This window comes from Nocardia sp. NPDC004654 (genome assembly GCF_040609595.1).
Taxonomy (GTDB): Bacteria; Actinomycetota; Actinomycetes; order Mycobacteriales; family Mycobacteriaceae; genus Nocardia.
In genome coordinates this window covers 398,662-454,513 of sequence record NZ_JBEXKI010000004.1, presented here as the reverse complement: position 1 = coordinate 454,513, position 55,852 = coordinate 398,662, and the positions used below count along the sequence as shown (strand labels likewise).

At 68.0% G+C, this 55,852-nt stretch carries 55 protein-coding genes and 3 tRNA genes (2 of these 58 running past the window's edge); 33 read left to right on the top strand and 25 right to left on the bottom strand.

Features of this window, described 5'->3' with window-relative positions; genetic code table 11:
- Positions 1-87, bottom strand: the 5' end (the start) of a protein-coding gene (locus ABZV58_RS16385; protein WP_355000939.1) for a pirin family protein. 891 nt of this gene lie to the left of the window's left edge; only the first 87 of its 978 coding nucleotides appear in the window; its start codon is at positions 85-87; the stop codon falls past the left edge of the window.
- Between the two features lie 79 nt (positions 88-166).
- On the opposite strand from ABZV58_RS16385, the gene ABZV58_RS16380 reads away from it, so the two are divergent.
- Entirely contained in the window at positions 167-631 is a 465-nt protein-coding gene (locus tag ABZV58_RS16380; RefSeq protein ID WP_355000938.1) for a MarR family winged helix-turn-helix transcriptional regulator, read from the top strand.
- A 3-nt stretch (positions 632-634) separates the two neighbouring features.
- Here the strand turns inward: ABZV58_RS16380 and ABZV58_RS16375 are convergent, their stop codons facing one another.
- From ABZV58_RS16375 to ABZV58_RS16365, 3 genes are all read right to left on the bottom strand, one after another.
- Positions 635-949: a hypothetical protein gene (locus ABZV58_RS16375; protein WP_355000937.1), complete on the bottom strand. Its 315-nt coding sequence runs from the start codon at positions 947-949 to the stop codon at positions 635-637.
- Between the two features lie 76 nt (positions 950-1,025).
- On the bottom strand, positions 1,026-1,679 hold the full coding sequence (locus tag ABZV58_RS16370) for a transglycosylase SLT domain-containing protein (protein WP_355000936.1): 654 nt from the start codon (positions 1,677-1,679) through the stop codon (positions 1,026-1,028).
- A gap of 692 nt (positions 1,680-2,371) precedes the next feature.
- Positions 2,372-2,444: transfer RNA gene (locus ABZV58_RS16365), tRNA-Lys, on the bottom strand.
- A 311-nt stretch (positions 2,445-2,755) separates the two neighbouring features.
- On the opposite strand from ABZV58_RS16365, the gene ABZV58_RS16360 reads away from it, so the two are divergent.
- Complete coding sequence (locus ABZV58_RS16360) at positions 2,756-3,970, top strand: Ig-like domain-containing protein (protein WP_355000935.1); 1,215 nt, start codon at positions 2,756-2,758, stop codon at positions 3,968-3,970.
- Between the two features lie 70 nt (positions 3,971-4,040).
- Here the strand turns inward: ABZV58_RS16360 and ABZV58_RS16355 are convergent, their stop codons facing one another.
- The 3 genes from ABZV58_RS16355 to orn form a co-directional block, all read right to left on the bottom strand.
- Positions 4,041-4,391 (bottom strand): hypothetical protein, encoded by a 351-nt coding sequence (locus tag ABZV58_RS16355; RefSeq protein WP_355000934.1) that lies wholly within the window; start codon positions 4,389-4,391, stop codon positions 4,041-4,043.
- A 215-nt stretch (positions 4,392-4,606) separates the two neighbouring features.
- Positions 4,607-4,682, bottom strand: a tRNA-His gene (locus ABZV58_RS16350).
- Between the two features lie 54 nt (positions 4,683-4,736).
- Positions 4,737-5,387, bottom strand: a complete 651-nt coding sequence (gene orn / locus ABZV58_RS16345) for an oligoribonuclease (protein ID WP_355000933.1) — start codon at positions 5,385-5,387, stop codon at positions 4,737-4,739.
- A gap of 370 nt (positions 5,388-5,757) precedes the next feature.
- Between orn and ABZV58_RS16340 the strand changes: the two genes are divergently transcribed.
- Positions 5,758-7,539 (top strand): helicase HerA-like domain-containing protein, encoded by a 1,782-nt coding sequence (locus tag ABZV58_RS16340; protein ID WP_355000932.1) that lies wholly within the window; start codon positions 5,758-5,760, stop codon positions 7,537-7,539.
- 12 nt (positions 7,540-7,551) lie between these two features.
- On the opposite strand, the gene lysA is transcribed toward ABZV58_RS16340, so the two are convergent.
- Positions 7,552-8,925, bottom strand: a complete 1,374-nt coding sequence (gene lysA, locus ABZV58_RS16335; RefSeq protein ID WP_355000931.1) for a diaminopimelate decarboxylase — start codon at positions 8,923-8,925, stop codon at positions 7,552-7,554.
- A 264-nt stretch (positions 8,926-9,189) separates the two neighbouring features.
- Between lysA and ABZV58_RS16330 the strand changes: the two genes are divergently transcribed.
- Positions 9,190-9,420: a hypothetical protein gene (locus ABZV58_RS16330; RefSeq protein ID WP_355000930.1), complete on the top strand. Its 231-nt coding sequence runs from the start codon at positions 9,190-9,192 to the stop codon at positions 9,418-9,420.
- A 73-nt stretch (positions 9,421-9,493) separates the two neighbouring features.
- On the opposite strand, the gene cmrA is transcribed toward ABZV58_RS16330, so the two are convergent.
- The 3 genes from cmrA to ABZV58_RS16315 are packed head-to-tail and all read right to left on the bottom strand — an operon-like array spanning position 9,494 to position 12,925.
- The gene (cmrA, locus tag ABZV58_RS16325) at positions 9,494-10,297 is read right to left on the bottom strand and encodes a mycolate reductase (RefSeq protein WP_355000929.1); all 804 of its coding nucleotides are present in this window, start codon (positions 10,295-10,297) and stop codon (positions 9,494-9,496) included.
- Between the two features lie 22 nt (positions 10,298-10,319).
- The gene (locus tag ABZV58_RS16320; RefSeq protein WP_355000928.1) at positions 10,320-12,350 is read right to left on the bottom strand and encodes an NADPH-dependent 2,4-dienoyl-CoA reductase; all 2,031 of its coding nucleotides are present in this window, start codon (positions 12,348-12,350) and stop codon (positions 10,320-10,322) included.
- Positions 12,347-12,925, bottom strand: coding sequence for a PadR family transcriptional regulator (locus ABZV58_RS16315; RefSeq protein ID WP_355000927.1), 579 nt, complete (start codon positions 12,923-12,925; stop codon positions 12,347-12,349). Before ABZV58_RS16315 ends, ABZV58_RS16320 begins: the two co-directional genes overlap by 4 nt.
- 181 nt (positions 12,926-13,106) lie before the next feature.
- Between ABZV58_RS16315 and ABZV58_RS16310 the strand changes: the two genes are divergently transcribed.
- Positions 13,107-14,429: an MFS transporter gene (locus ABZV58_RS16310; RefSeq protein WP_355000926.1), complete on the top strand. Its 1,323-nt coding sequence runs from the start codon at positions 13,107-13,109 to the stop codon at positions 14,427-14,429.
- On the opposite strand, the gene ABZV58_RS16305 is transcribed toward ABZV58_RS16310, so the two are convergent.
- Both ABZV58_RS16305 and ABZV58_RS16300 read right to left on the bottom strand, forming a co-directional pair.
- Positions 14,426-15,364, bottom strand: coding sequence for a hypothetical protein (locus ABZV58_RS16305; protein WP_355000925.1), 939 nt, complete (start codon positions 15,362-15,364; stop codon positions 14,426-14,428). The two genes, ABZV58_RS16310 and ABZV58_RS16305, sit on opposite strands and share 4 nt — an antisense overlap.
- 66 nt (positions 15,365-15,430) lie before the next feature.
- A complete protein-coding gene (locus ABZV58_RS16300) occupies positions 15,431-16,051 on the bottom strand; it encodes a TetR family transcriptional regulator (RefSeq protein WP_355000924.1) in 621 nt (206 codons plus the stop codon).
- A gap of 195 nt (positions 16,052-16,246) precedes the next feature.
- Here ABZV58_RS16300 and ABZV58_RS16295 point away from each other — a divergent pair, with 195 nt between their 5' ends.
- Genes ABZV58_RS16295 through ABZV58_RS16285 form a run of 3 tightly spaced genes read left to right on the top strand, consistent with a single transcriptional unit; the run spans position 16,247 to position 18,785 of the window.
- Positions 16,247-17,305, top strand: coding sequence for an FAD-binding oxidoreductase (locus ABZV58_RS16295; RefSeq protein ID WP_355000923.1), 1,059 nt, complete (start codon positions 16,247-16,249; stop codon positions 17,303-17,305).
- A 25-nt stretch (positions 17,306-17,330) separates the two neighbouring features.
- On the top strand, positions 17,331-18,479 hold the full coding sequence (locus tag ABZV58_RS16290; RefSeq protein WP_355000922.1) for an acyl-CoA desaturase: 1,149 nt from the start codon (positions 17,331-17,333) through the stop codon (positions 18,477-18,479).
- Positions 18,480-18,785, top strand: a complete 306-nt coding sequence (locus tag ABZV58_RS16285) for a hypothetical protein (RefSeq protein WP_355000921.1) — start codon at positions 18,480-18,482, stop codon at positions 18,783-18,785.
- Here the strand turns inward: ABZV58_RS16285 and ABZV58_RS16280 are convergent, their stop codons facing one another.
- Positions 18,786-19,316, bottom strand: a complete 531-nt coding sequence (locus ABZV58_RS16280) for a DUF4254 domain-containing protein (RefSeq protein ID WP_355000920.1) — start codon at positions 19,314-19,316, stop codon at positions 18,786-18,788. It lies immediately after the preceding gene.
- A 384-nt stretch (positions 19,317-19,700) separates the two neighbouring features.
- On the opposite strand from ABZV58_RS16280, the gene ABZV58_RS16275 reads away from it, so the two are divergent.
- Positions 19,701-20,027 carry a hypothetical protein gene (locus tag ABZV58_RS16275; RefSeq protein WP_355000919.1) on the top strand — a complete coding sequence of 109 codons (327 nt, stop codon included), beginning with the start codon at positions 19,701-19,703 and terminating at the stop codon, positions 20,025-20,027.
- A gap of 374 nt (positions 20,028-20,401) precedes the next feature.
- On the opposite strand, the gene ABZV58_RS16270 is transcribed toward ABZV58_RS16275, so the two are convergent.
- Positions 20,402-20,692: an excalibur calcium-binding domain-containing protein gene (locus ABZV58_RS16270; protein WP_355000918.1), complete on the bottom strand. Its 291-nt coding sequence runs from the start codon at positions 20,690-20,692 to the stop codon at positions 20,402-20,404.
- A 232-nt stretch (positions 20,693-20,924) separates the two neighbouring features.
- Between ABZV58_RS16270 and ABZV58_RS16265 the strand changes: the two genes are divergently transcribed.
- Positions 20,925-21,614 (top strand): DUF4389 domain-containing protein, encoded by a 690-nt coding sequence (locus ABZV58_RS16265; RefSeq protein WP_355000917.1) that lies wholly within the window; start codon positions 20,925-20,927, stop codon positions 21,612-21,614.
- A gap of 42 nt (positions 21,615-21,656) precedes the next feature.
- On the opposite strand, the gene ABZV58_RS16260 is transcribed toward ABZV58_RS16265, so the two are convergent.
- From ABZV58_RS16260 to ABZV58_RS16250, 3 genes are read right to left on the bottom strand one after another with little or no spacing between them, the layout of a single operon-like run.
- A complete protein-coding gene (locus tag ABZV58_RS16260) occupies positions 21,657-22,649 on the bottom strand; it encodes an ATP-binding cassette domain-containing protein (protein WP_355000916.1) in 993 nt (330 codons plus the stop codon).
- Between the two features lie 2 nt (positions 22,650-22,651).
- Complete coding sequence (locus ABZV58_RS16255) at positions 22,652-23,482, bottom strand: ABC-2 family transporter protein (protein WP_355000915.1); 831 nt, start codon at positions 23,480-23,482, stop codon at positions 22,652-22,654.
- Positions 23,475-24,206: an ABC-2 family transporter protein gene (locus tag ABZV58_RS16250; protein ID WP_355000914.1), complete on the bottom strand. Its 732-nt coding sequence runs from the start codon at positions 24,204-24,206 to the stop codon at positions 23,475-23,477. The genes ABZV58_RS16255 and ABZV58_RS16250 overlap by 8 nt, the downstream gene beginning before the upstream one ends.
- A 270-nt stretch (positions 24,207-24,476) precedes the next feature.
- Here ABZV58_RS16250 and ectB point away from each other — a divergent pair, with 270 nt between their 5' ends.
- The 7 genes from ectB to ABZV58_RS16215 all read left to right on the top strand — a co-directional run bounded on the left by ectB (position 24,477) and on the right by ABZV58_RS16215 (position 31,243).
- Positions 24,477-25,733 carry a diaminobutyrate--2-oxoglutarate transaminase gene (ectB, locus tag ABZV58_RS16245; RefSeq protein WP_355000913.1) on the top strand — a complete coding sequence of 419 codons (1,257 nt, stop codon included), beginning with the start codon at positions 24,477-24,479 and terminating at the stop codon, positions 25,731-25,733.
- Positions 25,734-25,828: 95 nt separating this feature from the next.
- Positions 25,829-26,395, top strand: a complete 567-nt coding sequence (locus tag ABZV58_RS16240) for an RDD family protein (RefSeq protein ID WP_355000912.1) — start codon at positions 25,829-25,831, stop codon at positions 26,393-26,395.
- A gap of 163 nt (positions 26,396-26,558) precedes the next feature.
- Positions 26,559-26,957: an NUDIX domain-containing protein gene (locus ABZV58_RS16235; protein WP_355000911.1), complete on the top strand. Its 399-nt coding sequence runs from the start codon at positions 26,559-26,561 to the stop codon at positions 26,955-26,957.
- Positions 26,958-27,490: 533 nt separating this feature from the next.
- A complete protein-coding gene (locus tag ABZV58_RS16230; protein ID WP_355000910.1) occupies positions 27,491-28,792 on the top strand; it encodes a lytic murein transglycosylase in 1,302 nt (433 codons plus the stop codon).
- 19 nt (positions 28,793-28,811) lie between these two features.
- Complete coding sequence (locus tag ABZV58_RS16225; RefSeq protein WP_355000909.1) at positions 28,812-29,120, top strand: hypothetical protein; 309 nt, start codon at positions 28,812-28,814, stop codon at positions 29,118-29,120.
- 33 nt (positions 29,121-29,153) lie between these two features.
- On the top strand, positions 29,154-30,032 hold the full coding sequence (locus tag ABZV58_RS16220) for an ATP-binding cassette domain-containing protein (RefSeq protein WP_355000908.1): 879 nt from the start codon (positions 29,154-29,156) through the stop codon (positions 30,030-30,032).
- Entirely contained in the window at positions 30,029-31,243 is a 1,215-nt protein-coding gene (locus tag ABZV58_RS16215; protein WP_355000907.1) for an ABC transporter permease, read from the top strand. The genes ABZV58_RS16220 and ABZV58_RS16215 overlap by 4 nt, the downstream gene beginning before the upstream one ends.
- Before the next feature lie 9 nt (positions 31,244-31,252).
- Here ABZV58_RS16215 and ABZV58_RS16210 read toward each other — a convergent pair whose 3' ends face one another.
- The gene (locus ABZV58_RS16210) at positions 31,253-31,708 is read right to left on the bottom strand and encodes a lytic transglycosylase domain-containing protein (RefSeq protein ID WP_355000906.1); all 456 of its coding nucleotides are present in this window, start codon (positions 31,706-31,708) and stop codon (positions 31,253-31,255) included.
- Between the two features lie 185 nt (positions 31,709-31,893).
- On the opposite strand from ABZV58_RS16210, the gene ABZV58_RS16205 reads away from it, so the two are divergent.
- On the top strand, positions 31,894-32,463 hold the full coding sequence (locus ABZV58_RS16205) for a helix-turn-helix domain-containing protein (RefSeq protein ID WP_355000905.1): 570 nt from the start codon (positions 31,894-31,896) through the stop codon (positions 32,461-32,463).
- A complete protein-coding gene (locus ABZV58_RS16200; RefSeq protein WP_355000904.1) occupies positions 32,460-33,683 on the top strand; it encodes an NADH:flavin oxidoreductase in 1,224 nt (407 codons plus the stop codon). The genes ABZV58_RS16205 and ABZV58_RS16200 overlap by 4 nt, the downstream gene beginning before the upstream one ends.
- 65 nt (positions 33,684-33,748) lie before the next feature.
- Here ABZV58_RS16200 and ABZV58_RS16195 read toward each other — a convergent pair whose 3' ends face one another.
- From ABZV58_RS16195 to ABZV58_RS16185, 3 genes are all read right to left on the bottom strand, one after another.
- Complete coding sequence (locus ABZV58_RS16195) at positions 33,749-34,135, bottom strand: VOC family protein (RefSeq protein WP_355000903.1); 387 nt, start codon at positions 34,133-34,135, stop codon at positions 33,749-33,751.
- 181 nt (positions 34,136-34,316) lie between these two features.
- Positions 34,317-34,390: transfer RNA gene (locus tag ABZV58_RS16190), tRNA-Arg, on the bottom strand.
- A 103-nt stretch (positions 34,391-34,493) separates the two neighbouring features.
- Positions 34,494-34,868 carry a DUF4345 family protein gene (locus tag ABZV58_RS16185; RefSeq protein WP_355000902.1) on the bottom strand — a complete coding sequence of 125 codons (375 nt, stop codon included), beginning with the start codon at positions 34,866-34,868 and terminating at the stop codon, positions 34,494-34,496.
- Positions 34,869-35,031: 163 nt separating this feature from the next.
- On the opposite strand from ABZV58_RS16185, the gene ABZV58_RS16180 reads away from it, so the two are divergent.
- From ABZV58_RS16180 to ABZV58_RS16145, 8 genes are all read left to right on the top strand, one after another.
- A complete protein-coding gene (locus tag ABZV58_RS16180) occupies positions 35,032-37,074 on the top strand; it encodes a cytochrome c oxidase assembly protein (protein ID WP_355000901.1) in 2,043 nt (680 codons plus the stop codon).
- Between the two features lie 52 nt (positions 37,075-37,126).
- On the top strand, positions 37,127-38,101 hold the full coding sequence (locus tag ABZV58_RS16175; RefSeq protein ID WP_355000900.1) for a serine/threonine dehydratase: 975 nt from the start codon (positions 37,127-37,129) through the stop codon (positions 38,099-38,101).
- A gap of 92 nt (positions 38,102-38,193) precedes the next feature.
- Positions 38,194-40,740: a glycoside hydrolase family 3 C-terminal domain-containing protein gene (locus ABZV58_RS16170; protein WP_355000899.1), complete on the top strand. Its 2,547-nt coding sequence runs from the start codon at positions 38,194-38,196 to the stop codon at positions 40,738-40,740.
- Between the two features lie 191 nt (positions 40,741-40,931).
- Positions 40,932-41,447, top strand: a complete 516-nt coding sequence (locus tag ABZV58_RS16165) for a single-stranded DNA-binding protein (RefSeq protein WP_355000898.1) — start codon at positions 40,932-40,934, stop codon at positions 41,445-41,447.
- 113 nt (positions 41,448-41,560) lie between these two features.
- Positions 41,561-43,237, top strand: a complete 1,677-nt coding sequence (ettA, locus tag ABZV58_RS16160) for an energy-dependent translational throttle protein EttA (RefSeq protein WP_355000897.1) — start codon at positions 41,561-41,563, stop codon at positions 43,235-43,237.
- A 401-nt stretch (positions 43,238-43,638) separates the two neighbouring features.
- Positions 43,639-48,588, top strand: a complete 4,950-nt coding sequence (locus tag ABZV58_RS16155; RefSeq protein WP_355000896.1) for an NAD-glutamate dehydrogenase — start codon at positions 43,639-43,641, stop codon at positions 48,586-48,588.
- A 295-nt stretch (positions 48,589-48,883) separates the two neighbouring features.
- Positions 48,884-49,258, top strand: coding sequence for a thioesterase family protein (locus tag ABZV58_RS16150; protein ID WP_141813125.1), 375 nt, complete (start codon positions 48,884-48,886; stop codon positions 49,256-49,258).
- A 37-nt stretch (positions 49,259-49,295) separates the two neighbouring features.
- Complete coding sequence (locus ABZV58_RS16145; RefSeq protein ID WP_355000895.1) at positions 49,296-49,961, top strand: hypothetical protein; 666 nt, start codon at positions 49,296-49,298, stop codon at positions 49,959-49,961.
- 108 nt (positions 49,962-50,069) lie between these two features.
- On the opposite strand, the gene ABZV58_RS16140 is transcribed toward ABZV58_RS16145, so the two are convergent.
- On the bottom strand, positions 50,070-50,381 hold the full coding sequence (locus ABZV58_RS16140; protein WP_355000894.1) for an AzlD domain-containing protein: 312 nt from the start codon (positions 50,379-50,381) through the stop codon (positions 50,070-50,072).
- Positions 50,378-51,112 carry an AzlC family ABC transporter permease gene (locus ABZV58_RS16135; protein WP_355000893.1) on the bottom strand — a complete coding sequence of 245 codons (735 nt, stop codon included), beginning with the start codon at positions 51,110-51,112 and terminating at the stop codon, positions 50,378-50,380. Before ABZV58_RS16135 ends, ABZV58_RS16140 begins: the two co-directional genes overlap by 4 nt.
- Before the next feature lie 80 nt (positions 51,113-51,192).
- Between ABZV58_RS16135 and ABZV58_RS16130 the strand changes: the two genes are divergently transcribed.
- Positions 51,193-51,762, top strand: a complete 570-nt coding sequence (locus tag ABZV58_RS16130) for an XRE family transcriptional regulator (protein WP_355000892.1) — start codon at positions 51,193-51,195, stop codon at positions 51,760-51,762.
- 26 nt (positions 51,763-51,788) lie between these two features.
- On the opposite strand, the gene ABZV58_RS16125 is transcribed toward ABZV58_RS16130, so the two are convergent.
- Positions 51,789-52,505: an HNH endonuclease gene (locus ABZV58_RS16125; protein ID WP_355000891.1), complete on the bottom strand. Its 717-nt coding sequence runs from the start codon at positions 52,503-52,505 to the stop codon at positions 51,789-51,791.
- 240 nt (positions 52,506-52,745) lie between these two features.
- On the opposite strand from ABZV58_RS16125, the gene ABZV58_RS16120 reads away from it, so the two are divergent.
- From ABZV58_RS16120 to ABZV58_RS16100, 5 genes are all read left to right on the top strand, one after another.
- Complete coding sequence (locus ABZV58_RS16120) at positions 52,746-53,150, top strand: globin (protein WP_355000890.1); 405 nt, start codon at positions 52,746-52,748, stop codon at positions 53,148-53,150.
- Positions 53,151-53,262: 112 nt separating this feature from the next.
- Positions 53,263-54,867, top strand: a complete 1,605-nt coding sequence (locus ABZV58_RS16115) for a glycoside hydrolase family 13 protein (RefSeq protein WP_355000889.1) — start codon at positions 53,263-53,265, stop codon at positions 54,865-54,867.
- Positions 54,868-54,959: 92 nt separating this feature from the next.
- Positions 54,960-55,238, top strand: a complete 279-nt coding sequence (locus ABZV58_RS16110) for a hypothetical protein (protein WP_067787523.1) — start codon at positions 54,960-54,962, stop codon at positions 55,236-55,238.
- Positions 55,225-55,689, top strand: coding sequence for a DUF5130 domain-containing protein (locus tag ABZV58_RS16105; protein WP_355000888.1), 465 nt, complete (start codon positions 55,225-55,227; stop codon positions 55,687-55,689). The genes ABZV58_RS16110 and ABZV58_RS16105 overlap by 14 nt, the downstream gene beginning before the upstream one ends.
- Before the next feature lie 134 nt (positions 55,690-55,823).
- Positions 55,824-55,852 carry the 5' portion of an NAD(P)H-binding protein gene (locus ABZV58_RS16100; protein ID WP_355000887.1) on the top strand. Its footprint extends 775 nt past the window's final position, so the window shows 29 of its 804 coding nt (coding positions 1-29); it begins with the start codon at positions 55,824-55,826; its stop codon lies beyond the right edge, outside the window.

Genomic DNA, 55,852 nt, shown 5'->3' with positions numbered 1-55,852 from the left:
CTGCCGGACCGGGCGTTCGCGCATGGTCTCGTCGGGGCGGGGCAGGCGCGGCAGCACCAGGATGTTGTCGACGGCGATGGCGGGCATGGGGAGCACCTCCTGTGCGGGGGACCGGCCTCGGCCGGTTGGTGTCCATGTCAACCAAGTGGGGTTTAGGATCATTCCCGTGGCGCGATGGCTGAGCGACGACGAGCAGGAGACCTGGCAGGCCTACATCCGGCTGCGCCAGCGGATGGACGCGGCGATCATGGCCGGGCTGGCCCGCGACGGACTCTCCCTGGCCGACTATGAACTGCTCGTTCCGCTCTCCGCCGCGCCGCAGGGCCGACTGAGGGCCAAAGAACTCGCCGCCGAGGTGTGCTGGGAGAAGAGCAGGTTGTCCAAGCACCTGGCCAGGATGGCGGCGCGCGGGTTGGTCGAGCGGCGGCCCTCCGAGGAGGACGCGCGCGGGATCGTCGTCGAGCTGACGGCGGCGGGCCGGACCGCGCTCGAGCAGGCCGCGCCCAACCACGTGGATCTGGTTCGCCGCGTCTTCATCGATGCGATGACCGACGCGGAGGCACGGGCGCTGCGCTCGCTGTCGGACAAGGTCAGTACCACCGCCGAGAGCGTGACCGATCTCGCGGTGTGACCACTACGACCACGGCGTGATCGGCGGCTTCACCCACAGCAGCTTCTCGTCCACGTGCGCGCGCGCCGCCGCCGCGTGATCGGGGTTGCGAACGGCCCACGCGTTCTTCTCGTCGAGCAGGCGGGCGACGACAAGCCAGGTCTCGTCGGTGCTCGGCGGGTTCGTTTCGGCGGCGCGGGCCAGCTTGCGGCGGGTCGCGGCGGGCATGTCGCGCAGTTCGGCGCCGCTGATATCGCGGTCCCAGAGATAGACGGCCAAGCGGCGGGCCTTCTCGGCCCTTCGGCTGACCGACGCGTCGGAGTGCGCGTAATCGGCCACCCGGGCATCCTACGACGAACGCCCCGCACCCGGTCGCGCTGACCGGAGGCGGGGCGTTCGTCGTACTGGAGACGGATCAGTACGCGCTGTTCACGTTGTCCATGCTGCCGTAGCGGTGCGCGGCGTAGTTGCAGGCCGCGACGATGTTGGCCACCGGATCCCAGACGTCGAACGGGGTGCCGGCCACGTGGTAGGCCGCGAAGGTCGGGTCGATGACCTGGAGCAGGCCCTTGGACGGGATGCCCGCGGCGGCGTTGGAGTCCCACAGGTTGATGGCCTGCGGGTTGCCGCTGGACTCGCGCATGATGTTGCGGTGGATGCCCTCGTAGGAGCCCGGGATGTTGTTGGCGGCCATGATGTCGAGGGCCTGGCGGATCCAGCCGTCCAGGTTGTTCTCGTACACCGGCGGAGCCGGGGCCGGGGCCGGGGCGGGCATCGGCGCGGGAACGGGTTCCGGCGCGGGCATCGGAGCCGGGACCGGAGCCGCAGCCTCGGGGGCCGGGGCGGGAGCGGGCAGGACTTCGGCGACGGGCGCGGCTTCCACCACGGGGGCGGGGGCGGCCGCGGGCTGCTGCTCGGCGACCACGGCGACGCGGGCCGGAACGCTGTCGTCGGCCACCGACACCGCCGACGAGGCGGCGACGGCCACGATGCCAGCCGCGGCTACGGCGAAGGTCAGGCCCTCGCGCAGGGTGGTGCGGCGCAGGGTGGAAAGGCGACTGTCAGGCATTTCTGAATCGGTTCCTTGTTCGGGGACAGGGCGGTCCGGCCGCACTCGGGCAGCGCGGATCCGGCGGTGGACGCTCATGGCGCTCGCCGGGAAAAGTCGATGTGCTGTTGTGGATTTTGTTGTGGGGGACACTCCGGTCCCCGGAACGCGGCAGGGCGGGTACCGGGCATTTCTGGCCCGGGCCGCGGCGTCGCGCGGAACTCCACAACAGTGGAGCGATAGGCGTAGGCGGGTGATCGGGGATCCGTTGCCGATCCGCACCCGCGACCGCCTGGACCAACTCGGGTCCGTCCGGTCGTTTTCCGAATGCGTGTAAACAACACCTCGGTCTAACCAAACCTCAGGTCTCTTTGCGACCTGATTGCAGAATGGTCACGGAAGGTTAACGGAAGGTGAACGAGACCTGAATGATAGATGCTGTCGATCTTGGAACGACCAGGGCTTCGTTACCGAAACGCGATTTACCAGGGCGTTTGCTTCTAAACGCGTTGTGCGCTAGGTCACAAAAATTGTGGAGTGACCTGCGTCTAATCGGGGTTTACAACCCCCGATAGGCCCTGTTCCAGGCTGTTCCGAGTGTTTAGGTCACGGCGTCGTTACCATCGCGGAGATGATCGCCGAGCGACGATTCGGACACGAAAAGACCGTGCCCTTGTCCAATCGTGACTGGAAGCTAGGCACGGTCTGTACTGTGCGCCATCAGGGACTCGAACCCCGAACCCGCTGATTAAGAGTCAGCTGCTCTGCCAATTGAGCTAATGGCGCCTGCTCCGTGTTCCGGTGCGGGACAAAGATTAACAGGCCGGGGCCGCAGAAGTGAAATCGCCTGGTGAAGGGCCGTTTTGTGTGGTCGGCGACGGGTGTTAACACTGGGGGCTCCCGCGGGGATCTATCCGGTGGAACTTGGCCCGTTGCGCGTGTAGTTCGCGTTGGATCGGTCAGACCGGACTGGCAGAATGTTAGGAACGCGGTCTCGACCGATCCCGCCGGCGCGGTGGGTTGAGCTTCTTTCGTCGGTTGGATCCGAAGCCATCGGCGCGTGTCTGGACGGCGCCGAGACTTGAAACGGGGTTGATATGCGCATTGGTCGAGGTCGGCGGCGGTCGATACGAATACTCAGCGGACCTTTGGTAGTGCTCGCCGTGATCGCATTGGGATCTTCGGCCTGCTCGCCCTCGTCCGGTAGCGCGGACGCGGCGGTTGCCATCGACCGGAATCCGATCACCGAACTGATCAAGCCGAAGCTGCTCGCTCCCGTCAAAGACGGCGACAAAGGCGTATCACCCGGCATGCCTATGACTTTCAAGGTCGACGACGGCAAGTTCACCAATGTGACGTTGGTCAACCAGCAGGGCAAGCCGGTCAGCGGCAACCTCGCCGCCGACGGGCGGACCTGGGAGACCGCCGAGGTGCTCGGTTACGGCAAGACCTACCAGCTGACCGCGGACGCCATCGGTCTCGGCGGCGCCAACACCACTACGCTGAGCTTCACCACGAGCTCGCCGAACAACCAGACCAAGCCGTATCTGATCCCGGGGGAGGGCGAAGTCGTCGGTATCGGTCAGCCGGTGGCGATTCAGTTCGACGAGAACATCCCGGACCGCAAGGCGGCCCAGGATGCGATCAAGATCACGACGAACCCGCCGGTGGAGGGTGCCTTCTACTGGGTGAACAACCGCGAAGTCCGTTGGCGGCCAGAGCATTTCTGGGCGCCGGGCACGCGAGTCGACATCCAGGTGAACGTCTACGGCAAGAACCTCGGCAACGGGCTGTACGGCCAGGACAACATCACCTCGCACTTCGTGGTCGGCGACGCTGTGATCTTCACCGCGGACGACGACACGCACCAGGTGACGGTCGAGCAGAACGGTCAGGTGATCCGCACCATGCCGACCTCGATGGGCAAGGACAGCACGCCCACCGACAACGGCATCTACATCGTCGCTGACAAGCACGAGAAGATCATCATGGACTCCTCGACCTACGGCGTGGCGGTGAACTCCGCGGACGGCTACCGTACGCCGGTCGACTTCGCGACCCGAATCTCCTACAGCGGCATCTTCTTCCACTCGGCTCCGTGGTCGGTGGCTCAGCAGGGTTACTCGAACGCCAGCCACGGCTGCCTGAACCTGAGTCCGGCGAATGCGCAGTGGGTGTTCAACTTCGCCAAGCGCGGTGACATCACGATCATCAAGAACACCGTGGGCGGCACGCTGTCCGGCACCGACGGCCTCGGTGACTGGAACATTCCGTGGTCGGAGTGGAAGGCGGGCAACGCGGACGTCGGATGACGCGCGAAAGTCCCTGAGCGGCAACGCAAAGGCCCCCGGCGAGTGCCGGGGGCCTTTGTCGTCGGTGGGCTCAGGGGATGATCGGCCCCGGGGTGCCCGCGCAGGTGAGGTTGGCGTTGAACGCGCTGCCCACGGCGGCGCAGAGCAGCGGGCCGCCGAAGAGGATCTTCTCCAACGCGGGGCCGGAGCCGGTGCCGGTGGAGCCGGTGGTCGTCGCGCCGCCCGAGGATCCGGTGCTGTGCGCGGAGCCACTGGTGATGCCCGCGGATCCGGTGTCGGCGGGCAGGTCGACCGGAGTCGCCTCGCGCGCCGCCGAGGCGGTGCCTCCGGACCCGCCGAGCAAGGTGGCGCCGACTAGTGCTGCGAGAACGGCGGAACGCTTCACGTAGTGCTGTCTTTCTCCCGGGCCGGGTGATGCCACGGCGGCACACCCTGGTGCCGCAGTTTACGGCCAGTGGGGGAGATGCGGGTCACATTTGGAAGTATCTGTGTTTCAGAACGAATTCCAGTGCTGGGGCGGTGCGCCGAGTGGCGATGTCGCCCCGAATCGGCGCGGTCGAAACGGCGTTGGGTGCGCGGGGTGAATCGGCCCGGAAACGCGAAATGCGCGAGCCCACTGGACTCGCGCATTTCGCGTGGGGTGAGTGACGGGACTCGAACCCGCGACAGCCAGGATCACAACCTGGTGCTCTACCAACTGAACTACACTCACCATCGCCGGTAACTACCGGCGCGCTAGATACTAGCGTGCCACCCCCGCGATTCCCTAATCGGCTTCCAGTGCGCCGTTGCGCGGCGCCGAGGCGGCGGGCTTGGCGGTGCCGCTGAGCTCGGCGGCGACCGTGGCGATCTCCGTGCTGGACGGCCCGGGCGGCGCGACGAACGCGGTGCGCCGGTAGTACTCCAGCTCGCGGATGGACTCTTTGATGTCGGCGAGGGCGCGGTGGGTGAGGCCCTTCTCCGGCTGGCCGAAGTAGATGCGCGGGTACCAGCGGCGGCACAGCTCTTTGATGGAGCTCACATCGATCATCCGGTAGTGCAGGTGACTGTCCAGCGCGGGCATGTCGCGGGCGAGGAAGCCGCGGTCGGTGGCGATCGAGTTACCCGCCAGCGGAACCGTTCCCGCGGTGGGGGCGTAGGCGCGGATGTAGTCGAGCACCTGCTGCTCGGCCTCGGCGAGGGTGACGGTGGAGCGCCGCACCTCTTCGGTCAGACCGGAGCGCTCGTGCATGTCGGCGACGACCGGAGGCATCGCGGCCAGCGCCTCGTCATCGGCGTGGATGACGATGTCGACACCGTCACCGAGAATGTTGAGGTCGCTGTCGGTCACGAGCGCGGCCACCTCGATCAGCTTGTCGCTGTCCAGGCGCAGGCCGGTCATCTCGCAATCCATCCACACCACAAGTTTGTCGGACACTCAGGCAACCTTACTGGCATCCGCGCGGCCACCCTCGGCTGACAAGCACGTTCGCCTTCCGCGCGCCTACGGTGCTGATTTCTCGCGCGCCGAAGTGTCGTTCCCGCGGCCGGTGTTCGTCCGCACACAGGCTCGTGTCGGCGATGCCCGCGCGGGTACCCGGCCGCGGAACGCTCCCACCGGGGATACAGTTTCCGCAGAGATCGGCAAGGCGTACTTTCGCCTCCGCTCGGGCCGTGCGGGCTGTCGACGGACTCTGTCCGGCAGCGCCCACCAGGGGTACCTCCGCTGCGGCCACGCGCGAGCTGACGGCGGACCTACGCCCGGTTGGGCCCTAGGCGTTTTCGGTTCGACAGACGGAGGACGTGCGATGACCACTCCCGAGGAGAAGGCGGCCGCGGCGCGTAAGGCGGCCGACGAAGCGGCGCGAATCGCGGCCGAGGCGGCAGCCGCCGCGGAAGCCGCCGAGCGTGAGCTCGCCGAGCACCGAACTGAGGGGTCCGCCGCTCCGGGCGAGAATGCGCCGGACCGCGCGACGCGCGCCAGGCAGACGGCCGCGAAGGGCGGCGAGAGCCGCGCCTCGAAGAGTGCCGACGCGGATGCCGACTCGGCCAAGGTCGCCGACGCGAGCTCTGCCGCACAGGAGATCGCCGCGGGCTACGCCTTCGACGGCGCGGCGCTGGAACTGGGCACCGTGGTCGTGAACGGAACCGTGGATCCCACCGCGCGAGTGCGGATTCCGATGCGCACGGTGAACCGGCACGGCTTGGTCGCGGGCGCCACCGGAACCGGGAAGACCAAAACGCTCCAGGGCATCGCCGAGCAGCTGTCGCGGGCGGGCGTTCCGGTGGTGCTCGCCGACATCAAGGGCGATCTCTCCGGTTTGAGTCGGCCCGGCGAGGCCGACGACAAGATCAGCGCGAGGGCGCGGGACACGGGCGCGCCGGACTGGGCGCCCAGCGGCTTCCCGACGGAGTTCGTCTCGCTGGGCACCGGCGGTATCGGCGTGCCGATCCGGGCCACCATCACCTCGTTCGGCCCGGTGCTGTTGAGCAAGGTCCTGGATCTCAACGAGACGCAGGAATCGACCCTCGGGCTGATCTTCCACTGGGCCGACCAGCAGGGCCTCGCGCTGCTGGATCTCAAAGACCTTCGCGCGGTCATCACCCACTTGACCAGCCCCGACGGCAAGGCGGACCTGAAGGGCATCGGCGGTGTGTCGGCGCAGACCGCGGGCGTGATCCTGCGCGCGCTGGTCAACCTGGAGGCCGACGGCGGCGACACGTTCTTCGGCGAACCGGAACTGGACCCGGCCGATCTGGTCCGGGTCTCGGGCGGTCAGGGTGTGATCACGCTGTTCGAGCTCGGCGCGCAGGCGGCGCGGCCGGTGATGTTCTCCACATTCCTGATGTGGGTGCTCGCCGATCTGTTCCAGACGTTGCCCGAGGTCGGCGATGTCGACGAGCCCAAGCTGGTGTTCATCTTCGACGAGGCGCATCTGCTGTTCGACAACGCCTCGAAGGCGTTCCTGGATCAGGTCGAGCAGACGGTCAAACTGATCCGCTCGAAGGGTGTCGGCGTGTTCTTCTGCACGCAGCTGCCCACCGACATCCCGAACCAGGTGCTCTCGCAGCTCGGCGCGCGCGTTCAGCACGCGCTGCGCGCTTTCACCCCCGACGATCAGAAGGCGCTGTCCAAGACGGTCCGCACCTACCCGAAGACCTCGACCTACGACCTGGAGAAGGCGCTGACCTCGCTCGGCACCGGCGAGGCCGTGGTGACGGTTCTCTCCGAGACTGGCTCCCCGACGCCCGTGGCGTGGACCAGGATTCAGCCGCCGCGTTCGCTGATGGACACCATCGGCGAGGACGCCATCAAGTCCCAGGCGCTCTCCAGCGCGCTCGCCACGAAGTACGGCCAGACCATCGACCGCGAGTCCGCCTACGAGATGCTCACCGCGAAACTGGCCGCGGCCGAACCGGAGCAACCGGAAGCCGCCCCGGTACCCGGCCGCTCCCCGCGCCAAGAGGAAGAATCCGCCGCGGAACGCATCATGAAGAACCCGGCGGTGAAGAGCTTCCTCCGTTCGGCGGCATCCGCGGCGGGCCGCGAGATCAGCCGCACTCTGTTCGGCACCCGCCGCCGCCGCTGAGCGGTCGGAGGTCTATTCGGACGGAGTGGCGGGGTCCGCGAGTCGGACCCCCACTTCGCGCGCCATGAGATCGTCGATCGTCTCGCGGCGGACGAGGGTTCTGGTGCGACCGTCGCGGACGGCGACAATGGGCGGGCGGCCGACGCTGTTGTAGGTGCTGGCCAGGCTGTGGTGGTAGGCGCCGGTGCACGGGACCGCGAGGATCTCGCCGGGGCGCAGGTCGGCGGGCAGCCGGACGTCGACGGCGAGGACGTCGCCTGCCTCGCAGTGGCGGCCCGCGATGGTGGCGGTCATGTGCGGCCCACAGGGGTGGCGGTTGGCGAGCACCACGTCGTAGCGCGCGCCGTACAGCGCGACCCGCGGGTTGTCGCTCATGCCGCCGTCGACGGTGACGTAGGTGTGCCCGCCCTCGATGTGCTTCACCGAGAGCACCCGGTAGAGCGTCACGCCCGCGCGCGCCACGATCGCGCGGCCCGGTTCCACCGCGATGCGCGGGCGCGGGAAGTGGTGCCGGGCGCAGCCCGCGTCGAGCGCGTCCTCGAGGATCTCGGACAGCTCGGTCAGGTTCATCTCGGCGTCACCGCCGCGGTAGGCGACGGCGTGCCCGCCACCGAGGTCGAGTTCGGTGAGGATGTGCCCGTGATCCTCCCGCACGCGCGCCATTTCGCCGATCATCCTGCGGACCGCCTCGCCGTAGTGGTCGGGGTTGTAGATCTGCGAGCCGAGATGGCAGTGGAAGCCGACCAGCTCCAGGTTCTTCCTGCGCATGATGCGCTCGACCGCCTCGGCGGCCAGGTCGCTGCCGAGCGGGAAGCCGAACTTCTGGTCGACGACGCCCGTCTTGACCGCGGGATGGCCGTGCACGTCGATGCCGGGGGAGAGGCGCACCAGCACCCGCTGACGTGAGGTGGCCAGCGCGGAGAGCAGCGTGATCTCGGTGAGCGAGTCGACCACGATCCGCCCGACGCCGCAGCGCACCGCGGTGCGCAGTTCGTCGCAGGATTTTCCGTTGCCGTGCAGGATGATTCGCTCCGGGTTCACACCGGCCGACAGGGCGATGGCGAGTTCGCCCGCCGAGCACACGTCCACCGAGAGGCCCTCCTGGGAAACCCACTCGGCGACCGCGCGGATCATCAGCGCCTTCCCCGCGTAGATGATCTCCGCTTCGGGAAACGCCTTGTGGTAGGCGCGGCACCGCGACCGGACCTCCTGTTCGTCCAACACATAGGTGGCCGTCCCGTACTCGTCGGCGATGTCGGCCAGGGCCACACCGCCGACCGTGATACGGCCTTCGCTGTCGTAGTGCGTGTCCCGTGGCCACACCGCCGGATCGAGCCGCGAGGGCATCCCCGACCGCAGCGACGGGAAGATTTCGAGCAGCGTCACAGTGTTCTCCTGGGTGCGCCCCCGCTTTCTCTGAACTGCGGGGCCGATGCCAGGACTACGCCTCCCAGACCACTGTGGACGCGTCCCTAACGCCTCTTTGACGGCCGCCCCTCCGTTCCTGACGCCCCGCTGACGCCCGCCCTGGCCTGGCATTATCGCAGCTCACACCCGGTTCGGGCGCCTCGCGCGGCGCCCGGAGCCGCGCGGCGCCGAAACGCCTCGCGGTGCCGTTCTATGCGTGATCGCTATGGCACCATGATCGACATGGCGACCATCGAAGAGCGAGTCATCGCACTGCTGAAGGAATACCTGGCCGACGCGGAGAAGGTCACGCCCGCCACCGCCATTCTCGACCTGGACAGCAGCGCCTACCGGCAGGAGCTGGTCATCCAGGCCATCGAGAAGGAGTACGACATCGAGCTGCCCAGCGCGGGTATCGAGGCGTTCTCCACCGTGGGCCAACTGATCAAGTTCGTCACGGAAGCCAAGAGCTGATCGGCCCCGACAGAACCCCTCCGAACACGACGAAGGTCCCCGTCGCAGCGACGGGGACCTTCGCAGTGTCTGGTCAGCCGCCGAGCTTGCGGTAGAACGCGCCCGCGACGGGGGCGGTGAGGGCGCGGGGACCGTACTGGCCCGCGACGCTCATGCCCTTGCTGATCAGGCCGGGGACGACACGCATCTTGTTGCGGGCAAGCGCGTCGATGGAGACCTTCGCGGTGTATTCCGAGGACACCCACATGAAGTCGGGGACCAAACGGTCGACGATCGAGGCCTCGGCCGGGTCGGGCATTTCGGTGCGCACCGGGCCCGGCGCCAGCAGCGTGACGTGCACTCCCGAGTCCTTCAGCTCACCGCGCAGCGATTCGCAGAAGGTGTTGGCGAACGCCTTGCTCGCGGCGTAGGTGGCGTTGTTCGGGATCGGCATGTTGCCCGCGGCCGAGCCGCTGATCAAGATGCCACCGGCGCCGCGCGCGATCATGCCGGGCAGCACCGCCAGGGTGAGATCGTGCACGGCGACGGCGTTGAGCTCCATCTGGGCGCGCTCGTACTCCAGGTCCAGCTGCGCGACCGGGCCGAACGTCGCGATGCCCGCGTTGTTGCACAGGATCGAGATGTCGCGCGCCGACAACTCCTCGACCAACGGGCCGCGTTGCGCGCGGTCGGACAGGTCGACCGCGCGCACCTCGGCGGTGATGCCGTGCGCCAGGGTGAGCCGCTGCGCGAGCTCGTTCAGCAGGTCGCCGCGGCGGGCGACCAGGATCAGCGAATGGCCGCGTCCGGCCAGTTCGGCGGCCAGCGCGGTGCCGATGCCGGAGGAGGCTCCGGTGACGACGGCGCGGTTCTCGGAGGTGGGGGAGGGCAGGCTCACCTGAGCGATGCTAGCGATCGGCTCAGAGCTTGGCCGCCAGCCGGGTGCCCTGATCGATCGCGCGTTTCGCGTCGAGTTCGGCGGCCAGCTCGGCGCCGCCGATCAGGTGCGGGGTGATCCCCGCCGCCCGCAGCGGCTCGACCAGCTCGCGCACCGACTCCTGACCCGCGCAGACCACCACGTTGTCCACCGGAATCAATTGCGGACGTTCGCGTTTCTCGCCGAAGCTGATGTGCAGCCCGCTGTCGTCGATGCGCTCGTAGTTCACGCCGCCGATCTGCTCGACGCCCTTGGCCTTCAGCGCGGCGCGGTGCACCCAGCCGGAGGTCTTGCCGAGGTCCTTACCGAACGAGGACGACTTGCGTTGCAGCAGAACGACATCGCGGGCGGCGGGCGCGGGCTTGGGTTCGGTGAGCTGGCCGGGCGCCTGTTCGTCGTTCGCGTCGACGCCCCACTCCTCTTTCCACTCGTCCAGCTTGAGCGCGGGGTGCCCCTCCACGGTGAGGAACTCGCTCACGTCGTAACCGATGCCGCCCGCGCCGATCACGGCGACGCGCTTGCCCACCGGCTTCTCCTCGCGCACCAGTTCGGCGTAGGAGAGCACCATCGGGTGGTCGATGCCGGGAATGTTGGGGATACGTGGTCGCACGCCGGTGGCGAGCACGACTTCGTCGTAGCGGCCCGCGATGAGCTCGTCGGCGGTGACCCGCTTGTTCAGGTGCAGGACGACGCCGCGCACCTCGATCATCCTGCGGTAGTACCGGATGGATTCGTCGAACTCCTCCTTGCCGGGAATCCGCCGCGCGATGTCGAACTGGCCGCCGATCTTGTCGTCGGCCTCGAAAAGGTCCACGCGGTGGCCCCGTTCGGCGAGATTGACCGCGGCGGAGAGCCCGGCCGGTCCCGCGCCGACCACGGCGATGCGCTTGCTGCGCCGGGTCGGCAGCAGCTTCAGCTCGGTCTCGTGGCCTGCGCGCGGGTTGAGCAGGCAGGACACCGTCTTGTGCTGGAACGCGTGGTCGAGGCAGGCCTGGTTGCAGGCGATGCAGGTGTTGATCTCGTCGACGCGGTCCTGCGCTGCCTTGTTCACCCACTCCGGATCGGTGAGGAACGGACGGGCCAGCGAAACCAGTTGCGCGTCACCGCGAGTCAGGATCTCCTCGGCGATCTCGGGCATGTTGATGCGGTTCGACGCGCAGACCGGAATGTTCACCTGCTTGGTGATCTTCGCGGTGAACTCGACGAAGGCCGCCCGCGGCACCGAGGTGACGATGGTGGGCACCCGTGCCTCGTGCCAGCCGATATCGGTGTTGATGACGTTGACGCCCGCCTTCTCCAATTCTTTGGCGAGGGTGACGATCTCGTCGAAGGTCTGACCCTTCTCCACCAGCTCGGCCATCGACAGCCGGAACACGATGATGAAGTTCGGCCCCACCGCGGCGCGGACTCGGCGCACGATCTCCAGCGGCAGCCTGCGCCGGTTCTCGGCCGAGCCGCCCCACTTGTCGGTGCGCTTGTTGGTGCGCGGCGCGAGGAACTGGTTGATGAAATAGCCTTCACCGCCCATGATCTCGCAGCCGTCGTACCCCGCGAACTGGGCGAGCTTCGCACAGCGCGCGTAGTCCGCGATGGTCTGCTCGATGCCGCGCGCGGAGAGGGCGCGGGGCCGGAAAGGGTTGATGGGGGCCTTGATCGCGGACGCGGAGACGCTGGCGGGCCAGTAGGAATAGCGGCCCGCGTGCAGGATCTGGATGGCGATCTTGCCGCCCTCGGCGTGCACCGCCTTGGTGATCGCGCGGTGGCGGTAGGCCTCGGTCTTGTTGGTCAGCTTGGCGCCGAAGGGCAGCAGCCAGCCGGTGCGGTTGGGCGCGTAGCCGCCGGTGATGATCAGCCCGACACCGCCGCGGGCGCGCTCGGCGAAATAGGCGGCCAGCTTGTTGGTGTCCCAGGCGCGGTCCTCCAGGCCGGTGTGCATCGACCCCATGACCACGCGGTTGCGCAGGGTGGTGAAGCCGAGGTCCAGCGGCTCGAAAAGGTGGGGGAAGGAACTCATGCCTGGCCTTTCTCCATCGGATCCGGGTGCGGGGCTGACGCACTCGGTCGCAGTGCTTGCAGTACTTCGTCGCACCATTCGATGAACCCGATCTCGACGCGGATGCCGCCGCGCAGGACCAGGTACTGGTGCAGTGCCGTGCCGGAGAGCTGATCCGGCGCGGCGAAGTCCTTCTTCTCGATGAGCCGATAGACCTCGAGCCGCTGGGCGTGCTGGTCGCGGTGTCTGGCGACCTCCGCGCACAGCGCGTCCAGGTCGCCGTAGGCCGCGCCGCGGATCTTCACCCCGAGTTCGCCGCGGGGGAGGTCGGTAGGGGAGGGCTCGGCGATCCAGCGCGCCAGCTCGGCGCGGCCCGCCTCGTTCACCGAGTAGACCTTCTTGTCCGGCTTGCCCTCCTGGGCCACCGATTCGCTGTCCAGCCAGCCGGATTCCTCCATGCGCTTGAGCACGCGATAGATCTGCTGGTGGGTCGCGCTCCAGAAGTACCCGATGGACTTGTCGAACCGGCGGGCCAGCTCGTAGCCCGAACCGGCCCGCTCGGTCAGCGATACCAGCAAGGCGTGCTCGAGGGCCATGCGGCCACGGTACTCGGTACAGTCGGTACTATGCAACTGGGTGCATAGAGCTGTTCAGTGGCATGATCACCAGGGGTCGGCGGTTCGTCTTCGCACCGACCCGCTCGCATATCCGGCGGCTTGTCGGCCCGGCGTCGGCTTTCGGCGGACTTCCTCGCGCCGGGCGGGTTACGCTGCGCCCATGACCGAGGTGGACGCGCGCGGCACGATCGGGGACGCCGCCGGGCGCGGGCAGATCGTGGCCTGGGGGTTGTGGGACTGGGGTTCCTCGGCGTTCCACGCCGTGATCCTCACGTTCGTGTTCTCGGTGTATCTCACCGACAAGGTCGGCGACGATCTGCCCGGCGGGATCTCGGCGAGCGCCTGGCTCGGCTGGGCGCTCGGCATCGCCGGTCTCGTGGTCGCGCTGACCGCGCCCATCAGCGGCCAGTGGTTCGACGCGGCCGCGAAACGCAAACGCTCCCTTGGCGTTCTGACCGCGCTGACCGTCCTGGCCATGACCGGGATGTTCTTCGTGCACGACGACTACCGCGATCTGTGGCTCGGTCTGACGCTGCTCGCCTTCGGCTCCGCCGCTTTCGAACTGGCCAACGTGCCCTACAACGCCATGCTGCGCCAGGTCTCCACACCGGAGACGGTCGGCCGCGTCTCCGGTTTCGGTTGGGCGATGGGCTATTTCGGCGGAATCTTCCTGCTGCTGATCTGCTACGTCGGCTTCATCGCCGGCGAAGGAGACAACCGAGGACTGTTCGGCATACCTACCGACGACGGGCTCAACATCCGGCTGGTGGTCGTCCTCGCCGCGATCTGGTTCGCCACGTTCGCGCTACCCGTGCTGTTCGCGGTGCCGGAACTGCCGCGCACCAGTGCCGATCCCGGCGCGGCGAGCGTGGGGTTCTTCGGTTCCTACCGGGTGCTGTGGCGGGATCTGCGCGAGCTGTGGGCGGCCGACCGGCGCACCGTCTGGTTCCTGTTGGCCAGCGCCGTCTTTCGCGACGGGCTGGCGGGCGTGTTCACCTTCGGCGCGGTGCTCGCGGTGCGCGTCTACGGGATCGACGATTCCGATGTGCTGCTGTTCGGCGTCGCCGCGAACGTCGTCGCCGCGCTAGGGGCGATCGTCGCGGGCCGATTCGACGACCGGGTGGGACCGAAAGCGGTGATCGTGACTTCGCTGGCCGCCATGCTGGTCTGCGGACTCGCGCTGCTCGTGGTCTCGGGACCGCTCATGTTCTGGATATTCGGCCTGCTGCTGACCATCTTCGTCGGGCCCGCCCAGGCTTCGGCGCGGTCGTTCCTCGTCCGGTTGGCGCCGCCGGGGCGGGAAGGGCAGCTGTTCGGCCTCTACACCACGACCGGACGGGCCGTATCCTTCCTCGCCCCCTCGCTTTTCGGTCTGTTCGTCTGGCTGTTCGACGCCGACCGCGCCGGGATGATCGGCCTGGCTGTCGTTCTCGCCGCGGGTTTGGCGGTGCTGCTCCCGGTGCGCGCGCCCGACAGGGCCTAGTTGATCCGGCCCTCCATGCCGCTGTAGATCTCGGTGGCCTCCGCGAAACCGCCGCCGATCAGCTCCGCCAGCGCCAGCGCCTCGTCGCACTTGCGCAGCGACAGGCGCGTGCGGTCGTCGCCACCGCTCAAGGACTCGGCGTGCTCCGCGAGCCAGCCGCGCGCCGCTGTCGCGTCACCGGCGCCGACGAATCCGCCGATCACATAGTTGGCGGTGATGGTGTCCTCCGTGCGCCAAGCGATTTCGGGGAACTGGGACGGCAGGTCGCCGAGCAGCGGGCCGTTGCCGCCGAACCCGGCGGGCCAGCCGGTTCCGGCCTCCTCGGCCAGTGCCGTAGGCCAGACGACGCCGCGGTCCATCCACCCCGGCAGCAGACGCCCGGCGAATTCGACGAGGCAGAATTGCAGGTTGTTGCGCAGAAGGTCGGCGGCGTCGTGGGTTTCGGGGCTGTGGGGGTCGTCGACGGTCGGCTGACCGGAGCGCAGCGCGAGGGCGGCCTGGCGCAGCAGGCGAATCTTCCATGCGATGTCGATGGCCAGGTCGTCGGCGCCGGGCAGCGTGCCGCTCATATCGGGTTCGGTCCGGGCGGCCAGCGCGGGGTCGAACAGTTCGAGTTGCGCGCGGGCGATCTCGTCCACCGTGGCGACAGTGCAATCTCGGTATCGCACAGCGGTTTCCGCCACGTCGGAGGGCGACTCGGCGGTGATCAGGTACGGCCGTCCCCACACGTACAGCGAGGCGTCGAACTCGTCGTCGGCGACCTTCATCGCGCCCAGCGCCCACGCCTTGGCGCGGAAGCGCACCCGCGCCTGCTCGACCGCGAGGGTGATCAGATCGTCCAGATCGCCGTCGCCGCCGAGCCCGGCCAGATACGGCAGGATCCGCTCCTCGACGAGCCGCATGTCCAACGCGTGAAAGCTGGTGTCGTAACCCATGTTCGGCACAGTACGGGACGCGGTGGGCCGAGCTGCGCGGTCAGTGCGCGTACGTCGAACGAGCGCCTACCGATCCTTGGGCGGCCACCAGTTGTCCATGCCGAGCGCGATCAGCCGGATCTTCTGCACCGTGCGGTCGACGATGGTTCGTTGGTCGCGGTCCTCGGCCGCGACATACGCGGCGATCCCGTCGGCGACGGTGCCGACGAGCAGGTCCGCGGCGATCTCCAGATCGCGCGGGCTCCAGTCGTCCAGCGCGCGCACCCGGGACAGGTCGGCGACCAGCTCGCGCACGATCAGCTGGAGTTCCAGTGCGATGGCTTTGCGCAGCGCCGCCGAACCGCCGTGGCGCTCCCGGGTGAGGAAGCCGAACACCGCGCGTTTGGCTCCTACCTGATCGAAGACGAACCGCACGGTGTCGGCGATGCTGGCCTCGGGATTGCGCCGGACCTCGCGTAGCGCCAGCCGCAGCGCGGTCACGCCTTGGTCGACGAGCGCCGCGCCGAGGTCGTCGAGCGAGGCGAAGTGGCGGTAGAAGGCCGTCGGCACGATGCCGGCGGAGCGCGCGATCTCACGCAAGCTCAGCGCGGCGAAACCGCGCTCGGCGGCCAGTTCCAGGGTGCCGTCGACCAGGGCCTGCCGCGTGCGCTCCTTGCGCTCGATCCGGGTTGCTGCCTGCTCGCTCATCACGGTGAGCATACATCCGTTCACCATTCGCTCATCCAAGAGGTGTAGTTCGGGTCACACGAATTGCCGGTTGACACTGGACCCTGTCTATCGGTCACACTGGATGAGTGTACAGGCGTGCACTGAAAATTGATCAAGTGACAGTCGGCACGCCACAGCCTTGACCCACCGACGATCAGAGGTACGGAGAACCGAATGGTGGATCTCATCGACCTGGTGCAGACCCTGACCACGCCCCATCCGCTCGACCGGTACCTGGAACTCGTGCGTCCCACGCTGACCGTCCGGCAGATGCGCGCCGAGATCACCCACGTGCGCCGCTCGGTGCCCGGCTCGGTGACGCTCACCCTGCGCCCGACCAGGCAGTGGCGCGGCCACGCCGCGGGACAGTACGTCCAGATCGGCGTGGTGATCGACGGCGTCCGGCACACCAGGTGCTACTCGCCGGTGAATGCGGAAGGTCGGCGCGACCGGCACATCCAGCTCACCGTCAAAGCGCATCCCGGGGGCCTGGTGTCGCAGTATCTGCACGAGAACGCCGTGTCCGGCATGGTGGTCGACCTGAGCCCGGCGGCCGGAGTGTTCCGGTTGCCCGAGGTCCGCCCCGACCGGGTGCTGCTGATCAGCGGCGGCAGCGGCATCACGCCGGTGCTGTCGATGATGCGGACCCTCGCCGACGAGGGTTATCCCGGCGAACTGACCTTCCTGCACTACGCCCGTTCGCCGGAGGTGGTGCCGCACCGCGCCGAGCTGGAGGCCATCGCCGAGCGGAACCCGCGTTTCCGCGTCGAGATGCGCTATCCGGAGCAGGGCGGCGGCCCGTTCGACTACGACGAGCTCGAGCGCGTCGCGCCCTGGTTCGCCGACGCGCAGACCTATGTGTGCGGGCCGCCGCCGCTCATGGACGCGGTGCGCAAGGTGTACGAGGCCGAGGAACTGGCCGACCGGCTGCACTCTGAGGAGTTCACGCTCTCGGCCGCCCCCGTCGACGCGGACGAGGTGCACGGCTCGACGAGCTTCTCGGCCAGCGGGGTGCGTGCCGAGAACACCGGTACCAGCCTGCTCGAGCAGGCCGAGGCCGCGGGCCTGACCCCGGAGTACGGCTGCCGCATGGGGATCTGCTTCTCCTGCACCGCCGTTCGCCGCTCCGGCTGCACGCGCAACCTGCGCACCGGCGAGACCGACAGCGATCCCGACCAGCCCATCCAGCTCTGCGTCAGCGCCGCGGTGGGCGACGTCGACATCGACATCTAGACAGACACAAGGGGACTGACTGACTATGACCATCCTGACCGAGACCAAGGACGGACCGCTGGTCCTGACTCCCGACCAGGTCGAGGAGCTGGGCAAGGCGCTCGACGAACTGCGCGACCGTGTCGTCGCCGACCTCGGCGAGCGCGACCGGGAATACATCTACTCGATCATCAAGGCGCAGCGCGGTTTCGAGATCGCCGGGCGCGGCCTGATGTACCTGGGCTTCCTGCCGCCGGTGTGGCTGGCCGCGGTGGCCGCGCTGAGCGTGTCGAAGATCCTGGACAACATGGAGATCGGCCACAACGTCATGCACGGCCAGTACGACTGGATGCGTGAGCCCGGCTTGAATTCCCGTGAGTTCGAGTGGGATACGGTCTGCCCGGCCGACCAGTGGAAGCACTCGCACAACTACCTGCACCACACCTTCACCAACATCCACGGCATGGACCGCGACATCGGTTACGGCATCCTGCGGATGGACGAGGGCCAGAAGTGGAACCCCTACTACCTGGGCAACCCGGTGTGGGCGTTCCTGCTGATGGTGTTCTTCGAATGGGGCGTCATGCTGCACGACGCCGAAGCCGAGAACATCGTTCAGGGCAAGCGCAAGTGGTCCGACCTCAAGCCGCTGATCAAGGGCTGGTGGCGCAAGGCGGGCCGCCAGGCGCTCAAGGACTACGTGGTGTTCCCCGCGCTGACCGGCCCGCTGTTCGTCAGCACGGTGGCAGGCAACGCCGCGGCCAACCTGGTGCGCAACGTCTGGGCCTACTCGATCATCTTCTGCGGCCACTTCCCCTCCGGCGTACAGACGTTCACCGAAGAGGAGACCGCCGAGGAGACCCGCGGCGAGTGGTACGTCCGGCAGATGCTCGGCTCGGCGAACATCACCGGCGGCAAGCTGTTCCACATCATGAGCGGCAATCTGTCGCACCAGATCGAACACCACCTGTTCCCCGACATCCCCGCCAACCGCTATCCGGAGATCGCGCCGGAGGTGCGGGCGTTGTGTGAGAAGTACGGATTGCCCTACCACACCGGCCCGTTGAGCAAGCAGATCGGCGATGTGTGGCTGAAGATTTTCAAGCTGGCGCTGCCGCCGCGCTTCACGAAGAACACGTCATCTCCCGGTGTTATCGTGATGCGTCAGCGGAAGGCGACCGAAGTGGGCGTGTGAATGATCGGGAAATTCGAAAGCAACAAGGATTTGATTCAAGAATTGACGGCCTCCGGTGCCAGGCACGTCGGAAATATCGCGACGATCATCACCGGGACCGTTCAGGAGGTCACTCGGGAGATCGGTGAGTGGATCACCGACGCGATCGAGATGAACGAGGCGGCCGCCGCGGCCCGCAAGGATGCGGCCGTTCAGCGGGAAGCGCCGCTGGACGAGGTCCCCGACGAGCCCGAGCCCACGTCCGCGACGGGTTCCGCGTTCGTCGAGGCCGAGGTCGTCGAGTCCGATCTCGACGACCGCCGCTGATCACCACACCGGCAGCCTGCGCCGGTGCTCGGTGACGTCGGTGATCAGATCCTGATAGCCGTCGGCCAGCTCGGCGAGCCGCGTCCACAGCAGGTGGGCTTCCCCGTCCACCCGCGGTGAATGCGTCGCCGAGCCGGTTCCGCTCAAAGCCTGTTGTGCCGCAGTCCATTTCGCCGCCATTCGATCGATGACAGCGCCCAGTGTCTCGGTGTGCAGCGAGGCGCCCGTGCGGTGCGGGACGTTGGTCGCCACCCAGTCGTTGATCCGGCCGACGAGCTCGGCGCGGCGACCGTCGATGTCGTCCACCAGCTGACTGCACGCCGCGACCCGACCGTTGGTGGCGTCCGGCGCGTGCGCGGCGGCCAGCGCCCGGTGCCTGCGTTCGTGGCATTCGACCAGCTCGCGGGCCGCGGCCAGGACTCGGTGCTTTCGGCGGTTCGGGTCGTCGGCTTCGCGAAACGCGCGCAACAGCGCCGATCGCGGTGGCAGCTCGCCGGCTCCGATACGGCTCCCGGCGTATTCGGTAGGCATAGTGCACGCCCCTGCGGTAACGATCCGACATGGATACGCCAGGGCCGAGGGGGATTTCGGGGAGGGGCACCCCTCGGCTCCGGCGCAGCCCCGAGCCCGGACGCCCCCACACAGTCCACCAGCACGGCAAAGAAACCGGGAAATCCGCGACGATGCGATGAGGAAGACGGCCCGAAAAATCGGGACACTTTCAGGAAAGCGCGATAGTCGAATCGGCGCAACCGAATGGGGGAAAATCCACGCGCCAGCCGGAAATCGTTATCGTTCGTTACGGTGCAGTCACACGAAATCTATCTTTGCCCAAGGTGAACTGGGCGATCGGCGCATCTCCAGTTATCGTCGCGGCGCGGCGGCTGCGCACCCCGGTGCGATGGACTAGCCTCGATGTTCGTGCCCGCTTATGTGTCATCGCCGGAGCTGACATTCGGCTTCATGTTCTCGCTGGAAGACCCCGAGCGAATTGCTGAAGTCGTGCGCAACCTCATCGTCCGCAAGACGGTCTCGGTGTTCCGGCTCGCACGTCTGTCCGACGACGACGGCCCGCCGGAGCGCTACGTGGTCAACTGGGGCGCCATCCCGCAGATCTCCATCACCACCACCGCGCCCGATCCCGAGGAGCTGCGGGTCAACCGGATCATGCTGGTCAACGCGTTCCTCAGCGAGGAAGGTGAGGTCAGTCTGTACTCCGCGCAGGGGCAGGCGCCGAGTTAGTCCGCCTCGGCCCCGGAGTACGACCGACCGAGGGTGACCTTCGTCGCGGTGGGCCGACTGCCGGTGACCTTCGGTCGGATTGCGGTGCCAACCTTTGTGGACGCGGCACAGCCCGAAGGGCATGCGACGCGTCGCGGCCCACGCAGGCGTTGTGTCCGCATCGCAGGGGCGGTGACCCCCGCGAAGCGCGCGAGGATGGTGCCGCTGGTGGATTCGACGATCGGCGCGCCCGGCGCGAGTTCACCGCGGGCGGCAGCGCTACCTGGGATCGATCCGGGGGTGCGCGGCGCGGTAGTCTAGGCCGAGCGACGTGCGGCCCGTGCTGTCGAGGACGGGGCTGCGCTGAGGCCGGACCGGCCGACGCCCGGGTTCGGTCAGCGGCGGGGTGCGGGGCGGACGAGGCAGGCGACGCCGTCCTCTTTGCCGTCGAGGCGGTCGAGCTGGACCGAGTAGCCGGGGTCCTGGCGGCGCAGGGGTGCTTTGCCCGCCGCCCAGGCGTCCTCACAGTTGCGGAATGCCGCGGCACTCGTCGTGGTCGCCGCGGCGACCGGTCCGGACGAGGAGTGGCGCCGCTTCTTGCTCGAACCGCAGCCGGTCACCGAGACGGCGAGCACAGCGATCAGCAGCAGGCCGACGACCAGGACGACGGGCCGAGAGTTACGCATGTGGATTCCCCCCAAACACAACGGTTTTCGATCCAAACGCCAGTCAGTATCACGGCGGCCATCGCGTTCCGCAACATCGCGGCGCGGGCTGGACGGTCGTTTTTGTTGGCGTGTCGGTACCGCATCGTGGCCTTACTGCCGGAGGGGTGCCGGACAATTATGAGATACCTCACAGGGGCGCTGTGAAATCCGAGCCCGGTGGGCTGGGCGCAGCCCGGAAGGAGCGTCGATCATGGAAATGGAACTCGAGAAGCCGGCGGCCGCCGTGAATCCGGTCCGCGTCCGAGGGGATCTCGATCCCGGTCTGTCGCGGTGGATGTGGCTGGTGAAGTGGATTCTGGCCATCCCGCACTACATCGTGCTGTTCTTCCTGCACATCGCGTACTTCGTGGTGTCCGTGATCGCGTTCTTCGCGATCCTGTTCACCGGGAGGTATCCGCGCGGCCTCTTCGATTTCAATGTCGGTGTGATGCGCTGGAATTGGCGCGTCAGTTTCTACTCGCTCACCGTACTCGGCACCGACAAATACCCGCCGTTCCATTTGCGGCCGGACGCGGACTACCCAGCCGATCTGGAGGTCGATTATCCCGAAACTCTGCACCGCGGACTGGTTTTGATCAAATGGTGGCTGCTCGCCATTCCGCACTATCTGATCATCGGCGCGCTGATGAGCGGCGCGATCGGCACCGCGATGGAGGACAACGGCTCCGACGCCTGGAATGTCATGCTGGCTTGGCCGGTGATCTATCTGCTTCTGGCCGTGGCGCTGATCGCCTTGCTGTTCACCGCGGTCTACCCGAAGGGCCTGTTCGACTTCGTCGTCGGCATCAACCGATGGGCCATCCGGGTGCAGGCCTACGCCTCGCTGATGCGTGACGAATACCCGCCGTTCCGGCTCGACCAGGGGGCGCGCGAGCCGTAACCGCCGATCGAACCGACCACCCCGAATCCGCCCGCCGACTCGTCAGCGGGCGGATTCGTATATCCGCCGGACCACGTCTTCGATACCGGGCTCCTCGATGGACAGATCCCGCACCTCCGCGCGGTCCGACACTGCGGCGAGCAACTGTGCGGCGGTGATGGATTCGGCGTCGAAGGCCAGGCGCTGGCGCATGCCATCCGCCTCGCTGGTGAGCAGTTCGGCGCCGGGCGGCAGGTCGCGCAGATCCGCGGTCGGCTCGGCGAGGTCCACCACGAGCACCCGGCGCGCGCCCACCGTCGCGCCGAGTCCGGACAGCGATCCGTCGTAGACCAGGCTGCCGTGATCGACGACGAGCACACGGTCGCAAAGCCTTTCGATATCGCCCATGTCGTGGGTGGTGAGCAGCAGCGTGGTGCCGCGGTCCACCCGTTCCGTGCGCAGGAATTCGCGCAACCGCTGCTTGGACAGCACGTCGAGACCGATGGTCGGTTCGTCGAGAATCACCAGCTCCGGGGAGTGCAGCAGCGCCGCCGCGACCTCGGCGCGCATGCGCTGACCCAGCGAGAGTTGCCGCACCGGAGTGTCCAGTGTCTCGGCCATTTCCAGCTGCTCGACCAGCTCGTAGGTGCGCTTGCGGGTGATGTCGGGTTCCAAGCGGTGGATGGCGGCCAGGATCGTGAACGATTCGCGCAGTGGCAGATCCCACCACAGCTGGGACCGCTGGCCGAACACCACCCCGATGCGGCCGGCCAGTTCCCGGCGCTGCCGGACCGGCTCGAGTCCGCAGGTGCGCACCCGACCGGACGAGGGGACCAGGATGCCGGTGAGCATCTTGATGGTGGTGGACTTCCCCGCCCCGTTCGCCCCGATGTAGCCGACCGCCGCGCCGCGTTCGATGCGAAAGGTCATCCTGTCGACCGCGGTGAGGGTGTCGCGCTGCCTGCGCCAGCGGCGGCCGTTCTTGCGATACAGCGTGAATTGCCTTGTCAGATTCTCGATGTCGATGATCGCGTCAGATAAGTCGCTGTCCGCCACGCTTATCCGCCACCTCCCTGGTAGTGCCTAGTCCCGAGCCGCCATAGACCGAATGCCAGCAGCCAAATCCACAGCGTCGCCAGCGGGGTGAACCAGACCAGCCAGGACGGCAGCAACGGCGGGCCGGGCAACCCGAGCAGGGCGATGGTGGGCAGGTACGCCGTGAACGCGACCGGGATGGCGAATCCGAACAGTAGTTTCAGCGGCAGCGGAAATACCGAGGCGGGCTGCATAGCGGCGAACGACCCGCCGTAGGTGAAACTGTTGGTGAGCTCGGAGCCGTCGATCAGGAAGAACTGCAACCCGGCCGCGCAGACGAAGATCCCGCCGAACAGGAGAATACCGCACCCGAGTGTCATCGCCAGGAGTCCGAATGCGGCCGGTCCCCAATCGATGTCGTTCTGTAGCAACCCGATGACGAGCACTACTATGGCGACCGCGGCGCGGGCGAATCGGCGCAGCGAGACATCGCCGGTCACGAGTTGCAGCAACAAGGGTTGCGGGCGCAGATGGTAGGCGTCGAGGGTGCCCATCCGGATCAGCGTCGGCAGCGTATCCAGATGTCCGACGAGTACTTGGGCCAGCGCGAACGTGGTGTTGCTCAGGCCGAACAGCAGCAGCGCCCCGCGCATGTCCAGCCCGCCGAGCACTCCCACGTTGTGGAAGATGACCCACACCTCGGCGAATTCGACGACGCCGATGAGGAACGCGCTGAACACCTCGCTGGCGAAGGACAATCGATAGGCGCGCTGAGCTCGGATGCGCGAGCGCAACACCGCGGCATACGGTGTGAACCAGCTGCCCGACGGCACGGAGACCAGCGGCTCAGCCACCCTGCACCTCCAGCCTGCGGCGTCCGGCCGACAGCATGAGTCTGCCGATCGCTGCGATCGTGAGCACCCAGAACAGCTGTGTCCCAACGACCGTCATCGCTTCCAGGCCGAGTATCCGACCCGAGAGCACGTCGATCGGGGCTTGCAGAATCGAAGGGAACGGAGTGGCGTACGCGAGCAGGCGCAGCCAGTCCGGGAACATGTGCACCGGCACGAACAGTCCGGCCAGGAAAGTGCCGCAGATCTGATAAAGCACGCGGATGCCGCGGGTTTCCACCACCCAGAAACCGATCAGGCCGATAGCGAACAGCATCAGAAACGACAGCGCGACGGCGAGCACCACCGAAATCACGCCGAGCACATAGGGACCGGGCGTCGCGGGCATGGCGAGTCCGACGGTGAGGAATCCGAACAGTACGCTGGGCAGAAACCGCGGTACCAACGTGCACGTCGCACGCCCGAGATCGGCGGCGAGATAACCCAGTTGGATATCGACGGGACGCAAGAAATCGATCGCGACGTCGCCGTTCTTGACCCGGTCCACCAATTCCAATGGCGGGCCCATGAATTGCATCGCGCCGAGCAGTCCTTGCGAGAGCCAGACGTAGGCGCCCATGGTGCCTTCGTCGTATCCGCCGAAGTCACCCGCACTGCGCACGGCGGCGAGCATCACCGCGGCGCGTACCAAGCCGAACACGCAGTTGGTGAACAGACCCGCGAACATCGCCAGTTTGTACTGCGACTGACGCCGGAACCCCGCCACCGCGAGCCGCCAATACAGTGTCGCCTCGCGTCGCGCCCGGGTTGCTGCGGCCAGCCGTTCCTCCCCTCCCGCACTCCAGCGCACAAGGAGTCGACTTTACTGCCCGGCCGCGGACGCGCGGTAGCTTCCCGCGCGATTTTTGGAAAAGCGCTACGAACCTGAGTCGCGAGTGTTAGAAACACAGACACTTCAGATTGATGGAGTGCTCGCGCACGACAGGAAGGATCGTCGATGACTGTCGCCGAGTCGACCGTTTTCGAGGCACTCGAATCGAACGTTCGCGGGTACTGCCGATCCTGGCCGACGGTGTTCGACACCGCCAGCGGCGCCTGGTTGCGCGACGAGCAAGGCCGCGACTACCTGGATTTCTTCGCCGGTGCGGGCGCGCTGAACTACGGCCACAACAATCCGGTCCTCAAGCGCGCGCTGATCGACTATCTCGCGGGCGACGGGATCACCCACGGACTGGACATGTCGACGGTGGCCAAGCGACGGCTGCTGGAAACCCTGCGCGACACCGTCCTCACTCCGCGGGGCCTGGACTACAAGGTGCAGTTTCCCGGTCCCACCGGCGCGAACGCCGTCGAGGCAGCGCTCAAACTCGCGCGCAAGGTGACCGGCAGGCAGGCGGTGCTGAACTTCACCAACGCCTTCCACGGCATGTCGCTCGGTGCGCTGTCGGTGACCGGCAACGCCGCCAAACGCGCGGGCGCGGGCGTGCCGCTGGTGCACGTCACGCCGATGCCCTACGACGGCTACCTCGGCGCGGACGACGACCTGCACTGGATGCGCCGCGCGCTGGACGATCCCTCGTCGGGTCTGGACAAGCCCGCCGCCGTGATCGTGGAGACGGTGCAGGGCGAAGGCGGGGTGAACGTCGCGCGGGCGCAATGGCTGCGCGAACTGGCCGACCTGTGCCGGGCGCGCGGCATCCTGCTGATCGTCGACGACGTGCAGATGGGATGCGGGCGCACCGGCCCGTTCTTCTCCTTCGAGTTCGCCGGTATCACGCCCGACATCGTGACGCTGTCGAAGTCGATCGGCGGCTACGGACTGCCCATGGCGCTGGTGCTTTTCAAGTCCGAGCTGGACCAGTGGGCGCCCGGTGAGCACAACGGCACCTTCCGCGGGAACAACCCCGCCTTCGTCACGGCCGAGCTCGCGTTGCGCCACTACTGGTCCGACGACGCGCTCGAGCGCGCCACCCTGGCCAAGGGCGCGCGGATCGAGGCGGTGCTTGCGCGGCTGGCGGCCGATCTTCCCGGTGTCTCGACGCGGGGGCGGGGTTTGGTGCACGGGATCGTGTTCGAGGATCCGTCGCTGGCGGGGAAGGTTTGCCAGGTGGCGTTCGATCGGGGGTTGCTGGTGGAAACCTCGGGGTCGGTGGACGAGGTGGTGAAGTTGTTGCCGCCGTTGACGATCGGTGAGGACGAGTTGGAGCGCGGGTTGGAACTGGTTGTCGGTGCGGTGGGTGCTGTGTGTGGTTGACCGGAGGGGGCAGCTCATCCGGCCGCACCTACTTCGGCCGAGCGTGATCGCGGTGCTCGAGTGGTACTCGGGCGCGGCCGTGCCATGCTCGTCACGTGGGGTTCATCAATCGCAGAGTGGAACAGTTCAATGAACGCACGACGCAGGCGGCGCAGCGTGGCCCGCGGTATCACGGTGCGGACAACGACCCAAGGTATCCGTCTCCACGCGAGTTGCGCACCTTCGCGGCGGTAACCGTCGACGTGCTGCTGCATTTCGGCGTCGCCTTCGCCGTCGCGGCTGACATCGAGAACGTGCTGTTCGCGGTACTGGTCGGTGTCATCGCCTATATCGCGGCGTCATTCGTGCACACCGTGCTGTTTCAACGCTTCTTCGGAGCGACGCTGGGCAAGCTCCTCTTCGGTGTCGTTGTGATCCGAGGCGTCGACGGCCGCCGTCCCACGCTCTGGAACCTTCTGCGCGCCTTTTTCTTTCGCGCCTTCCTCGCCGTGTTCGGCCTACTGGCAGACGGTTCGATCGATTACGACACCTACGGCGATTTCCTGTCCATCGTCCGCAGCCGCGACGTCCGGGCCCTCCGCTCACGCCAGCCGACAACCTGGAACTACCCGCAGCAGGGCTACCCGCCCCAACCCCACAGCCACGTGCCACCGCCGCGCTGATCACAATCCGCAGTCGTCGTCGTCAGCGATGCGTCGAGCTGCCCAGTGGCGTGAGTCCGCGATGACCGATGACGATTCGGTGGATCAGCCGCGGCCGTGCGCCGACCCACATCGTGCGGAATTCGGTTGACCGGCGACCCGTGCCGATCAGTAGGGTGGGCCGGTGATTCGCACAGCTGCGTTGGCTCACGTCCGGAATCGGCGCCTGCTGCAGGCACGGTCCATCGGCAAGGACGTCTTCTACATGGCGGGCGGCAAGATCGACGCGGGGGAGACGCCCGTCGCGGCGCTGCACCGCGAGGTCCGTGAGGAACTGGGCGTCGGCGTCGCCACCTACACCGAACTCGGCATCTTCCAGGCCGAGGCCTACGGCCACGCGCCCGGCACGCGCCTCCACATGACCTGCTTCACCGCCGAACTCGACGGCGACCCACACCCCAGCGGCGAAATCGCCGAACTCCGCTACTTCACGGTCCGCGAATACGCGGCCATGGACCACGTCGCCCCCGGCTCCATGCTCGTCTTCCACAAACTGCACGAACTGGATCTCATCGACTGGTGACCGACAGTCTGTCCGGGGCGACGACGGCGGATTCCTAGCCGCCCTCGCGGGCCGGACCGCGGCGTTCTCCTTAATGGACCACTCGCGTGGCGCGGCCATGAATTCGGGGGAGATGTAGGACGCGATCGGAGTGCTGCGGGTCGGGTCGACCCTCAGTGGAGGGTCCGTCTGGCCGGGCGGGGACAGGTACGGGTAAGTAACTGGATAGTCGATCGCCAATTTGGCTCTGGCGTCGGCAGATGATGCTGTATGTTAATGGCAGTTCCTCATTCGTTGGGGGAATGAGGAACGTCGGTGATGTGGTCGGTGGGGAGAGGTTGGAAGTGGCCCCACGGACCGAGCGCCGAAGGGGCACAGTCGCTCTCCGGCGACGTCGAAGATTGGTAGGCCGAATGCGTGTATCCGCTCCACTCACCGCATCGGCGCTGGTCGTCGCTGGACTGGTCGTCACGGGGTCGTCGACGGACGCGGGCGGTTCGAGTGCTCCGCCCGAAGCTTCCGAAGCGATACTGACTGGTAGGCAAGAAGGTTCGGTGCGAAGAGAGGACGAGGGCGAACTGTCACAGGCCGTCGGCCTGCTTCCGGTCGCGCCGGACACGCCACGCAAGCTACGCGCCGCGACGCCCGCGTTCGCGGGCACGGTTCCACTGCAAGATATTTCGCTGCCGAATACCGGCGGTGCGCTGGGCATACCGGAAATCGTGTTGGCGGCCTACCGCAATGCCGAATTGGCGCTGGAGTCCTCGCTGCCGCACTGCGGGTTGACGTGGAATCTGCTGGCCGGGATCGGGCGGATCGAGTCCGCCCACGCCGGAAACGGTCGCACCGACGCGGCGGGGACGACGGTGTCGCCGATCTTCGGACCGGCCTTGGACGGGAGTCTGCCGGGCAACGAGATCATCAAGGCCGCCGGCGGCGGATACGTGCGCGCGATGGGGCCGATGCAATTCCTGCCGAGCACCTGGGGTTCGTACGCCGCGGACGGCAACGGAGACGGAGTCGCGGACCCGCACAACGTGTTCGACGCGTCGTTGGCCGCGGGCAAATACCTGTGTTCGGGTGGGTCCGACTTGCGTGATCCGGCACAGGAATTGCGTGCGGTGTTGCGGTACAACAACTCGCTGTCGTACGCGAGCGATGTGCTGAGCTGGTCGGCGGCCTACCGCACCGGCGGCGCTCCGGCGCGTGTCGCCATCGACCCGGGATTGATTCCGCCGGGATCGGCGCCCGTGATCCGGTCCGGTCCGGAGATGGCCGCCCTCGACACCACCGCGCCGCCGCTGACGATCCCGCTGGAAGCGCCGCCTGCCAACGATGTCCCCGCGCCTCCGGCGCCGACTCAGGTGATGATCACCATCCCCGGCCTGCCGCCGATTCCGTGCGGGATCTTCTGTCCGCAGCCGCAGCCGCAGCCGCAGCCGCAGCCGCAGCCGCAGCCGCAGCCGCAGCCGCAGCCGCAGCCGCAGCCCTGTGAGCAGGTGACGGTTCCAGCTCCGATGCCGCGACTCGGCGAACCAGGCGGCCGCCTGCTCGCGCCCGGCCGACCCTACGGCGGCACCGCGGTCGAGCCGATCGAGCCCGAATCCTCACCGGCGCGGCCGAGTCCGTCCTGCACATCAGAGGACCCGCATTCGCAAACCGGCGGCGAACCGTACTACGGGCCGAAACCACCAGAGCCGCCGCAGCCTTCCGGTCCCGGGCCTGCTGTCGATGTCGCACCCGAGTCGGCCCTCCCAGAGCTTGTGCCACCGCAACCCCCGGCTCCACCCGGCCCACCGCCCGCAATCACCCTCCCCTTCGGCATCGTCATTCCGCTGCCAGCACCACAGCGCTGACACGCACCAAGGAAAGCCGATGTCCGCAGCCAACGATCTCCCGAACAACCACGAGGCGGTCCACCTCCGTATCGACCTGCCCGAGCGCGTGCGGATCTGCACGATCCTCGACTATTTCGGCAAATGCCCGAACTGCGGTTACCCCGCCGAGGCGTCTGCCATCGAGCGCCGCCGTGCGGACGGCACCCTGTCCACAGAGATCGTCGCGTTTTGCGGCTCGCCTTGTGGCTGGTCGGCGCCGGTGCCCCGCACGACGATGACCACACCTCGAGCCAGCGAAACCGGTGATGGCCTCGGAGAGAACACCCCTCGTCGGACCCGCCGCTAGGGTGGATGGAACGGCTGAGGCAAGGGGAGTTCGATGTTGGAAGTCGCGCACCTGGTGCGCCGATTCGGGGGCACCGTCGCGGTGGACGACGTGTCGTTCAGCGTGGCGCCCGGCACCCTGACCGGATTCGTCGGCGGCAACGGCGCGGGCAAGACCACCACCATGCGGATGATCATGGGCGTGCTTGCCCTGCACGGCGGCGAACTGCGCTGGCAGGGCAGGCCGGTGAGCGCCGCGGATCGCCGGTCGTTCGGCTACATGCCCGAGGAGCGCGGACTGTACCCGAAGCAGCCGGTGTTCGATCAGCTCGTCTACCTGGCCAGATTGCGCGGGCAGTCGGCAGCCGACGCCCGGCGGCGCGCGAAGGAACTGCTGGAACGCTTCGATCTCGGCGGCCGCGCCAAGGACAAGCTGGAATCCCTCTCGCTGGGCAACCAGCAGCGGGTGCAGATCGCGGCGGCGGTGATCGCGGAGCCGTCGCTGCTGATCCTGGACGAGCCGTTCTCCGGTCTCGACCCGGCCGCCGTCGATTCGATGGCCGACCTGTTGCGCGAGTACGCCGCCCTCGACGTGCCCGTCCTCTTCTCCTCGCACCAGCTGGATCTCGTGGAGCGATTGTGCGACCGGCTGGTGATTCTCGCGTCCGGGCGGGTCGTCGGGCAGGGCTCGGTGGACGAGCTTCGCTCCACCGGTTCGACGCGCTATCGGCTCTCACTCGGCGGCGACCCGGGCTGGGTGCAGGCATTCGCGGGCGTGCGTGTGCTGCAAACGAACGGTTCCAGCGTCCTGCTCGAACTCGACGGCGCGACAACCGAAGCGCTGCTCGGCGAAGCACTGGCCCGCGGTCCGGTGCGTGAACTGGCCGAAGTGCGACCTTCGGTGTCGGAGATCTACCGGGAGGTGACGGCATGAGTGAGCGTCAGCGAGGTGCGGGCATGAGCACGGATTTCGCCCCTCGGGGACTATGGCGGATCGTGGCGGCCCGCGAGATCGCGGTGAAGCTGCGCGATCGAAACTTCCTGGTCTCCACGGCGATCACCATCGTCGTGATCGTCATCTCCTTGGCCATCAGCGGGTTCATGAGCAACCGCACCGACGAGATCGACGTCGCCGTCGTCGGTACGGGCGCCGATCGAATTATAGAAACCGCCAATGGTTTGGCGGCGAGCGCGGACAAGAAGATCACCTTCACCGCCCGCCCGCAGACCGATCTCGCGTCCGTCGAGCAGCAGGTGCGCGACGAGGACGTCGAGGTCGGCTTGGTCGCCGCCGATCAGGGCGGATGGCGCCTCGTCGGCGACACGGCGCAGAACGACGATGCCGCAACCTATCTCACCGCCGCCGCACAGCAGTTGGCGGTGCAACGCAATGCCGCCGCCGCGGGGCTGAGCATGGAGCAGCTGAGTCGCGGTGGCATCGTGACCTACGACCTGCTCGAGGAATCCGCAGTCGATCCTGGCATCGCGAACATCGTGAGTTTCGTCTTCGCGTTCCTCTTCTACATGGCGTCGTTCCTGTTCGGCATGGCCATCGCGCAGAGCGTGGTCGAGGAGAAGCAGAACCGCGTCGTGGAGATCTTGGCGAGCGCGATTCCGTTGCGGCAGTTGCTGATCGGCAAGGTGATGGGCAATACCGTGATGGCGTTCGCGCAGCTGGCGCTGTTCGTCGGGGCGGGACTGATCGGGTTGCAGGTGATCGGCAGGGGCGATCAGGTGGCCAGGATCGCGGGCGCGGCGGGCTGGTTCATCGTCTTCTTCGTGGTGGGATTCCTCGCGCTGGCGAGTTTCTGGGCGGTCGCGGGTGCGCTCGCGACGCGCAGCGAGGACCTGCAATCGACCGCCATGCCGATGTCGATGCTGATCATGATCGTGCTGTTCGCGGGAATCTTCCTGACGGGGACGTGGCGGGTCATCGCGTCCTACGTGCCCGTGGTGTCGATCGTCGCGATGCCGAGCCGATTGGCCGAGGGCACGGCCGCGTGGTGGGAGCCGTTCGTGGCGCTGCTCCTGATGGCCGTGGGGATCTACGGCATCGTCCTGATCGCGGAGAAGATCTACCGGCGTTCGCTGATGCAGACGCAGGGACGGTTGACGATGCGGCAGGCGCTCGCGGTCGAGGATTGACGCCGTGCGTCAGTACCAGTGGTTCCGTTGCCAGAACGCCCAGGCGGCATCGGGACTGCCGTAGCGCGCGACCATGTAGTCGTAAGTCCAGCGGAGTTGGGTGACGGGATTGAATCGCCAATCGAAGCCGTGGGTGGACATCTTCTCCGGCGGCAACGCCTGGCCGAGCCCGTAGGCGCCGCTGGTCGGGTTGACCGCGAAGACATTCCAGCCGCTCTCCCGCGTGATGATGGCGTCGAACGACGGGAACTGGTGGATCGGAACGATGGTCAGCGCCAGTGTCTTCGTCCCCAGGCGCGCCGAAGCCATGATCAGATCGACGGTCGCGGAAACCGTCGGGGTCGTTGATCGGGTGCCGTGCGCGTCGCGGGGGTGGTTGTCCGGCGGCGCCGCGTTCGCGGCGGGCGCCAGGGCGATCAGCGCCGCACAGCAGACCGCGGCCGCGGCGTGGAAATACCGAAGCATCGACTCGCTCCCTTCGCATCAAATGGACTGGAACCAGCTCGTGCGAAGTCAGCAAACCATCGGTAACCGTATGGATCGGGTCGACACACCGGCGCGGCGCGATTTTCATCCCATGACTCGCGCCGCCGTCACGGCCGTTTCAATCAGTGATTGAATCGACGATTGAAACGTGTTTTACTACACCCATGGCTCAGAGAGTTTCGGCGGTCACCCGTGAGCGGCTGCTCGCGGCGGCCGAGCGTTTGTTGCTGACCGACCGCTACGAGGACGTGTCGGTGCGGGCGATCTGCGCGGAGGCCGGTGCCAATCCGGCTGCCGTGCACTACCACTTCGGATCGAAGGAATCCCTGGTGGCGGCACTGCTCGAGGAGCGTCTAGGACCGCTGTGGGCCGACCGCCTCGCCGCGGTGAGCGCCGAGCGCGGTTCGGTGTCCGACATCGTCGACGCGGTGATCGAGCCGTTCGTCGAACTCGCCGCCGATCCGGCGGGCCGCCTGCACCTGCGGCTGCTCGCCCAGTTGGTGCTCGGCCGCCATCCGCTGCTGTGGCAGCAGCCGTGGTTCCGGATGGACTCGTGGGTCGGCCTGCTTCCTGAACTCGCGGAACCGGAGAGCAGGCGACGCTGGTCGTTTGCCTTCGACCTCGTCATCATGTCGTTCGGTGCCGGAGACCGAGACCTGTCGGCATCCGCCGTCGCCACCTTGCGGGACTTCGTGGTCGCCGGACTCGCCGCGCCGGAAGGAGGTGCGCGATGACCGACGTCTTCGCACCGGCCACGCTGGGCCCGATCACCTTGCGCAACAGGGTGATCAAGGCCGCGACCTTCGAGGGGCGCACCCCCGACGCCTTGGTGACCGACGAACTCATCGCGTTCCACCGCGAAACCGCGGCGGGCGGCGTCGGCATGACCACCGTGGCGTACTGCGCGGTCGCGCCGGGCGGCCGCACCGATCGGCACCAGATCTGGATGCGTGAGGAGGCGCTGCCTGGGCTGCGGAAGCTGACCGACGCGGTGCACGCCGAGGGAGCGGCGGCGAGCGCGCAGATCGGGCACGCCGGACCCGTGGCCAACGCCGCCTCCAACCGGCTTCCCGCCCTCGCGCCGAGCCGCATGTTCAGCCCGCTCGGCATGCGGCCGATGAAGGTGCCCGACGAGTCCCAGATCCGCGAACTCGTCGCCGCCCACGCGGATGCCGCGAAGTTGGCCGAGCGAGCCGGATTCGACGCGGTGGAGATCCATTTCGGACACAACTACCTGGCGAGCTCGTTCCTCAGCCCGCTGCTGAACCGGCGGAAGGACCGCTACGGAGGGTCGGCGGCCAATCGCGCCCGGTTCGTCCGCGAAATCGCCTGCGCGGTGGCCGAAGCGGTGGGCGGCCGCCTCGCGGTGACGGCGAAGCTGAACATGGAGGACGGTGTCCGCGGCGGCCTCACCGTGCCGGAATCGCTCCAAGTCGCCGCGTGGCTGGAGGCGGACGGGGCGCTCGACGCCTTGGAACTGACGGCCGGTAGCTCCCTGCTCAACCCGATGCTGCTCTTTCACGGCGACGCACCCCGCCATGAATTCGCGAAAGTCCTTCCCGGACCGGCCCGCTGGGGCTTCCGCATGGTCGGCCGCGGCTTCCTGCGCGAATACCCCTACCGCGAGGCGTACCTCCTCGAACGGGCCCGCCAGTTCCGCCGCGAACTCTCCATGCCGCTGATCCTGCTGGGCGGCATCACCAACCTCGACACCATGCGTCTGGCGATGCGCGAGGGTTTCGAGTTCGTCGCCATGGGCCGGGCGCTACTGCGCGAACCGAACCTGTTGCGCCGCATCCAATCCGACGAATCGGCCCAATCGGCCTGCACCCACTGCAACCTGTGCATGCCGAGCATCTACACCGGGACGAAGTGCGTGTTCCGGCTCGACCAGCGCCCCGATGTCGCCATTGCCCTCCCTGATCCCGTACCGGCCGCGGCGAAGCCGCACTGATCAGGATTCCGAGCCGATTCACGGGCCAGTTGTCGCGGCGCCGGATCGGTCGCGGCTCGGTGCTGTTAGGCGGGGGTGACGATCTGGATCAGATTCCCGCAGGTGTCGTCGAAGACCGCCGTGGTCACCGGCCCCGCCTCCATTGGCTCCTGAGTGAACGTCACCCCGAGGGCGAGCAGCCGCTCGTATTCCGCGCGCACGTTCTCGACCTGGAACGAGGCGGCCGGAATTCCGTCGGCGACCAACCCGTCCTTGTACGGCTTGACCGCGGGATGTCCGTCCGGCTCGAGCAACAGTTCCGCACCGTTGGGGTCCTCGGGTGAGACGACCGTCAACCATCGAGTCGCACCCAGGGGGACGTCGTTCTTCTTGGTGAAGCCGAGCACTTCGGTGTAGAAGTCGAAAGCCTTCTGTTGGTCGTCGACGAACACGCTGGTGATGTAGATCCGCACGGTGTGGCTCCTTCCTGACGACCGGCAACCGTTCGAGGACGGCAGCAGGGGAGTGGTGGTGGAACTGGTACCGCCCTTGCGCGTAGTGATGGGCCCGAGTGTCCTTGTTTGACCGCCGCGCGGTTCGGGTAACAACCCTGTGACCCACATCTACGTGCGGGCCACAGGGTGCCTGCGTGAGCGCCCCCGGCAGGAATCGAACCTGCGACCTAGGGATTAGAAGGCCCTTGCTCTATCCAACTGAGCTACGGAGGCAGCGGTTTCCACCATGGCCGACATTGGCCGTGCTGTCCAGCACGGAAATTATAGCGACCGTCCAGGAAAGTAGATTCTTAGCGTCAGCAACATTCCGTCTACCTCAGTCGAGCAGGACAGCGACGCCGAGCAGGGTGGCCAAGGTCACTTCGACGACGAAGTAGAACCACACCGGATAGAAGGCGGACGCGCGCCCGGTGAACGAGGACCAGATCCGGCCGAACGCCATCCCACCCAGCGCCGCGGCCACCGCGACGCACACGCCGAATCTGAGGTCGCCGACATCGGCGGCGGCCAAACCGAGGACCACCGCCACGGCGACGCCGAAGCCGCCGTAGACCGCGCGCACCTCGGCGTGCGCGTCGGCCCGATCGGCGAGCAAGCCGACGGTGTCGGCCAACTGGCTCGGGCGAAACAGTCCGTAAACGCCCATGGCGGCGAAGAACAGCGCCACCACGGCAATCAGCACGACCGACATCTCACCTCCGTGATCCGCGCCTACCTTATACGCGCTTCGCGACGCGGGCCGGACGAATTTCGCGTCGGTGGTTCGCAGGCTCGGAGAACGCGTAGTGATCGTCGACGCCCGCGAGCATGGCCGGAGCGAACCCGGGGGTACGCACCCAACTACGCTGAGTCGTATGTCGTCACCGCAGGACCCGACCCTCGCACCCGCTGCGCCGGACGTCCCGCGGGCGGACGCGGCGCGCGGTTTCGCCGCCGTGACCGTGTTCGCGGGAGCCATCGCGGCCGTCGTCGCGGCGCTGGTGGTCGGTCTCTCGGCGGCGCAGGCGTTGAGTCTGCTCGGCATTCCGGATCCGGGTCCGCTGACCACCTACGGTCTGCCCGCGCTCCGCGCGCTGGCTGATCTGTTCGCGGCGCTGACTGTCGGCTCGCTGCTGTTCACCGCGTTCCTGGTACCGCCGCAGTCCGACGGACTGCTGGACGTGGGCGGGTATCGCGCGCTGCGCCGGGCCTCGAATTTCGCGGTGATCTGGGCGTGTTGCGCCGCGCTGCTCGTCCCGCTGACGGTGTCGGACACGACGGGTCAGCCCGCCAGCGACATCTGGCGTCCGGAAGAGCTGTGGCGCGCCATCGCGCAGGTGGAGCTGGCCGAGGCCTGGCGTACCACGGTGGTGTTCGCGCTGATCCTCGCGATCGGCTGCCGGCTCGCGCTGCGCTGGGGTTGGACGCCGCTGCTGTTCGGCGGCGCGATCATCACCATGATGCCGCTCGCGCTGACCGGCCACTCGTCCTCGGGCGGCTCGCACGACGTCGCGACCAACAGCCTCATCCTGCACCTGGTGTCGGCGGCGGTCTGGGTGGGCGGCCTGTTCGCCGTCCTGGCGCACGCGCTGCGCTCGGGTGCGCACACCGATGTCGCGGTCCGCCGGTTCTCGTTCCTGGCGACCATCGCGTTCGTGGTGATCGGCGTCAGCGGAGTGATCAATTCGTGGGTGCGTGTGCCGTTCGATGAGCTGTTCACCAGCACCTACGGGCGGCTGGTTCTCGCGAAAGCGGCGGCGTTGCTCGTGCTCGGCGTCATCGGCTGGTTCCAGCGCCGCGCGACCGTGCCAGCACTGGCGGCGAACCCGCGCGATCGCGGCGCGCTGCTGCGTTTCGGCGCGGTCGAGGCGCTGGTCTTCGCGGCCACCGTGGGTCTGGCTGTCGGTCTGGGCCGCACCCCGCCGCCGCCCCCCGAGACGGTGCCGACGCCCGCCGAGGTCGAACTCGGCTACGACCTCGCGGGCCCGCCGACGGCCGCGCGGCTGCTGTTCGACTGGCGCTTCGACCTGATCTTCGGCACGGCGGCGATCGTGCTCGCCGTGGTGTATTTGCTCGGTGTGCGGCGGTTGCGCCACCGCGGCGATGCGTGGCCGGTCGGCCGGACCATCGCGTGGCTGTCGGCCTGCGCGCTACTGCTGCTCGCGACGTCGTCGGGGATCGGGCGGTATTCGCCCGCGGTGTTCAGCGTGCACATGGGGCAGCACATGGCGTTGTCCATGCTCGCGCCGATTCTGTTCGCGCTCGGCGGCGCGGTGACGCTGGCGCTGCGGGCGCTGCCGCCCGCCGGACGCACCGGTGTGCCGGGGCCGCGCGAATGGATTCTGGCCGCCGTGCACAATCCGGTGTCCCGGTTCCTGACCCACCCGATCGTGGCGTCGGTGATCTTCGTCGCCGGCTTCTACGCGCTGTACATGGGCGGCATCTACGACACCTTCGTCGACTCGCACGCCGCGCACCTGCTGATGAACATCCACTTCCTGCTCAGCGGCTACCTGTTCTACTGGGTGGTGATCGGCATCGATCCGAAACCGCGCCAGGTGGAACCGCTCACCAAACTGGGCATGGTGTTCGGCTCGCTGCCGTTCCACGCGTTCTTCGGCGTCGCGCTGATGAGCATGACGACGGTCATGGGCGGCTGGTTCTTCCGCAGCCTCGACCTGGGCTGGAACAGCGACCTGCTCGGCGATCAGCGCACCGGCGGTAGCCTGGCCTGGGCGAGCGGTGAGGTGCCGTTGGTCGTGGTGATGCTGGCGCTGCTCATCCAGTGGTCGCGCAGCGACGAACGGACTGCCAAGCGCATCGACCGGGCCGCCGACCGCGACCACGACGCGGAGCTGGCCGCCCACAACGCCATGTTCGCCGAACTGGCGAAACGTGACGGAGAGGTACGCAAGTGAATGAGGCCGCGCCGCCGGGTCCGACCCGGCTGTGCGACCGCGGAGTGCGGTCTTGACAGGTAGTAACGACAGGGGTGCGGCCGCGGTGGCCGAACACTGCCGACGGGTGTATCGCTCCGATGTGCGCGCCGCGCGCCGTCGGACGGTGGGGCGGATCAGGAAGACGCCCGTCTTCCACACTTCGGTGGCCGGTCCGACCGGTCCGGTGCCGGTCACGTTGAAGCTCGAGTACCTCCAGCACGGCGGCACTTTCAAGGTCCGAGGCACGCTCAACGCGCTGCTCACCTCGACCGCGCGGACCGATCAGGTGGTCATCGCCTCCGCGGGCAACGCGGGCATCGCCGCTGCGCTGGCCGCCGCCTGGCTCGGCAAAGCGTGCACGGTGGTGGTGCCGGAATCCGCGCCGCACACCAAGGTGGCGGCGATGTGGTCACACGGCGCCGAAGTGCTCTGGTACGGAACGACTTACGCGGAAGCGGCAAAGCACGCCACCGAGCTGGCGGCCGAACGCGGTGCGTTGCAGTTGCACGCCTATGACCTGCCCGCCGTGGTCGCCGGCGCCGGAGTGGTCGGCCTGGAACTCGAAGACCAGGTGCGCGGCAAGCCGCCGGTGCTGGTCGCGGTCGGCGGCGGCGGGCTCGTCGCGGGTATCGCCGCGGCGCTCGGTCGTCGTCAGCAGGTGGTGGGCGTCGAGCCGGTCGGCCTGCCCGCACTGCACTCGGCGTTGCTCGCCAATCGAACGGTCGACGTCGGCGGCCCCGGTGTCGGCTTGGACATGCTCGGCGCGACCCGGGTCGGCGAGATCGCCCTCGACATCGCGCGGCGCTACAACGTGCCCTCGCTGCTGGTCACCGAGGAGGCGATCACCGCGGCCCGCGACTACCTGTGGCGCGAATTCCGGATCGTCGTCGAGCTGGCGGGCGCCAGCGCGCTGGCCGCGATCCAGAGCGGCGCGTACACGCCCGCGCCGGGGGAGCGGCCGGTCGTCGTGCTCTGCGGCGCCAACACCGACCTCGGCGCGCTCTGATCCGCCTCCTCGAGGTCGGCCGTCCGGGCGGCGCCGACGCGTAGATTGTCGGCAGACGCGGGACCCGGCCGACGATCCGAGGAGGAGCGCTGATGCTCGACACGGTGGACGAAGCCCTGCGCGCGCTGGTCGGCGCGCTGAATCTGGAGCAGAAGGTGCGGCTGCTGACCGGCGCCGACATCTGGTCGACCGCGGCGGAGCCCGCGATCGGGCTGCGGTCGATGATGCTCTCCGACGGACCTTCGGGCGTGCGCGGCTCGATCTGGGACGAGCGCGACCCGTCGCTCAACCTGCCCTCGGCGACCGCGCTCGCGGCGACCTGGGATCTTGGCATGGCCCGCCGCTACGGCGCCGCGTCGGCCGCCGAGGCCAAGCGCAAGGGCGTCGATGTGGTGCTCGGACCGACGATCAACCTGCATCGAAGTCCCCTGGGCGGCAGGCACTTCGAGGCGTACTCCGAAGATCCTTTGCTGACGGGCGAATTGGCGGCGGCTTATGTCCGCTCGGTGCAGGAGCACGGCATCGCCGCCACGCCGAAACACTACGTGGCCAACGACTTCGAGACCGAGCGCTACACCGCCGACGTCGAGCTGGACGACCGCGCGCTGCGCGAGTTGTATCTCGCGCCGTTCGAAGCGGCGGTGCGCGCGGGCGCGTGGCTGGTGATGTCGGCGTACAACTCCGTCCGCGGCGTCACGATGACGGAGAACCCGCTACTGACGACGCCGTTGCGCACCGAGTGGGGCTTCGACGGCGTCGTGGTGTCGGACTGGGTGGCGGTGCGCAGCACCGAGGCCTCGGCGAAGGCGGACCAGGACTTGGTGATGCCGGGCCCCATGGGCCCCTGGGGCTCGCGACTGGTTGGGGCTGTGCGGTCCGGAGCGGTGCCGGAGGCCGCGATCGATGCCAAGGTGCTGCGTCTGCTGCGGCTGGCCCAGCGCGTCGGCGCGCTGGATCTGTCGGATACCGCTCTGCGCGACAACGGTTTCGACACCGCCGCGATGGCGTCGCACGGGCACGTCGCGGTGCGCGAACCCATTGCGCCGGAACCGGAAACGAACGGTGAAGCCGCGGCCGACGTCTCCGATCGCGAGTGCAGAGAACTCGCTCGCGAAGTCGCGGCGGCCGGGATGGTGCTGTTGCGCAACAGCGGTGAATTGCCGTGGCCGGCTTCGGGTCCCGGTTCCCTCGCGGTGATCGGCGAGGCGGCCATCTGGCCACGCACGCAGGGCGGCGGCAGCGCGACGGTGGTTCCCGCCGAGATGATCAGCCCGGTGGACGGTCTGCGCGCCGCGCTGCCCGACGCGTCCCTCTCGGTGCATCCCGGCGTACCGGTCCAGACCGGTATTTATCCGCTCCCGCTGGCGTCGATGACCGATCCGCAGACCGGCGAACCCGGGTTGCGCGCCCGCTTCCTCGACGCCGACGGTAACGAGCTGCTGAGCGAGCTGCGCCGCGCTGCGCAGCTTGTCTACCTGGGTACGGTGCCCGCGGGCTCCGCAACGCTGGAGCTGAGCACCGAGTACCAGCCCGGCGCCGACGAGGCCGCGGCGGTGCGGCTGGGTGTCGCCGGGGTGGGCCGGATACGGATGGAGATCGACGGCGCCGCGGTCATCGACAGGGAGCTCGGCGGCAGTGGTGACGCGCTGGGCGCCGCGCTGCTCACCCCGGATGTCGCGTCGGTGCCGGTGGCCGCCGACGGCTCGGGTCCGATCTCGATCACGGTGCGCCAGCAGCTCGGAAGTGATGGCGCCGCTTTGGGTTTGGTCGCGATCACGGTGGGCACGGAGGCCGCGCACACCGACCCCGCGGACGCGATCGCCGACGCCGCGGCGCTGGCGGCGGCCGCCGATGCCGCCGTCGTCGTGGTCGGGACCAGCTCGCAGACCGAGAGCGAGGGCTTCGACCGCACCACCCTCGCGCTGCCCGGCGCGCAGGACAACCTCGTGCGCGCGGTGGCGCGCGCCAACCCGCGCACCGTGGTGGTGGTGAATTCCGGCGGACCGGTGCTGCTGCCCTGGCGCGACGAGGTCTCCGCGCTGCTGCTGACCTGGTTCGGCGGCCAGGAGGTCGGCCACGCGCTGGCCGACGTGCTGCTCGGGCGGGCCGAACCCGGCGGCAGGCTACCCACCACCTGGCCCGCCGCCGAGGCCGACGTGCCCGTGCTCTCGACCACGCCGGTGGACGGCGTGCTGCGCTACACCGAAGGCATCCACATCGGCTACCGCGCTTGGCTGCGCGCCGGCGTGACACCGGCCTATCCGTTCGGGCACGGACTCGGCTACAGCACTTGGGAACTCGCTGATCTCACGGTGTCGGCTCCGGCGGCGGACGGGGCGGTGGCGGTGTCGCTCACCGCGCGCAACACCGGTGCGCGGGCGGGGAAGCAGGTGGTTCAGGTGTATCTCGCCCGTCCCGAATCCGTGGTCGAGCGGCCGGTGCGGTGGCTTGCGGGGTTCGCGACCGTGTTCGCGGAGGCGGGAGCGGCGGTTCCGGTGCGAATCACTCTGCCGAGGAGGGCTTTCGAGCATTGGAATGGGGGTTGGCGGACCGAGCCGGGTGAGTTCGCGGTGTCCGTCGGGACGAGTGTGGTCGAGTTGCCGTTGAGTGGGTCCGCGGTGGTGGGCACGGGCGGGTAGGGCCTGTGCGATGGGGTTGGCGTGGTGCGAAGCGGCGGGTGTCCACATGTGGCGGAGCGGGTTGTCCACAGGCGCGAAACAGGGGGTTCCTTCGCACCCGGTGCGGGGGCGAGGCTGGAGAGGCCCTCGCTCGGCGGGGAGGAGACACCCGGAGCGTCCGGCCCGGGTCCGATAGGTGAAGGGGCGAAATCATGTACGAAGCGATGGCGACGGTGGTCGGCACGGTGGTGACCCACCCGGTCAAGCGGGACCTGAGCAACGGCGAACAGGTGCTCACCTTCCGGATGGCGAGCAACTCGCGCAGGCTGGACGTCGCGACCGGGGAATGGGTGGACAACGGGACTTTGTTCCTCACCGTGTCCTGCTGGCGGCGGCTGGTCGGCGGTGTGGACGCGTCGGTGCGGCGGGGCGACCCGGTGCTCGTCTACGGGCAGCTGCGCTCACACGAGTACCGGACCAAGGAGGGCGTCGAGCGGCGCGACCTGGAGATGCGGGCCACCGCGGTCGGCCCCGATCTGTCCCGCTGCACGGCGCAAGTGAGCCGGCGATCGGAGACCGGCGGCGGGCCCAGCGCCTTGATGCGGAATACTTGTCTCGGATCCAGCGCTGAAAATCGTGCACGCGTCGGCGAGGAATTGGGGGACAGTGCCGCGACCGTGGCTTCCGTACCTTCCGGAAGTGCCGCACCCGAGCCCGTCGACGCCTGATCCCGCCCGCAGAACGTCGGGCGCGAGCACGGTGAATCCGGCGCGAGGATGCGCGCGTGCCGTGAATGGCTCTGCTTCGTTCCACTGTTCCCGAGACCGATAGGCTTCCGCATATGGCTGAGTTCATCTACCAAATGAAGAAGGTTCGCAAGGCACACGGCGACAAAGTCGTGCTCGACGATGTCACCTTGAACTTCCTTCCCGGCGCCAAGATCGGCGTCGTCGGCCCCAACGGCGCCGGTAAATCCAGCGTGTTGAAGATCATGGCCGGACTGGACCAGCCCAACAACGGCGACGCGTTCCTCGCGCCGGGCGCGACGGTCGGCATCCTTCAGCAGGAGCCGCCGTTGAACGAGGAGAAGACCGTTCGCGGCAACGTCGAGGAGGGCCTCGGCGACGTCAAGGTGAAGCTCGATCGCTTCAACGAGATCGCCGAGCTCATGGCCACCGACTACTCCGACGAGCTCATGGAGGAAATGGGCAAGCTGCAGGAGTACCTGGACCACGCCGACGCGTGGGACGTGGACTCCCAGCTCGAGCAGGCCATGGACGCGCTGCGCTGCCCGCCGCCGGACGAGCCGGTCACCAACCTCTCCGGTGGTGAGCGTCGCCGTGTCGCGCTGTGCAAGCTGCTGCTGAGCAAGCCCGATCTGCTGCTGCTCGACGAGCCGACCAACCACCTCGACGCCGAGTCGGTGCTATGGCTCGAACAGCACCTGGCCCAGTACCAGGGCGCGGTGCTGGCCGTCACCCACGACCGGTACTTCCTGGACAACGTCGCGGGCTGGATCCTCGAGCTCGACCGCGGTCGCGCCTACCCCTACGAGGGCAACTACTCCACCTACCTGGAGAAGAAGGCCGAGCGCCTCGAGGTGCAGGGCAAGAAGGACCAGAAGCTGCAGAAGCGGCTGAAGGAAGAACTCGCGTGGGTGCGTTCCGGCGCCAAGGCCCGCCAGGCCAAGAACAAGGCTCGCCTCGGCAGGTACGAGGAGATGGCGGCCGAGGCCGAGAAGATGCGGAAGTTGGACTTCGAGGAGATCCAGATCCCGCATGGTCCTCGCCTGGGCAATGTGGTCGTCGAGGTCTCGCACCTGGACAAGGGCTTCGGCGAGCGCCAGCTCATCAAGGATCTGTCGTTCACCTTGCCGCGCAACGGCATTGTCGGTGTCATCGGTCCGAACGGTGTCGGTAAGACCACCCTGTTCAAGACCATCGTCGGACTCGAGCAGCCCGACAGCGGTGAGGTGAAGGTCGGCGAGACGGTCAAGCTCAGCTACGTCGACCAGAACCGCGCGGGCATCGACCCGACGAAGAACGTGTGGCAGGTGGTCTCCGAGGGCCTGGACTTCATCCAGGTCGGCAACCAGGAGATGCCCTCGCGCGCGTACGTGAGCGCCTTCGGCTTCAAGGGCCCGGACCAGCAGAAGCCTGCCGGTGTGCTCTCCGGTGGTGAGCGCAACCGCCTGAACCTGGCGATGACCCTGAAGCAGGGCGGCAACCTGATCCTGCTCGACGAGCCGACCAACGACCTCGACGTGGAAACCCTCGGTTCGCTGGAGAACGCGCTGGAACAGTTCCCCGGTTGCGCCGTGGTCATCTCCCACGACCGCTGGTTCCTGGACCGCACCTGCACGCACATTCTGGCGTGGGAGGGCGATTCGGACAACGAGGCCAAGTGGTTCTGGTTCGAGGGCAACTTCGAAGCGTACGAGGCCAACAAGATCGAGCGCCTCGGTCCGGAGGCGGCCCGTCCGCACCGGGTGACGCACCGCAAGCTCACCCGCGACTGAGCAATACCCGCCGACGGGGCGATCGCCGCGCGCATCGCCCCGTCGCAAGGCCGCTTCGCCGAAGGAATTGCGGAGACACACCCGCGGGCGGTCGCTCCATCGAAGGAAATACGGTCGGCCCTATCTCAGCCTCAAAACTGGCTAAGGTGGGAACCGTGCATGCGCAGGCGCTGTCCGGACAATGGGTCCTTCCCACCGCGATCGCGTCTACGTGACGTTTGCCGGTCCGATCGGGTGCTGTGCCGAGAGATCGACGACCTCGGCAATTCATCGGCGAACGCACGGTATAGGTGAACACCCTGTATTTGGAAGGGAATTCACCTCCGCGTCAGCACGGCACAGCTACCCTCGGACCGGCGTCACTTTGTTGCGGAACCGAATCCGAGGGAGTTGGCGAAAAAATGACGGTCTCGTCCGAATTGTCCAGTGCGGCGTGGGCCGCGAGTTTGCCGCAGTCGCTGCGCGGTGACCTCGCGACCCTCGAAGAGGCGTATTTCCGCCACGTCGACGCGGGCGATGTGGACTGTGCGATCACGGGTATCACCCAGATCTTTCGGCGGCACCTGGAATTGGCGATGACGCGCCAGACCGGTCGCGCCCTGGTCCGGATCTATCACCCGGACGACGGTTCGGGGTTGGGCGCCGCGGTCCAGGTCGTGACCGACGACATGCCGCTGCTGGTCGAATCGATCACCTCGTCGCTGAGCCGGATCGGAGTGAGCGTCAGCGAGGTCATCCATCCGATCTTCGAGATCGAGCGCGACGACGAGGGACGGCTGACCAGAGCGGTGCCGCACGAGGTCGACGCCAATGGGTCGATGGCGCTGCGCGAGTCTTGGATGCACCTGCAATTGCACCCTTCCACCAGCCGCGCCCAGCTCGAGCGCATCGAACACGCCATGCCGGACGTGATCGCCGACGTGCGGCAGGTCATCGGCGACACCGAGGCCATCAAACAAGTCCAGAGCGAGCTGGCCGCCCATTTGGAACTGGCGGCGAAAACCGGCGCCGCGCCGTTCTCCGCGACCGAACTGACCGACTGCGCCAATCTGCTTCGCTGGCTGGGCCAGGGCAATTTCACGGTGCTCGGATTCGCCCGCTATCGCCTGAGTACCGAGGGCGACAAATCCGTGTCGAATCCGCTGCCCGGCACCTGCCTCGGCGTGCTGCGTCCGGATGTCGGCACCGATTTCCACGTACCGGTCAACGGCGCCGATCGCCCGTTGCTGATGCTGACCCAGGGTCTCGTACCCGCCACCGTGCACCGTTCGGTGTACCCCTACTTCGTCGGCGTCGCCGATTTCGACGAGTTCGGCGCGATCATCGGCGAGCACCTGTTCATCGGCGTCTTCACCGTGACGGCGGTGCACGAGAACGTCCTCGACATCCCGGTGATCGGCCGCCAGGTGCGCTCGGTGATCGAGGAGAGCGGGTTCGACCTGGACTCCTTCTCCGGCCAGGCGATGCTCGAGGTCATCCAGTCGTTCCCGCGCACCGAACTGTTCTCCTCCGACACCGAGACCATGCGTCGCACCGCCCTCGCCGTGCTCAATGTCGGCCTGCGCCGCCAGGTTCGCCTGTTCATGCGGCTGGACACCTACGGCCGGTTCGTGGCCTGCCTGGTCTACCTGCCGCGCGATCGCTACACCACTCGGGTGCGGCTGGAGATGCAGGACATCCTGGTTCGCGAACTGGGCGGCGTCTCCATCGACTACTCCGCACGGGTGAGCGAAAGCGAGCTCGCCAGTGTGTATTTCACGGTGCGGATGCCCGACGTCCAGTTCACCGCGCCGCCCGTGTCCGGCGAGGCGCCCGCCGTCGTCGACACCTCCGAAGCCAACCGGTTGCGCATCCAGCGACTGCTCGCCGAGGCGAGCAACACCTGGGACGACCACCTCAACGACGAAGTGAGCACTTCGACAGTGCTCGATCCCGCCCTGGTGCAGCGCTACGCCGCCGCTTTCCCCGAGGGATACAAGCAGGACTTCAGCCCGGGCCGCGCCCTGCGCGACATCGGCAGGCTGGAGCGTCTGGCCGAGGGCGCGATCGCCCAGCATCTCTACCGCAAGCCGGAGTCGGCGCCCGGCTCGTGGCGCTTCACGCTCTACATCGGCGGCACCGGCGTCTCGCTGAGCCAAGTGCTTCCGGTGCTGCAAAGCCTCGGCGTCGAGGTGGTCGACGAGCGGCCCTACCAGATCCAGCTGGACCCGGCCACGCCCGGCGGCCCGAGCGTGGAGCGCTGGATCTACGACTTCGGTCTGCTGGCCCGCCCCGAGCTGCTGCGCAGTTCACTGGACCGCGATCTGGACGCCGAACTGCTGGAGTCCCCGGCGCGGGCCGACGCGCTCGAGGCCGAGGTGCGTGGCCTGCGGGAACGCTTCACCGACGCCTTCGAGGCGGTCTGGTACGACCGTGCCGAGGCCGACGGCCTCAACGAGCTGGTGCTGCGCGCGCGGCTGCCGTGGCGTGCCGTGTCGATCCTGCGCACCTACGCGAAATACCTTCAGCAGGCCGGCTTCCCGTACAGCCAAGCCAATATCTCCAGGGTGCTGCTGACCTATCCGGATGTGGCGCGGTTGTTCGTCGACCTGTTCACCGCGCGGTTCGATCCGGACACCGTCTCGGCCGAGCGGGCCGGCGAACTGGACGCCGCGCTGCGCGCCCGTATCGACGAGGTGGTGAGCCTGGACGCGGACCGCATCCTGCGGGCCATCCTCGGCCTCGTCAAGGCGACGTTGCGCACCAACTACTACGTGACCGACGGCGAAGGCAGGTCGCGCGACTTCCTCGCGATGAAGGTCGAGCCGCGCGAGATCATCGAATTGCCCAAGCCGAGGCCGCAATTCGAGATCTTCGTGTACTCGCCGCGGGTCGAGGGCGTGCACCTGCGCTTCGGTCCGGTCGCGCGCGGCGGCTTGCGCTGGTCGGACCGTTTGGAGGACTTCCGCACCGAGATCCTCGGTCTGGTGAAGGCGCAGGCCGTGAAGAACGCGGTGATCGTCCCGGTCGGCGCCAAGGGCGGATTCGTGGTGAAGCGTCCGCCCGCCTCGACCGGCGATCCGGTCGCGGACCGGCAGGCGCTGGGCGCGGAGGGCGTCGCCTGCTATCGCACCTTCATCTCCGGTCTGCTCGACCTCACCGACAACGTCGACCTGGCCACCGGCCGGGTGCTGCCGCCCGCGCGGGTGGTCCGCCGCGACGGCGACGACACCTACCTGGTGGTCGCCGCCGACAAGGGCACCGCGACGTTCTCCGACATCGCCAACGACGTGGCCCAGAGCTACGGATTCTGGCTCGGTGACGCGTTCGCCTCCGGCGGCTCCGCGGGCTACGACCACAAGGCCATGGGCATCACGGCCAAGGGCGCGTGGGAAAGCGTGAAGCGGCACTTCCGCGAGATGGACATCGATACCCAGACCGAGGACTTCACCGTGGTCGGCATCGGCGACATGAGCGGCGACGTCTTCGGCAACGGCATGCTGCTCTCCGAGCACATCCGCTTGGTCGCGGCCTTCGACCACCGGCACATCTTCCTCGATCCGAATCCGGACGCCGCCCGCTCCTTCCGCGAGCGGCAGCGCATGTTCGCACTGCCGCGGTCCTCCTGGGCCGATTACGACACCTCGCTGATCAGCGCGGGCGGCGGCGTGTGGGATCGCACGGTGAAGTCCGTGCCGATCAGCCCGCAGGCGCGAGCCGCGCTCGGCCTCGGCGAGAACGTGGAATCCCTCTCGCCACCGGAACTCGTGCGTGCGATCCTGCTCGCGCCGGCGCAGCTGCTGTGGAACGGCGGCATCGGCACCTACATCAAGGCGAGCACCGAGTCCAACGCCGATGTCGGCGACAAGTCCAACGATCCGGTGCGCGTCAACGGAAACCAGTTGCGGGTCAGGGTGATCGGCGAGGGCGGCAACCTCGGCGCCACCGCGCTCGGCCGCATCGAGTTCACCCGCAACGGCGGCAAGATGAACACCGACGCGCTGGACAACTCCGCGGGCGTGGACTGCTCCGACCACGAGGTCAACATCAAGGTCCTGCTCGACGGCGTGGTCAGCAGCGGTCTGCTGCCCAAGGAGGAGCGCAACCCGTTGCTCGCCTCGATGACCGACGAGGTCGCCAGAATGGTGTTGCGCGACAACGTGTCCCAGAACTTCCTCATGGGCATGTCGCGTTTCGAGGCGCCGCGCATGATGAACGTCAACATGCGGCTCATCGACGAGCTCGAACAGCGCCGTGGCTTGGACCGCGAACTCGAGGCGTTGCCCTCCGACGTCGAGATGAAGCGCCGCCAGGAGGACGGCGCGGGCCTGTGCTCACCGGAACTGGCCAATCTCATGGCGCACGTGAAGCTTTCGCTCAAGGCCGACCTGCTCGACTCCGATCTGCCGGACATGGCCTACTTCGCGGCCCGCCTGCCGGAGTACTTCCCGACGCCGCTGCGGACCCGCTTCGGCAGCGCCATCAAGAAGCACCGGCTGCGCCGGGAGATCGTCACCACGATGATCGCCAACGAGATGGTCGACTACGGCGGGATCAGCTACGCGTTCCGGCTGATCGAGGAGGTGGGCGCGACGGCAGCCGACGCGGTGCGTGCCTTCGCGGCGACCACCGAGATCTTCGACCTGCATTCCATGTGGGCGCGGATCCGTTCGGCCGACATTCCCATCTCCGTGCGCGACGAACTGGAGCTGGAGACCAAACGCACCCTGGACCGCGCCTCGCGGTGGCTGCTCAGCAACCGCCCGCAGCCGATCGCCGTCGGCGCCGAGATCAACCGGTACAGCCGGGGCGTGCGCGAGCTGGCCTCGAAGGTCCCCGGTTGGCTGCGCGGCCACCACGTGGCGACGCTGACCGATCAGTCCGCGGAGTTGATCGCGCGCGGCGCGCCGACCGATCTGGCCACCGAGGTGTTCGGCCTGCTGACACTGTTCCCGCTGCTCGACGTGCTCGACATCGCCGACATCACCGACCGCGACGGCGAGGAGGTCGGCGCGCTGTACTACGCGCTGAACGACCACCTCAAGATCGATTGGTTGCTCCAGGCGGTGAGTCACCTGGAGCGCGGCGACCGGTGGCACGCGCTGGCCAGGCTGGCGCTGCGCGACGACATGTACGGTTCGCTGCGCTCGCTCACCCTGGACGTGCTCTCCGCCGGTGAGCCGGAGGAGACCGCCGACGAGAAGATCGCCTACTGGGAGTCGAAGAACCAGTCCAGGCTGGGCCGCGCGCGGGCGGCGCTTTCGGAACTGTTCGAATCCGGCGCCCACGACTTGGCGACGCTGTCCGTCGCGGCACGGCAGGTGCGCAGCATGGTCAGTGGTGTCGGCGCGCAATCGGAGGTGCCTCGCTGACGGGCGGCCCCCGACAGGACCCCTCGGGCCGACATTGCGATACTGGACGGCGAAGATCGGTCTCGATCCGGGTGCGTCCCGGATCGCAGTGTCGGCGTAGTCGGATTTTTCAGACCCACGATCTCGCCTCGTCTGCCTGTTGCGACGCCGCAGCGTGTGCGTCCTGGTGGGTGACTGGGCGTCCCCCGGAGGTACCACAGTGACGAATTCGTTGAACGGTGACGGGAAGGGTCGCGGAAGTTCCGTGCTGCTGCCCAAGCGTTTTCACGCCAAGGTCGAGATCCGGTGGTCCGACATGGACGTGTTCCAGCACGTCAACCACGCCAGGATGGTGACCTTGCTGGAAGAGGCGCGTATCCCGTGGCTGTTCGAGGAAGGCCGCCCGACCTCCTCGCTGCGGTCCGGCTGTGTGCTGGCGGACCTGCGCGTGCGCTACCGCGGGCAGCTGCGCCACGAGGACACCCCGCTCGATATCGCGATGTGGATCGAGCAGTTGCGCGCGGTCGATTTCACGGTCGGCTACGAGGTGCGGGCCAACGGCGCGGCGCCCGACTCGCCGCCCGCCGTGCTCGCCACCACCCAGCTCGCGGCGTTCGACATCGATACCCAGCGGTTGCGCCGCCTGACCGAGCCGGAGCGCGAGTACCTGGCCGGGTGGATGGACAAGTGACCGCGACGCGATCGCCGGTGACGACAGAACGGTTGTGATGACAGAGCAGCGCGTGCTGCACGTTTCCGACCCGGCCGAACGTGAGAACCTCGCCACGTTCCTGAGCAGGGCCGTCCGGCTGGACCAAGCCGCGGTGGTGCGCCTGCGCCGCCGCGGTGAGCGCTACGTATCGGCTTGGGTCGCGACGGGTTTCGAAGCGCTCGCGGTGCGGACGGTGATCGCCGAACTCGGCGTCGACGACGTCACCGTCGGCGCCGACCTGGTGCTGGCCGGACTCGCCTCGGGTAGCCCGATCGACCTGGGTTACTCGATGGACTCGGCTTGGCGTAGCGCGCTGCCGCCCATCGACGGATTCGCGCACGTCGACGATGTGCCCGCCCGTACCCTCGTCGAATTGGCCGAGCGTGGAGCGGAATTGGCCAAGGAACACGGCAGCCAGCACGGCCCGCCCGCCTCGCTGCTCGACCAGACCGTACTCACCGTCTCGGCCGCCGACACCCGGGTGGAGGTGCCGATGCGCGTCGTCTTCGCCCTCACCGCAATGGATTTCATCCCGCACTCCGGTGAGAAGGCCGAGGCTCGCCGCATCCCGGCCGCCGAGATCGTGCGCGTCCGCGCCACCGCCACCTGGCTGCGCCTCGACGCCCGCTACGGTTCGGTCGCCCGCCGCCGCGCGGGCAGCATCCCGCTGCTGCCGAACTGATCGCCCGCAGCCGACGAACACAGCTGGGCAGTCGTCCGCCGCCGCGCAGAGCGCCGTGCGTGTCGACCATTCTGGGCGCCGCACCAGCCGCCGAGTTTCCGCGGCGGATCAGGAAACTCCGATGAGCCGCAGCACGGCGGTGGTCGCCGCGGCGGCCAGGATCACCACGAGCAGTGGACTGCGTCGCCACGCGAGGACTCCGCCGACCACCACCCCGGCGGGCAATGCGACGCCGACATGCCCGGTGCCGAAGGGCAGGGTCGTCACGGCGACCAATGCGGCCAACAGCACGACCGCGCCGATCTCCAGCAATTGGCGCGCACGTTCCGGAAATCGGATGCGGCTGCGCAACGCGGGTCCGGCCCAGCGGAAGGCGTAGGTGCCCGCGGCGAGGGCGATCACTCCGGCGGCCAACGTCATCGAGCTTCCTTCGGTCCGCAGTCGCAGGAGATGTAGTCGGCGCTCTCCGTTGCGGAGGGCGTGCGCCCCAGCGCGATCGCCGCGACCACCACTCCCGAAAGCGCGAGCAGCACAGGCAAACCCGCTGGTAGGAACGGCGCGCTCAGCACCGCGACGCCCGCGCCGACGCATACCGCCCCGAACGTCGTCCGGTCGCGCAGCGCAGGAACGACCAACGCGAGCAACACCGCGGGGAACACCGCGTCGAGCCCGAGTACCGAGGTGTCCGGCACCACCGTCCCGATGAGCGCGCCGAGCGCCGCCCCGCCCGGCCAGGCGAGCAGAACACCGAGTCCGCAAGCCCAGTAGACGGCGCGGCGGCGGTCGGGCTCGGATTCGGCCAGCGCCATCGCGACCGCCTCGTCGTTCATCACGTGCACGCCGATCAGCCGCCGCCAGCCGGTGCCGACGACGTCGGGCACCGAAAGTCCGTAGGGCAGGTGTCGCGCGTTGACCAGCAGCCCGGCCAGCGTCGCCGCGATCGGGTTGCCGCCCGCCGCGACGATGCCGATGAACAGGAACTCCGCGCCGCCCGCGAGCACGACGGTGCCGAGCAGCACCGGCAGCCACACCGGAAAGCCCTCGGCCACCGCGGTCGTACCGTAGGAGACGCCGATGACGGCGACCGCGAGGCAGACCGCCGCGATGCCGGACAGCGTCTCCCGGTCCAGTGTTCGCCATATCGAACGCATGTAGCTTATAGTGAACATGGCAGGCCGGTTCGTCAATATGGTTTTCTGTTGGGCGGTTCGGACTCGACGGGAGCTGGGGCATGGCGCGGAACGACACCACGACGGCGACGCCGCAGGCGGTGATCGCGGCTTCGCTGCGCCGCGAGCGCAGCCGCGCCGGGCTCTCGCTGAGCGAGGTGGCCAACCGGGCGGGAATCGCGAAATCCACGCTCTCCCAACTGGAGTCGGGTAGTGGGAACCCGAGCCTGGAAACGCTGTGGGCGCTGTGCGTCGCGCTGGACATGCCGTTCTCCCGGCTGCTCGATCCGCCGCGTCCGACCGTCCAGGTGATCCGGGCGGGCGAGGGGCCGCAGGTGGCGGCCGAGCAGTCGGAATACACAGCGACGCTGCTCGCGTCCGGTTTGCCGAACACTCGCCGCGACCTGTTCCGCATCACCGCCGAACCCGGCCACCCGCGCGCCTCGGACCCGCACATCCCCGGCGTGATCGAGCATGTCCTACTCGCGACGGGGCGGGCGATGGTCGGCCCGACCGAGTCGCCGGTGGAGCTGGGACCGGGCGATTACATCGCCTACCCAGGTGACGCGCCGCACATCTTCGAGGCGCTGGAACCCGGCACCTGGGCGACACTCGTCATCGAGTACGGCTGAGGTTCAGCTGCCGATCGGGGTCGTTTTCAGGCAGCGCCTTCGCCCAGATACTGCAACCAGATCGGATCGAGGTCGGAGGTCGTGGACAGCAGCCGCCAGTGCGGCCCTTTCGGCGACACCAGCGGCGATCGCAACGACCAGCCCAGCTCACTGAGCAACTTGTCGGCTTTGCGATGGTTGCACGGCGCGCAGCTGGCCACGCAGTTCTCCCAGGAATGCTCGCCGCCGCGGCTGCGCGGGATGACGTGGTCGATGGTCTCGGCCTTGCCGCCGCAGTATCCGCAGCGGTAGCGGTCGCGGTGCATGAGCGCGGCCCTGGTCATCGGGACGCGGGCGCGATAGGGGACGCGCACGTAGGTGCGCAAACGGATGACCGAGGGAATGGCCACCTCGGATCCGGCGGAATGGACGACCGGTCCTTCGGGATTGTGGTGCACGGCGTCGGCCTTGTCGCAGATGAGCAGGACGACGGCACGGCGGGCGGACAACGCGGTGAGCGGCTCGTAGGTGGCGTTCAGAAGCAACACCCGGCGCTTCAACCAGTTGGCGGTCTCGGCCTGGACCGGCGTGAGATGGTGGCCGTGATCGGCGCGATGAGGAGCCTCACCCGGGCGGTGGGATCCCGGATGGTGATCGGACAAGATGTGCAGCGGAGTAGCCCCCGACCCACGATTGTGGACGTCGGCGGGCTGGAGTTGTCGGTGGGTCCTGGCCTCGTGTGACCGGCCGTGCCGCTGCTTCATTAGGGAGACCCCGATTTCGTCAGGTTCAAGATCATGTGGTATCTCCAGCGGAGACTGCCACCAATATGACCATGGAACTCGCCTGATTGCACGGTGATTTCGCACAATGTTGGGTTAACTGCCGCTGAAGAGCCGCCGCTCCGCTATCTGGACCGCGGTCGCGCGGTCCGTCCAGCCGTGGCGCCTCGGCCCGCGCCGGGCACAATGGAGTGCGGGGATTCGACCAATCGAGAGGACCTGATGAGTTCGGGCGAGCAGACCACGACGTCGTTCTACGAGGCGGTCGGCGGCGCGGAGACGTTCCATCGGCTGGTGGCGGTGTTCTACCGGGAGGTGGCCGCCGACGAGATCCTGCGCCCCCTCTATCCGGAAGAGGACCTCGGCCCCGCGGAGCGCAGGCTGCGCATGTTCCTGGAACAGTACTGGGGCGGTCCGCGCACCTACTCCGACGAACGCGGACATCCGAGGCTGCGGATGCGGCACATGCCGTTCACCATCGGCCCGCTCGAACGCGACGCCTGGCTCCGCTGCATGCACATCGCGGTCGCGGAGATCGAGCCGGAGGTCCTCGACGACGAACACCGCAAGGCCCTGCTCGACTATCTGGAGATGGCCGCGTACTCGCTGGTGAACTCGCCGATGTGAGCCACGGGGTGCCGTACCGGCCACGAAAGGTATTCGCTGTGAATTTGCCAGATAGTGTGACATGCGGTCACCCGAGGGGAATTCGCCGAATGCCTTTGGCACTATTGGGAACGTGACAGCTACACCTGCCGTGCGGGCGCCGGCGGACCGCAGTGACCAGCCGTGGTGGCGTTCCGCCGTGTTCTACCAGGTCTACCCCCGTTCCTTCGCCGACTCCGACGGCGACGGCATCGGTGATCTAGGCGGCGTCCGCGAGAAGCTCGGCTATCTGGAATTGCTCGGCGTCGACGCGCTGTGGATCTGCCCGGTGATGCGGTCGCCGATGGCCGACGGTGGCTACGACGTCGCCGATGCCCGCGACATCGACGCCCTGTTCGGTGGCATGGCCGCGCTCGACGCGCTCATCGCCGAGGCGCACGCCCGGCGACTCAAGGTCACCATGGACTTGGTGCCGAACCACACCAGCAGCGAGCACCCCTGGTTCCAAGCGGCGCTGGCCGCTGCGCCGGATAGCCCGGAACGGGCGCGCTACATCTTCCGCGACGGCCGCGGACCCAACGGCGACGAGCCGCCCAACAATTGGCCGAGCATCTTCCGCGGACCCGCGTGGACCAGGGTCACCGAGCCCGACGGCACGCCCGGCCAGTGGTACCTGCACCTGTTCGCGCCCGAACAGCCCGACCTGAACTGGGAGAATCCCGAGGTCGTCGCGGATTTCGAGCGGACGCTGCGGTTCTGGCTCGACCGCGGCGTGGACGGCTTCCGCATCGACGTGGCGCACGGCATGGCCAAACCGCCGGGCCTGCCGGACATGGAGACCGTGTCCACCAAGATGCTCATCCACGACGACAGCGACCCGCGCTTCAACAACCCGGCCGTGCACGACATCCACCGCCGCATCCGCAAGGTGATCGACGAGTACCCGAACGCGGTGTCCATCGGCGAGGTCTGGGTCGACGACAACACCCGCTTCGGCGAATACGTGCGACCCGACGAACTGCATCTGGCCTTCAACTTCCGCCTGGCCGAGACGGCGTTCACCGCCGAGGCGGTCCGCCACGCCATCGACAATTCGCTGGCCGCGGTCGCGCCGGTCGGCGCCTCGCCCACCTGGACCCTGTCCAACCACGACGTCGAACGCGAGGTCACCCGCTACGGCGGCGGCCCGACCGGGTTGGCACGGGCCAAGGCGATGATCCTGGTCGAGCTGGCGCTGCCCGGCTCGGTGTTCATCTACAACGGCGCCGAGCTCGGCCTGCCGAACGTGGACGACCTGCCCGAGGAAGTGCTGCAAGACCCGGTCTGGGAACGGTCGGGCCGCACCGAACGCGGGCGCGACGGCTGCCGGGTGCCGATTCCGTGGGAGGGCGACCGGCCGCCGTTCGGGTTCACCAAGGGTGAGCGCTCGTGGCTGCCGATTCCGCCGGAGTGGGCCGGGCTGACCGTGGAGGCGCAGCTCGAGGAGCTCGGATCCACTGTCTCGCTGTACCGGCTGGCGATCGAGTTACGCGGCCTGCGACCGGAATTCGCCGGCCCGCGGATCGAGTGGTACGGCAGTCCCGCCGGATGCCTTGCCTTCCGCCGCCCCGGCGGGCTGGTCTGCGTGCTCAACGCGAGCGCCGCACCGATCCCCCTACCGCCCGGCGAACTGCTCCTCGCCAGCGCGCCGCTGACCAGTGGCCACCTGCCGCCCGACGCGGCCGCCTGGCTGGTCTGACCTATACCGCGACCAGGGGAAGCTGGAACGACACAGGGGTGAGTGGCCGACCGGACGAGCGTCTACTACACAGCATCGTCTACCGTAAGGCCGTGAGCATTCTCGAGACAGTGCTGATCTTCGTCGGCATCCCGCTGGTGATCTACGCGGCGATCGCCGGATTGTCGTTTCTCGGTAAGCCGCTGCCCGGCGAGAAGCCGGTTCACTTCGAACTCGGACAGAAGTGGACCGCGGAGCCGGTGCTGTGGAGTGCTACCGACGAGGTGACCGGACACGGCCACCACGACACCGCTCAGTCGCATGGCAGCCATGCGGCTATCGAATCCGCCCAGGTTGAGCTGATCGGAGGCCGGGCAAGTGGCAAGTTCTAAGTGGCCCGCGGTGGTCGAGGCCGACCTCCCGCACGGGTACGCCCTCACCAGCAGCGGACGCGTGTCCGGCGTGCACGAGGCGGGCGACCTCTTCAGGGAAGCCCCCTTCAGCGATGAAGAGCGGCTCGCCATGGACAACGCGCTGACCGAGGCGACCAGGGCGACCAAGGTGCGCTTCAACATCTACGTCGGCGATCTCGGCGCCGACACGGCGGCGGGCGCGGACGCGCTCTTCGCCACGACCCCCGAGGCGGCGCGCTCGGTGCTCATCGCCGTCTCGCCCAACGAGAAGGCGATCGAGGTCCGCTCCGGCCACGATGTCGCCGACCGCGCCAACGACCGCGTCTGCCAGCTCGGCGTCACCGCCGCGCTGAGTTCGATCCGCCAGGGCGAGCTGATCGACGGTTTGATCTCCGCGGTCCGCGTGATGGCTGCCGCCATCGGTCGCTGACCCCCACGTCACCAGCGTGCTCGCGGCGCGCCCACCCGGTTCGGGTGGGCGCGCCGCTCGGGTTTCCGGGTGTCCCTGCGGCGCTGCGGAATTGGGGGTTGTCGCGAGCGGCGGAGTGCGAGCACCTTGGGAAGATGAAGATTCTTGTCACGGGAGCGACCGG

Excerpts from the sequence above, each read along its gene's own strand:
- ABZV58_RS16305 (WP_355000925.1), bottom strand. The coding sequence starts at position 15,364 with ATGGGTTACGACACCAGCTTTCACGCGTTGGACATGCGGCTCGTCGAG.
- ABZV58_RS16200 (WP_355000904.1), top strand. The coding sequence starts at position 32,460 with ATGACCGACGTCTTCGCACCGGCCACGCTGGGCCCGATCACCTTGCGC.
- ABZV58_RS16250 (WP_355000914.1), bottom strand. The coding sequence starts at position 24,206 with ATGTTCGCGGGTCTGTTCACCAACTGCGTGTTCGGCTTGGTACGCGCC.
- ABZV58_RS16290 (WP_355000922.1), top strand. The coding sequence starts at position 17,331 with ATGACCATCCTGACCGAGACCAAGGACGGACCGCTGGTCCTGACTCCC.
- ABZV58_RS16140 (WP_355000894.1), bottom strand. The coding sequence starts at position 50,381 with ATGACGTTGGCCGCCGGAGTGATCGCCCTCGCCGCGGGCACCTACGCC.
- ettA (WP_355000897.1), top strand. The coding sequence starts at position 41,561 with ATGGCTGAGTTCATCTACCAAATGAAGAAGGTTCGCAAGGCACACGGC.
- ABZV58_RS16285 (WP_355000921.1), top strand. The coding sequence starts at position 18,480 with ATGATCGGGAAATTCGAAAGCAACAAGGATTTGATTCAAGAATTGACG.
- ABZV58_RS16330 (WP_355000930.1), top strand. The coding sequence starts at position 9,190 with ATGGCGACCATCGAAGAGCGAGTCATCGCACTGCTGAAGGAATACCTG.
- ABZV58_RS16210 (WP_355000906.1), bottom strand. The coding sequence starts at position 31,708 with ATGCTTCGGTATTTCCACGCCGCGGCCGCGGTCTGCTGTGCGGCGCTG.
- ABZV58_RS16310 (WP_355000926.1), top strand. The coding sequence starts at position 13,107 with ATGACCGAGGTGGACGCGCGCGGCACGATCGGGGACGCCGCCGGGCGC.
- ABZV58_RS16145 (WP_355000895.1), top strand. The coding sequence starts at position 49,296 with ATGACAGAGCAGCGCGTGCTGCACGTTTCCGACCCGGCCGAACGTGAG.
- ABZV58_RS16295 (WP_355000923.1), top strand. The coding sequence starts at position 16,247 with ATGGTGGATCTCATCGACCTGGTGCAGACCCTGACCACGCCCCATCCG.
- ABZV58_RS16205 (WP_355000905.1), top strand. The coding sequence starts at position 31,894 with ATGGCTCAGAGAGTTTCGGCGGTCACCCGTGAGCGGCTGCTCGCGGCG.
- ABZV58_RS16165 (WP_355000898.1), top strand. The coding sequence starts at position 40,932 with ATGTACGAAGCGATGGCGACGGTGGTCGGCACGGTGGTGACCCACCCG.
- ABZV58_RS16130 (WP_355000892.1), top strand. The coding sequence starts at position 51,193 with ATGGCGCGGAACGACACCACGACGGCGACGCCGCAGGCGGTGATCGCG.
- ABZV58_RS16225 (WP_355000909.1), top strand. The coding sequence starts at position 28,812 with ATGTCCGCAGCCAACGATCTCCCGAACAACCACGAGGCGGTCCACCTC.
- ABZV58_RS16265 (WP_355000917.1), top strand. The coding sequence starts at position 20,925 with ATGGAAATGGAACTCGAGAAGCCGGCGGCCGCCGTGAATCCGGTCCGC.
- ABZV58_RS16150 (WP_141813125.1), top strand. The coding sequence starts at position 48,884 with ATGGACGTGTTCCAGCACGTCAACCACGCCAGGATGGTGACCTTGCTG.
- ABZV58_RS16135 (WP_355000893.1), bottom strand. The coding sequence starts at position 51,112 with ATGCGTTCGATATGGCGAACACTGGACCGGGAGACGCTGTCCGGCATC.
- ectB (WP_355000913.1), top strand. The coding sequence starts at position 24,477 with ATGACTGTCGCCGAGTCGACCGTTTTCGAGGCACTCGAATCGAACGTT.
- ABZV58_RS16300 (WP_355000924.1), bottom strand. The coding sequence starts at position 16,051 with ATGAGCGAGCAGGCAGCAACCCGGATCGAGCGCAAGGAGCGCACGCGG.
- ABZV58_RS16185 (WP_355000902.1), bottom strand. The coding sequence starts at position 34,868 with ATGTCGGTCGTGCTGATTGCCGTGGTGGCGCTGTTCTTCGCCGCCATG.
- ABZV58_RS16180 (WP_355000901.1), top strand. The coding sequence starts at position 35,032 with ATGTCGTCACCGCAGGACCCGACCCTCGCACCCGCTGCGCCGGACGTC.
- ABZV58_RS16220 (WP_355000908.1), top strand. The coding sequence starts at position 29,154 with ATGTTGGAAGTCGCGCACCTGGTGCGCCGATTCGGGGGCACCGTCGCG.
- ABZV58_RS16320 (WP_355000928.1), bottom strand. The coding sequence starts at position 12,350 with ATGAGTTCCTTCCCCCACCTTTTCGAGCCGCTGGACCTCGGCTTCACC.
- ABZV58_RS16315 (WP_355000927.1), bottom strand. The coding sequence starts at position 12,925 with ATGGCCCTCGAGCACGCCTTGCTGGTATCGCTGACCGAGCGGGCCGGT.
- ABZV58_RS16155 (WP_355000896.1), top strand. The coding sequence starts at position 43,639 with ATGACGGTCTCGTCCGAATTGTCCAGTGCGGCGTGGGCCGCGAGTTTG.
- ABZV58_RS16270 (WP_355000918.1), bottom strand. The coding sequence starts at position 20,692 with ATGCGTAACTCTCGGCCCGTCGTCCTGGTCGTCGGCCTGCTGCTGATC.
- ABZV58_RS16215 (WP_355000907.1), top strand. The coding sequence starts at position 30,029 with ATGAGTGAGCGTCAGCGAGGTGCGGGCATGAGCACGGATTTCGCCCCT.
- ABZV58_RS16275 (WP_355000919.1), top strand. The coding sequence starts at position 19,701 with ATGTTCGTGCCCGCTTATGTGTCATCGCCGGAGCTGACATTCGGCTTC.
- ABZV58_RS16360 (WP_355000935.1), top strand. The coding sequence starts at position 2,756 with ATGCGCATTGGTCGAGGTCGGCGGCGGTCGATACGAATACTCAGCGGA.
- ABZV58_RS16120 (WP_355000890.1), top strand. The coding sequence starts at position 52,746 with ATGAGTTCGGGCGAGCAGACCACGACGTCGTTCTACGAGGCGGTCGGC.
- ABZV58_RS16280 (WP_355000920.1), bottom strand. The coding sequence starts at position 19,316 with ATGCCTACCGAATACGCCGGGAGCCGTATCGGAGCCGGCGAGCTGCCA.
- ABZV58_RS16340 (WP_355000932.1), top strand. The coding sequence starts at position 5,758 with ATGACCACTCCCGAGGAGAAGGCGGCCGCGGCGCGTAAGGCGGCCGAC.
- ABZV58_RS16370 (WP_355000936.1), bottom strand. The coding sequence starts at position 1,679 with ATGCCTGACAGTCGCCTTTCCACCCTGCGCCGCACCACCCTGCGCGAG.
- ABZV58_RS16125 (WP_355000891.1), bottom strand. The coding sequence starts at position 52,505 with ATGAAGCAGCGGCACGGCCGGTCACACGAGGCCAGGACCCACCGACAA.
- ABZV58_RS16170 (WP_355000899.1), top strand. The coding sequence starts at position 38,194 with ATGCTCGACACGGTGGACGAAGCCCTGCGCGCGCTGGTCGGCGCGCTG.